The organism is Nostoc sp. CCY0012 (assembly GCF_963920855.1).
Lineage (GTDB): Bacteria > Cyanobacteriota > Cyanobacteriia > Cyanobacteriales > Nostocaceae > Cyanocohniella.
Genome location: NZ_CAWUDM010000053.1, coordinates 1 through 42,099 on the forward strand (window position 1 = coordinate 1; position 42,099 = coordinate 42,099).

Sequence of the window (42,099 nt, forward strand, 5' to 3'; positions counted from 1 at the left end):
CTGGCTTCACCAATGAACCAAGTAGCATAAGCCCATTCTGCATTGCGGGGTTTCAGTTGCAGACTACTTTCATCATTTACATTTAAGAAAACTTCATCGGTAGTATCTGTTGGGGGTGTATCAAGGACGCGCACTCTTGGGGAACGGGTAATTGTCACCCAGCGATCATCTGGTGTGACATATCCGACTTCGGCAATATAATCGCGTCCGCTTTGAGGAATTGCCACATAGATTTCTACTGCACCAGGTTCCAATTCGTAATGCTGGATAAATACTGGTGTTTGATTACTCAAATCCAACTCTGTGACATCATATAACCGCAATGCTAATTGAGAAATGCCACGCGTTTGTAATGATTGTTGGCAAGTTTCGCTAATATGCCAAGTTGCATATGCCCACTCGGCATTTCGGGGTTGGAGGGTAATATTCCTTTCGCCATCTACCTCTAGTAGCGGTTCATCCACCACACCTGTTGCCAAATCTTCTGTTTCCTCTGGCATTTCCAGAGGTTCCGCCTCATCGGCTACTCCATTCAATTTATCTTCAGGAATATCTGAGAATGTAGGTAGTGAATTATTGTTCTCATTTATAGGCGGTGTTACTTCGGGAATTATTTCCTGAGCATCACCTGTAGGCGGTTGTACTTCGGGAATTATTTCCTGATCATCATCTGTAGGCGGTTGGACTTCGGGAATTATTTCCTGAGAATCACTAAATTGTGTTGTATCATTACCATTTTCCATTTGTGATCCAACGCTACCCCCTGCTGTGACACCTCCAGCTACAGCCGTAATTTCATTAGTTTCATTCACAACTGACTGGTCTTGTTCTGGTGTCAAGTTACCAGCAACTTCGATATTCGGCTCCTCCGCAGGAACAGGGGCATCTGGCTGAGGAGGAACTTTAGGCACATCTGACATTTGGGGATAAGAAGTATTTACTACAGCCGCTGGTGCTTCTATATCCCAGGGAGACTCGCTTAAATCATAAGAATCTATTTCAGTATAATTACTTGAATTTATATTTTCGCTAATTACTTTATTGTCTGTACTTGTCTCAGTAACAGCAGAGGCGATCGCCGATCCGGTTCCTGCGCCGTTGTGGGATATTGTCTCTCCTATGGGTTGATTCCCTGGCAAAGACACAATGGTATTATCAGTTACTATTGGGGCTTGGTTTTCCGGTAGTGCTTCTGGCTGATTGCTAGCCTCAGTTGTCCACAGACGTGATCGGAAAATCCATGCTAGTAATCCGGCGATGACAGCAGTCGGCAACAGTAACCACCATAGTGGTATTTGTTCTGTCGGAATGGGAGTAGTTTCCGCAGGCTGTTGAGCAACAGGTTCCTCAACTGGTATAGGATCGGCTAAGAATAATGCTTGTGATTCACCTTTAGCGATCGCTTCGGCTTCAGCCGTTCTCCCTTCTGCTATGGCCGTTTGTCCTGGTGCTGCTAGGGTAAAACCAAGAAAACTGGCTACCTGTGGAGTAGGATTTTCTCTGTAAGCGTAAACTAAAGGCTGCGAAAAAAGATACTTGGGGTCATCGGGCAAAGTGTTATTTAAGGGAATGACTCGCACATTTGGCATTTGTAACACATGATTAGCCATTGCATAGCTAATGCCGTCATTTCCCAGTTGGGCGACGATTTCTGCGGTATTATCTTCGTCTATTTGGGTAGCATTAGCACCTGTAGCAAAACGAGCAACCTTGAAATCTGGATAAGTACGAAACGTATTGCGGGTATCACTTGTTGCGGGACGGTCAATAAACCGAATCGGGGCCGCAGGTGCGCCTAGTTGCGACCAATCTGTAATCCTCCCTCGGAAAATCCTAGCGAATTGCGTATCAGTTAAGCTACCCTGAAAAGGATTCTCTGCACCCACAATAATGGCCACCTTTTCACGGTGAATCACCACTTGTTCTAGACCTTGGGCTTGTTCTTGTGGAGTCAAGCCACGGGCCATGGCCACTATATCAACTGAGCCATCTAACAAACCTTGGAGGGCAGTATCAGTGCCATTAGCAGCAACCTCTACATTTGTGCCAGAAAACTGATTTTCAAAACCTCGTCTTAAACTTTGGTTGATTGCAGCCAAGTTCATGGAACCATCAATCCGCACCGTAGTCCCTTCTGCTACTGTTTCTGGTAGTGAAAAAGCGGGAGAGTTAGTGGCAGATTGTGCCAGCACGGGTGTAGACACAAACAGCGGTGCTGCCATAGGAGTAGTAGCTAAGGCCAGCAATAATGCCAGACTGACTATCGCACTATCTTTTCTTTCTTTTTGCCACATAATGCTCTTTATATCTTTATATCTAGGTACAGAAAGCTGGATGCTCTGAGACTTTATCTTTTGGTATAGCAGGAGACGCGCTAATTATACATCTGGTGTTAACTTTCTTCTAATTTTCTCTTGAAGAAGATTGTAAGGTAGCAAAAACACAGTAAAATTACCGTATTGAGGCAGAAAAAAGTTATAAAAGTTAATTATTTATTACGGGATTACCGCTAGTATAACTTTCGCGTAGTGTGTACGCAGCGCATACCGCAACTCGTTTCTCAATTAGCACCGTTAAGATAGCAGTGGCAATCTGGTTTATCAATCAATGACTCGACAAGGGCATTCAGGGTAGTAGCAGCTAGCAAGCCACCACCTAAAGTTCCTTCAACAGTGATGTAGGGGATATGTTGTTGCATAAGTCTGCGTTTGGCTGCGGGTGCATGACTAAAGCCAATGGGTAAGCCAATAATTAAGGCGGGTTGGATTTTTTGCTGTTGAATTGCGACACAGATTTCTAGTAACACTGAGGGAGCGTAACCAACTACTAATATGGAATCTTTGGTAATTTTCTGCACTGTTTCTTGCCATTGCTGATGTTGCCAAAATTCCTTTTCGGCTTCTGTGGCGGTGGTGATATGGGGGTTGTTAATTAAGGTGGTAACTTGGCAGCCTAAATGAGCTAATCTGGTTTGATCTAAGGCAGTGGCCACAGTGGGGATATCTACAAAAATATCACAGCCTGATTTCAAGGCATAACGACTAGCGGCGATCGCACTTTGACTCAACTTCACAAAAGACACTAAACTAACATCACCACAAGCTAAAACTAACTGGGCAATCAGGTGTTGTTCGATTTCCGAACGGTGAGATAAGTCTGGGAGTATGCGTTGCAGCGATTCTTGAAAAGATTCTGCATGATTATGAACTTCTGCATCCAAGCCACTCCAAAGTTGATCTAGTTCCCCTAACCCCACTTGGGTTTCTACTTCTAGTAATTTGAGTTGGGAAAGTACCTCGGCTTGGACAATTTGACAATGGCGATCGCGTCCTAGTAAGTTTTCTAAGGCTGATGCTGTTTGCCGCAGTTGGGATATTTGCTGCATCACCGCCCGATATTGCTGCTGGAGTTGTCCCATCAGATTTACGGTGGTGTCTGTTTCTGGTTCCACGTCTAAAATGTGGCGAATATGGTTGAGTTGGAACCCTTGGTTTTTCAGGGCGACGATACGCTGCAAACGAATGACATCTTTATCTGTGTACAGGCGGTAGTTACTAGGCGATCGCACTGGTTGTGGTAGTAGTCCTAATTCATGGTAATGTCTCACCATGCGCGGTGTTAAACTACCACCTACGGCATCAGTTAGTTCTTTAATTGTTAAGCAACCAGTATTCATGAGTGCTTCTCTATTTTAGACTTTATCTACCCAATATAGATAATATCGTTCATCATTGACCCAAGCTTTCTCAAAATTTTTGATCGGCGCAATATTTAATTCTTGCTGGCTTGCATTCAGTGGTTTATTTAAAATTAGCAAAATTTTGTTTTCATCTGGTTGATTTGTTAACAGAGAATTAATCTGTCTTAATATTTCCGCCTGTTCTACCTCTTGACGACCTGATTTAAAGAGTGTGAAGCTTCCCATTTTTTGCAGTTCTGGATAATACAGTTTGCGATCAAGATAACCCGATAATGCAGCCATGTTGGCATCTCTGCTAGCAACAATAAACTCATTGTCTAACTGAGCTTTTTGAATGTAATTAGCTGTTTCCCGACTAGCTGAAAATGGTATAAATAAATCTTTAATAAAAACAGAAATTCCACCGAAAAAATGTACATAAAGAATGATCATAAAAGCAATATGATGCCATCTTTCACCCAATTTGATTGTTTTTGGTTTGATGGAAAATTTATTGATTAAAAACGCAGAATCTTGATAATAACTCCCCAGCCATAAACCTGCTATGAGAATTAAATACAAATGCCCAAAATGTCGAGGCATTCCGGCAAATCTCAAGTATGTAAATGCCAGAATTACAGAATTACCTATAATATAGAAAAATAAGGCGAAAGGCTTTTTAGATAACTTGATGACAGTTAAAGCTGCAATAAATAAAGCAATAAAACCACAGACAATTAAGTCTAACCATCTTTTGTGTGTAGGAATTATTAAAAAATAACTACCAAATAATCTTCCTATACTTCTGAATAAATTACGCAAATCTAATTGATTCACCCAACCACTATTTAAGCCACCATGAAGATAACTATCTGCTGGTGGAGTAATAATATAAGCGGATAAAATAAAAGAGAATATGATAATTCCTGCACTTAAAAATAAATCATATTTCTGGCTTTGATTCAGATATTGATTGCGGTGTTCAATATCAAAACAAAATTCTACTAGTAAGGTTAATGCCAAACAAAATGCTACCAATAAGGCATAAGCACTACTATTAGCCAGTAAACCCAATAAAATTGCTAAGTAAATATAAGTTTTTTTTCTGGATGAAAAAACTGCACAAAACCCCCAAATAAACAACATACTAAAAGCATAATTGCGAGAAATTAAAAGATATTCATAAAACGGAAAAAAACCAAAAGAAAATAGAAATTTTTGCTGATAATTAAATGGGCTATATAAGCAAAAAAGAGTAACTGAGCTAATGGCGATCGCTAAGTGAAAAATTTGCATAATCACGGGATTATCGGCAATTCTTCTCAGCAATGCCAGACAAAAATACCACAGCAGAGGATGTCCTTCATATTTAATATTGGCAATCAAATCTCCAAAAGATTCACTATCTCTAACAATCAACCAAGGATTGAGTTCGTCTCGCCACATATCATGACTGAGAATACCTATTAAACCAAGTATAGAGAAAGCAATTATAATTAACCAAGAAACATTTAAAGATGACCTATTAATAGAATTAACTATTTTTTTGACTAGCATCATAAATTCAAAGTTTTTTAGTAATTAAAAGGATTATAGACTTGATGATGAAATAGGTTATAATATCCTAACAGTTGTTTGGTGCAAGCGGTATATTTTTGTATATAATCGAAAGTACTAATTATTTCATTACTTGGTGGTCGATGGTCAATCTTACTTCCTACTATTTTTTTGTACCAAAATTATATTCCGGACGCGTCTAACAGTCCCAATTGAATTAGAGTGGCAGCACCTAAAAAAGATGAACTATATGGGTAAATATTTGATGATGAGTTAGACCTTGCTTACGCCGTAAAGGTTGGGTAGAACGTAGTGAAACCCAACCTAAGCCTAAATTGATAAAAGCATTGAAAAATCAGGGTTTTAGATTTTTCTAAGCGCGATAGTGATTAAAGCGGGTTAGTAACTATTTAGTCAAACATTTTGACAAGACGATATCCTTTAGTATAAAGAGGAACTGGAGCTTTGATATTTTGTCTTGCCTTAGCTTGTTCCATCGTTTCATCAAATACAATTATGGTATCTTGACCTACCTTAAGCCAATTTTCGTAGGGTACGCTCATATCTTCTTCCACACCACCTATCCTAGGTGAAACCATTGCACGATAAGCTTCATTGAATTTTCTACGAAAGCGGAAATCTACTGATATTCTCAAACCTTCGGCTTTCCGTCTCACTGTTTGATGTAATCCACGAGCATCGTTAAAATACATCGTACCATGTTGTAGTTGTGCGTCTGTATATGACACAACCATAGGCACATCTCGACCTTCGTCAAAGTCTGACATCACCCGCATTGTCTGTAATTCCATTTCTCTAGGCATTTCACCCGCTTCAATGGTGATATTATCAATATCGCCAAATAAAGGTAAAACTACCACAGTTGCATCAGCGTGAACACCAGCCCACACATCGCTATGACACTTGGAACTAGCAAAGGGTAGACTCATTTTTTCGGCAGTAGTTTGGCCATAAACCATGCGGAGATTGACTGGTAAATCCACTGCATCAATTAAGTCATTTGCACCTAGTTGATAGAAAGCATCAGCTACACTCTTTTGAAACAGATTAAAGGCGAGAGCGTGTTCTCGTTTGGGCATTAAAAGACCAGTACCGGTGTAGTTGGGCAGAGTATTTCTGGCTTTCAGTAGTTGCTCAATCATTTCTGCTTCTGAGAGAATGATGGGACTATTGAGGCAAGCACAAATGTAACCAGCCGCAGCAACTCGGATGTGCTGGAATAATTCTGGTCTTAAAGTGTGTTCAAATAGCAACCTGTATTGCCGTCTTGTAGCAATTCTATCCGCAAGTTCATCAAAGAGGCGATCGCCTAGTTGAGAAAATGCGATCGCCTGTTCATACCCTAACTGAGCGCCTTGTGGTAATTCTGCTAATAGTTCCTGCATCATTGTCTTCTCTGAATTTTTTATAAAGTAGGCACATCACCCAATAACGGTGAATTCGTTTGTTGAGTAACATGAAAGCGGTTATTAAAAATTAGCAATTTTCCAACCATTTCTACTTCGTAAAAAATACTGCTTTTCAATTTTATATATCTTGTCGAAAAGTTTTTTAAATTGTATTTTTGATAAAATGCAGATAAATTGAAAAATAAAATAAAGTAAGTATTTATATTTTTTAAGCAAAACTTTGTAAACTTAAGCCCTATTTATTGTCTTTTTCTTGAAGAAAATAACAAGCTGGCATTAATCAGGTGGATACAATTGAGTAAAACTGTATATCTTGACGCTGCAATAATGCAGAAATTCAAAATCGGTAAAATCAACAATTGAAACACACATAAGGGGGTGTTAAAAAGTAAATAAGCAAAGGGTGCTTTTTTAGCAAACTTATTTCATTTTACCTAAACCAACCAAATATAAATAACTTGTTAAGAAAATGTCAATACTAAATGAGCAACTTTCAACGAAAAACTTATACAATCGCACAGCATCAGAATGGATTAGGGAAGAACCAATTTCTCTTTCAGACTTTACCGCGCGACCTTTTGTATTAAAACTGTGCGAACCTGTTGCTGATTTGAAAGTACTCGACTTGGGTTGTGGTGAAGGCTACTGTAGTCGAGAATTAAGCAAACGTGGGGCTGTACAGGTAAATGGATTAGACCTATCTCAAGGCATGATAGCCGCCGCGAGATCGCAAGAAATAGCAGAACCTTTAAATATTAATTATGAAGTAGGATGTGCTACCAATCTTCAACAATTTAATTCTGGTGAATTTGATTTAGTTGTGGCAGTCTTTTTGTTTAATTATTTGACAATTTCTCAAACCCAGGAATGTATGGCAGAAGTAGCACGTGTGCTGCGTCCTGGTGGTCGATTTGTATTCAGTATTCCTCACCCATCCTTTCCATATATGCGGGAAGCTGCATATCCATTTTATTTTCAAGTTGAAAATAAAGGCTATTTTAGCCAGCGAGATCAACAGTTTCCTGGTCGTATTTGGAAAAGAGATGGTTCTTCACTGAATGTGCAATTAATTCACAAAACTCTTGAGGATTATTTTCAAGCAATGAAGGGTGCTGGCTTCAATACGATGCCTGTTTTACAGGAATTACGTGTTACTCCAGAACATATTGCACTAGATGAATCATTTTTCAGTCCATTACTTGATCTACCTCTCCATTTAGCCATACAAGTAACACGATGACACAGACGACTTCTCTAATAAAAAATTCTTTCCAGGAAATCGCCGCTAATCATCCTTTGTGGAACCACGACTTTCTACATCGTTGTCGGACTGGAGATTTACTTCTACCAGATATACAGATTCTCGCTGTGCAGATGTACAAATTCTCTAAAGAATTTAATCGTATCTTAGCTGGTATTTTGTCTTGCTGTCCTGATGAAACTACTCAGTTAGTAATTTTGGAGAATCTCTTTGATGAAATGGGACAGGGAAATATTCATCAGTCCCATCCAGAGTTGTTTCGTCGATTTACCCGCGCTCTGGGTATTGACGACGATACTTTGGCAGCTTTACCCACTGCGCCAGAAACTCTGGCTTTAATTGAGACTTATTTGAAGATACCCCGTCAATATGGGTACATACCTGCATTAGCTGCTGTCTGTTATGCCTCTGAAGGGATTGTTAGCTCACTGTACACCCAACTATATCAAGGGATTGTGGATGCGGCTCCTTTGCCCAAAGAATCCCTCATCTTTTTTGAATTACATATTGATGTAGATGATAGTCATGCGGCAAAGTTAGCAGCCGTGATTGAACCCCGCATTAACCTGATTGACGAATTCGAGCAGATACAGTTAGCTATTACTGAAGCAATGGATGCCAGGACGGAATTTTTTAACGGTATTCAGCGTCAAATCTTTCATTATGGCTTTTCTCAGGATTCATGGCTCCTGTTTAAGTAAGTCTACAGGAGACTGAATCTAGATTTTGTGGTTGAAAATTTCCAACTAGGGCAGAAAGGGTTGATAGTTTGCCTCGTGCAGCTATTGCCCTGAATACAAACTTTTCATGATTGATGCTGACATACTCAAAGCATAGTTTTACATAAATCTAGATAGTATAAATACGGATGTCATTCTCTTGTTTTTGAGAATTAAAATACTAGTAGTTATTCTGATGGTTTTCTATTTTTTTCAGTTGTATATGTCAAAAAAATTCAGGTTTGACTTGAGAAACCCTGACTTTGACAACAATTGTTGGACAGTATGAATAAATTGAAAACTAACTTTTCCTAGCACACTTGGGTATAGTTCGAGGAGTTCTTTATGTATGGATTGGTAAACAAAGCGATTCACGATATGGTATGCAGTCGCTTTGGTGTAGAGATTTGGCAAGAAATTAAGCAGAAAGCTGAGGTAGATGCGGACGTTTTCCTCAGTATGGAGGGCTATCCTGATGATATTACCCACAGACTGGTAAAAGCTGCTAGTGTTGTGTTGAATTTATCCCCTTCAGCAATTATGCAAGCCTTTGGAGAATTTTGGGTGCAATACACATCCGAGGAAGGCTATGGCGAAATGATGGATATGAGTGGAGATACATTACGAGAGTTCCTCGAAAATCTAGATAATCTTCATGCTCGTGTAGGAGTAAGTTTTCCCCAACTTCAACCCCCATCATTTGAGTGCAGTGACGTAGAAGAAGATACTCTCAGCTTACACTATCGCTCTGATAGAGAGGGACTGGCTCCAATGGTGCTTGGTTTAGTGAAGGGATTAGGAACGAGATTTGATACAGAGGTGGAAATTACCCACACTCAGATTCGAGATGATGGTGCTGAACACGATGAATTTTTAGTGAAATATAAACCAAACTGAGTGCTAAGAGGATGTCTTAAAAGTATTCTTGTTAGTAGCAAAACGTTTTTGTTCGCGTAGCGTGCCGTAGGCAATCCCCCTAAATCCCCCTGAAAAATGGGGGATATGCGAGTGCTTAGAATCACGTACAACCACTTTTCAGGTACCCTGTAAGTCCATGATTCCTCCTCACCTTTGTCTTTCGCCAGACTTATTTGCGAAGGCCTTTCCATTTCACTTTGTATTTAACCGAAATCAAGAAATCTTACAAGCAGGTCATGTTTTAGTGCGAATTGGTTCTACATCCTTAGTCGGTAGCCAGATAGAGCAGCATTTCCATATTAATCGCCCTAATATTACTGTTGATTTTGATACTATTAACAAAAAGTCAAATTCGATTTTTATTTTGGAGTTTATTCATAATGGAATGTATCTTAAGGGACAGATGATTTATCAAGCAGAGCAAGAAGTCATTTTTTTTCTGGGTTCTCCTTGGATTACAGAAACGGCTAGTCTTGCTCCTCTGGGAATTAAATTGAAAGATTTTGCTATTCATGATCCAATTACTGATTTTCTTTTTTTATTACAAGCTAAAAATACTGCCTTAACTGATACAAAGAAACTAACTTTAGAACTAACTCAACAACGAGCAGAACTTCAAAAAACACTGAAGACCAAGGAAGATTTAACTAAAATTGCTCAAAGACAAGCTCAAACATTAGAAAAATCTTTTAGAGAATTACAACAAACTCAATCACAATTAATCCAAGCTGAAAAAATGTCGAGTTTGGGACAATTAGTTGCAGGAGTAGCTCATGAAATCAATAACCCAATTAACTTTATATACGGTAATTTGAATTACATTGATGATTATACTAAAGACTTGCTAAAGCTGATAAGACTTTATCAAAAATTTTATAAAAATACTGTTCCTGAAATTCAAGATTATATGCAATCTATTGAATTAGATTTTTTATTAGAAGATTTACCTAAAATAATTCATTCCATGCAAATAGGAACAGAGAGAATTGCGGAAATTGTGATTTCTTTGCGAAATTTTTCTCGTCTAGATGAAGCAGACAAAAAAAGAGTTGACATTCATCAAGGACTAGATAGTACTTTGTTGATTTTACAGCATCGACTGAAGGAAAAATCTGATTATTCAAGAATTGAAATAGTAAAAAAATATGGCAATATACCTTTAATAGATTGCTATCCTGGCAAACTCAATCAGGTGTTTATGAATATTATTAGTAATGCTATTGATGCTTTAGATAGTTATAATTGTCAGCGATCTATTGCAGATATTCAAGCTGAACCTAGTAGAATTACAATTACGACGGAAGTTTCGGAAAGTCCCTGTATTATGATCCGCATTAGTGATAATGGTTTGGGAATACCAGATGCCGTTAAACAGCGCATTTTTGATCCTTTCTTCACAACTAAGCCTGTGGGTAAAGGCACAGGATTGGGTTTATCAATTAGCTATCAAATTATAGTAGAAAAACACAAAGGAAAATTGAGTTGTGTATCAGAGTCTGGAAAGGGAACTGAGTTTTGCATTGAAATTCCTATATCGATGAATAGCCAATTAATTGATTACGTTATGTCGGTGCATAAGCAGTAAACCAAAAAGTGTTTCCAAAAGCTCTAACCACTATGGATATGGCAGATATCACCAACAAATGAGTAGAGGGAAGCAAGTATTATACAATACTCATTACATAAAAAATAGTTATCATATTTTATATAATTTCAAAATATCAAATGATCAACTTAGTGTACATTAGAGGAATTACCTTACATATATCTAAGTCAAGCTAAAGCTGGTACTCATTCATTTTATGCATACTCAACTTTATATGTAATTACAAAAAAAATGACAATTTTACTTTCGACGAACTAATCATAATTAATCATCATCTATACTATGTCTGTTAGTTAGAGAATTGTGTATTAAAAGGCATAGAAAAATATAAGTATTTTAGCGATCACTTTTTGGAGAAAAACTTTTTGGTTTACTGATTAAGCCTTTGTACTTAGATTTTGATGTTGATTGTATTTTAACTGTGGGAATACTAAGCCTATTCGTTGAGGAAGTTGAATTTGTGATTCAACTTCCTATGAAAAAGCCAGTTTATCCAGCAGTATTACAAATGAACCGATTGACAAATAAGCATAATACCCCAAAAGTTAAAGCTTTCCCATTACAGTTTGTACTGATTGTTCCTTTTTTATTACAAATTTTTGGCACAGTAACTTTGGTTGGTTACCTATCTTTCAAAAATGGACAGAAAGCTGTAAACAACCTAGCTGCACAATTAATGGAGCGAACCCGCACTAAGGTAGCTTTGCACCTGGATTCTTTTTTGTCTATTCCTCACAAAATTAACCAGCTAAATGCTGAGGCGATCGCAATGGGATTATTAGATGTGAGCGATCGCCAAACCATGAGCAAGTATTTCTGGAAACAAATGCAGGTGTATGATTTGTCTTACATCGGCTTTGGATTGACTACTGGTGAAGGAGGAGGAGCCGCTCGCTATGATGGCAAAACTCTGACAATTGATGATTGGAGTACTCAGTCGCCGAATAATGGTCACACTTACGCTACCGACAACCAAGGTAATCGTACTCATGTAACTGATATTTATGATTGGAATAACTTCCAAGAAAACTGGTATACACAACCAATGAAAGCAGGAAAAGCTATCTGGTCAAGAATTTATACTTGGAATTCTGCTAATACTCCCTATATTACTGCTTCTGCTGGTCGTCCTATTTATGACACCCAAAATCGTTTACTGGGAATGGTTGGCGCAGATATTCATCTCTTAAAGTTGAGCGAGTTTTTACAGCGTTTAGATATAAGTTCTACTGGTAAAATTTTCATTTTAGAGCGTAATGGACTGCTAATTGCTAACTCTGGAACTGAAAAACCTTTTGTTGTCGTCAAGGATGAAATTCAGAGGTTACACGCTACAGATAGCCCTGATGCGGCTATTCAAGGTATTGCCAAAAATATTCAGCATACTTTTAATGATTTCCAGTCAATTACCGAACCGCAAAAACTACAACTACATTGGCAAGGAGAAACTCATTATGTAAATATCCTTCCTTGGCGTGACCAGTATGGACTTGATTGGTTGGTGGTAATCACTCTACCAGAACAAGTTTTCATGTCCCAAATCAATGCTAATACCCAGATGACAATTTTGTTGTGTTTAGGAGCATTAGCGATCGCCAGTATTATGGGTTACTTTACCACCCGTCGCATTGCTCGCCTAATTTTGCGAATTAACCAAGCTAGTCAAGCAATGGCATCTGGTAATTTAGACCAAACAGTAGAGTTAACTAAAATTTGGGAACTCAACACACTTGCTCTTTCTTTTAATTATATGGCAGAGCAATTGCGCGAATCTTTTGCCGCATTAGAAAGCAGTAAGACAGAATTAGAAGACAGAGTAGAAGAACGCACGACTGAACTCAAAAAAGCCTTTGGCGAGTTGCAGCGTAGCCAAGCACAAGTAATTCAAAGTGAAAAAATGTCTAGCCTGGGTCAATTAGTTGCAGGTATAGCTCACGAAATTAATAATCCTGTCAACTTTATCCACGGCAATATTACTCATCTGAGCGCATATACACAAGATTTACTGCGGATGATTCAACTTTATCAAGAACGCCATCCTAGTAATGACTTAGAAATTCAAGAACTGGCAGCAGAAATTGATTTAGATTTTTTAATTGAAGACTTACAAAAAATGCTAACTTCCATGAAAATGGGGACAGATCGCATTCGTAATATTGTGCTATCATTGCGTAATTTTTCCCGCATGGATGAAGCAGAATTTAAAGCAGTTGATATTCATGAAGGAATTGAAAGTACACTGCTGATTTTGCAACATCGTCTGAAAGGAAAACCAGAATTTCCGGCAATTCAAGTAATACGTGATTATGATAATTTGCCAGAAGTGGAATGCTATCCTGGGCAACTTAATCAAGTATTTATGAATATTTTGGTCAATGCAATGGATGCTTTAGAGGAAGCAAATTCTCAAGAAAAACATTCCAATCTGATTACTATTCGTACTTCTATGATCAATAATTCCCAATGGGTAGAAATAGCGATCGCAGATAATGGAACGGGTATGCCAGACAAGGTGAAAAACCATATTTTCGATCCTTTCTTTACAACCAAACCTATAGGTAAGGGTACGGGGATGGGTATGGCAATTAGTTATCAAATTATTACCGAAAAACACGGTGGCAAGTTGGAGTGTGTTTCGATTTTGGGTAAAGGGACAGAGTTTGTGATTCAAGTGCCTATTAAACAGCAGGTTGCAGAATGATTTTAAACGCAGAGATAAGATCGCCTGAAAGTATGTTGTAGGCGATCGCATTATCCTATTTGATATAAGTGCCTTATTTAACCCGTCAAACTCGCGTTAAACAAGAATGTTTCCACCAGATAGTATCCGTTCAATACTACTGACTGATAAGACATTCGCACTAGCACTATTCATAATCTGGAACCAGCCATCAACATCAGGTGTGCCAATGGTGTAGGTGCCACTACCAAGAACCGGCAGGATTAGCGTATCGAAGCCTTTACCACCATCCAACTTGGCAGTCCCAAATCCCACATCAAAGATGTCGTTTCCATTCCCTGCATTGATGAAGATATTGGCAATAGCTCCATCCTGATTGGCACTTTCAATGGGATTGTCTTGAGCGTCTAAACCGGTAATGATTCTTGCTTTGAAATAATCGTTACCTGCTCCACCATCAATACCAACAAACTCTACCCCATTACCTTCTATACCTACAGTAGTGCCGTAGCCACTAATCTCGTCTCTGCCGTTACCTGCGTCAACGCGGCCCGTATTGTAGATACCGACTCCAAGTCCATCTGCGGCAGAATTACCTAAACCACCAACACCAATTCCCTTGATGACATCATTTCCATTGCCACCGTTGATGTCGGAACTGTTAGAAATACCTATACCATCACCACCAGGGACTTCATCGCTTCTACCGTTACCTCCTTTGCCAATACCAAGAATTAAATCGTCTCCATTTCCAGCACTAATAATGCCCGCGTTAGAGATGCCAATGCCTTGGCCACCCATGTCAGAGATATGTCTTTCCACATAGGTACTTCCTTCACCGCCTGTTCCCATGCCGATAATATGGTCTTTTCCTGCATCCCCATTGATTTGGCCTGTATTAGAGATGCCGATGCCATCTCCTCCCATACCATAGATGCTAAGATTGCCATCACCTATGCCGATGATAGAATCATTTCCTGCACCGCCATTGATAGTGCCACTATTTGAGATCCCAATGGCATCTCCTCCAGCGCCTTCTCCTATACCTATGCCTTTGATCTCGTCATTGCCTGCATCTGCGTTAATCTTGCCTTGATTGAAGATACCGATACCGTCGTCACCTCTACCTATACCAAGGATAGAATCATTTCCTGACCCAGCATTGATGATGCCTGCGATACTGTTGAAGATGCCTGTTCCTTCCGTTGAGTTCCGGTAGATACCGGCGCCCTGACCTGTGCTGATGATGGTATCATTTCCCGAACCAGTATTGATGGTGCCGCTATTAGAGATACCAGTTCCGCCTGAATAATCACCATAACCTTCACCGTTAATACTGTCATTTCCCGAATCAGTATTGATAGTGCCAATATTGGAGATCCCAATTCCGGCTGCATAATTACCCCAACCTTTACCATTAATACTGTCATTTCCTGAACCAGCATTGATGATGCCAATATTGGAGATACCAATTCCCTGTGAATACAAACCCTCACCCTCACCATTAATACTGTCATTTCCCGAACCAGTATTGATGATGCCTCTATTGGAGATCCCAATTACATCTGCATAATTATCATAATTACCATAACCTTTCCCATTGAGGGTATCGTTTTTTGAACCAGTATTGATGATGACATTGGTTGCAACTTCAATGCCGATATTCATGTCCAATTCTTCAATTAATTCATCTTGATTATATTTTTTGAGGTTCTGAGAAGCGCCTTTCTGGTTACGCATAGAAATTCATCCTTATATTTTAGTGGTGTTCATTACTGAACGGCTTTTAAATAAAAACAAAGCGAGAAAAAATAGGGAAGTTAATCACAAATGGGCAAAAAATTCCTTTGTTCCATCAATAAGTTCGCCAAAATAACTCAATACATGAGTAGTGAGCTTAAAGAATTAGCCTTTTACCAAAATGTAGGGGTTTAAGTCCCCGGCTTCTATCAAGCCGCAAGTGTTGTGGCAGGGTCTAAATCCACGTTACAACACGTAATTGCGTACAGCCTAGCGGTATCCGTAGGCTCTATTGCGTTAGCGTAGCTCCTCTGAAAGAGGCATTGCGAATTGGTTTAAAAGTTTCTGCGGTTAGGTGTTAGACGCGCCTATATAAAGCTATCAATATACCCAACCGAATTTTAAACTTCATACTAACAGTATAGTAAGATTACGGTGGTAATTTTGTTTAAGTGTATATAAAGTTTTTAACAAGATTTTTACTGTTTTCTTATTGGTAGCGTAATGACAAGAAAGCTAAAATCTAAAATTGTTTGACATTGACATTGATGTCAAGGTTTAACCTGAGAAGGTCTGTGTTGATGTGATTCTCATGCTATACCCTCAGCGTTTTACCCAATTTACTCAAGAACATGCGGATACTGTAGCGGCTGCGCTATGTGGAATACTGTTGTTTTTGGGATGGTTAGCTTTACATATTGGTTGGTTGGGATGGGCGTTGTTGCTATTACCTGCGGCTTATGTGATTGGTGGTTATGAAAGCGCCCGTGAGGGTTTGACTACTCTAATTAAGGAAAAAGAATTAGATGTAGATTTACTGATGATTGTGGCGGCCCTTGGTGCGGCTAGTCTGGGTTTATGGCGTCGGGAATATTATCTTTTGATTGATGGGGCAATTTTAATTCTCATCTTTGCCATTAGTGGAGCATTAGAAGGTTATGCCATGCGGCGGACTGAACGCAGTATCCGCAGTTTAATGAGTTTAACGCCAGATACGGCTAGGGTTTTATTTCAGGGTCAAGAAGAAATGCTACCCATTACTCAGCTAAAAATAGGGGATGAAATTGTTGTCAAACCTGGAGAGTTAATTCCTACTGATGGTCTGATTATCTCTGGTTACAGCACTCTCAACCAGGCCGCAATTACAGGTGAGTCTTTACCCATAGAGAAAACCATCGGTGATGAGGTGTTTGCTGGGACACTTAACGGTTATGGGGCGTTGAAACTAGAAGTACACAAACCAGCATCCAGCAGTTTGATTCAGCGCGTGATTCGCTTGGTGGAACAAGCCCAAACAGAAGCACCGCCTTCTCAACAGTTTATTGAGCGATTTGAACGCATATATGCACGGGTAATTGTCATAGCCGGGGTATTGCTAGTATTTTTGCCGCCTTTAATTTGGGGTTGGAGTTGGGAAGTGACGATTTATCGCGCCCTGACTTTTTTGGTGGTGGCTTCTCCTTGTGCATTGATGGCGGCTATTATGCCTACACTGTTGTCGGGAATTGCCAATGGTGCCAAACAAGGGATTTTATTTAAAAATGGGGCGCAGTTAGAAAAGATTGGTAAAGTCAGAGCGATCGCCTTTGATAAAACTGGGACTTTAACTACAGGAAAGGTACAAGTTGATCAAGTGATCGCTGGTAGTGGATATTCGCAATCTGAGGTATTAAAGGTAGCTGCTGCTCTAGAATCTTATTCAGAACATCCCATTGGTAAAGCCATTGTCCAAGCAGCTGGTGAAGACTGGGTAGGTGGGGTTGATGTGCAAGCCATCCCCGGCCAGGGAATCCAGGGGATAGTCGATCATCAAAAGGTGATTGTGGGGAATACAGCTTTTGTCCAGCAATATGTTTCTCAGTTCCCAGAAACCCTGCAAGCTGTGGCAATGTCTTTGGCAGCAGAGGGAAAAACCGTTGTTTGGGTAGCACAAGAACAGACACAGGAACAAGGAAAATTTGCTGTAATGGGTGCGATCGCCATTGCCGATTTACTCAGACCAGAAGCAGTAGCAATGATTACCCGGTTGCGAAAGTTGGGAGTTGAACAAATTGTGATGATTACTGGAGATAACCAGCGTACGGCTGACAGTGTAGCGCAAACAGTGGGCATTGATCGAGTGTATGCAGAACTGTTACCTGAAGATAAGCTAGATGTGATTCGTAAGCTTCAGCAAGAGTATCAAACCGTAGCAATGGTGGGGGACGGAATTAATGATGCGCCAGCCTTAGCTCAGGCTTCTGTAGGCATAGCTATGGGTGTGTCAGGTAGCGATGTCGCCTTAGAAACAGCGGATATAGTATTGATGGCAGATAAATTAGAAAAACTCGGTGCAGCCATAGAATTAGGCAGGCGATCGCAACGCATAGTCAAGCAAAATATAGTTATCGCTCTCAGTTTTATTGCTTTGCTATTAGTTGGTAACTTTTTAGGGAATATCAACCTACCCATTGGTGTAATTGGTCACGAAGGTTCCACGGTCTTAGTGACCCTCAGTGGTTTAAGATTACTCAGAAATTAGCCCCAAATGCTTTGAGCAGCAATCCAAAAACTTAACCCAAAATGGGGTCTGAATTAAGTTCCCACTGATGCTTAAGCAATTCTTGGTAAGTCGTTTCCTGAATCATCATCTGCTTATAGAGCATCAGCAAAAACTCTTGAGCTTGTTCACGTGACATCTGCTGCACTTGGTCAGAAAACGTTCTAAGACTAAATTGTTGTTCTAAAGATAATGACATGGGTTGATTCATTGTCTGTTAAGTCGCCCAACTGGGCGAAAACTAAAAGGTTAAAGCAATTCTCAAGTTTGCAGGAACTCTCCAGATGCTAAATCTGAGATTTTTCGTTTCCAGATACCTGGCATCTGCTTGGGGTTCTCATAACGTTTATCCTAAGTTCCTGAAGAAGGTTGCCCAAAGGGTTCCTGAGACTCCTATAGCAATTAAAACGTTAGTGAAAAACTTACCTAGTTCTGTTTCTTGTCCTAGGCTGTTGTCCTGTTGACCCGCTGTGAAAAATAATGACCAAGCTTGGTTAGCATTAATCGTCTCAAAGTTATTAAAATCAGGGCGAAAAACAACGGGGCCAATTAAATCTTTTTTAGGGAAATCAAAATCAGTTTTCATGGGTTTAGGTTTATTTGCATTTGCTTATGTAATTAAATATTATCTTATGTAAATAAATGTTGCAATATATTTACAAAGTGCAAATGGCGGTAAACCGTACTCAGCAGGCTAGGAAGTTTCTGAGGATAAACCGCTAAAACCCAGAGAATCTTTGCTAAATTTTTACATTTATTTTCATTGATATGAACCACAATCATGTATGGTTAATCCCCAAACACATGAACTCTTCCCTGTAGGAGAGATTGGTGTGAGGAAAATTAATTGCAGAAAAATCAGGTAATTTTATACTCAGGAGACATTACATGGGATTGAGTGATCATCTGTTAAACCCCAACAAAAAAGCTATGGTTGTAGACGATTGCTGTAACATGATTGACCAGCAATTAGCTGCCAAATCAGGCATTAGCGGCATAGCCTTGAAAACCGCCTTCGCAGCCCTCAAGGGAGTGAAACCAGGGTACATTCCCTATGTTGTCGAGCAGCTACTACCCCAGTTCTTGACAGCCCTTGATCCTCTGTGGAGTGAGGGTGTAGAAAAGGGTGATCCAGCCGCTCATCTCATCACCAGTCGCTCTGACACAGCCGATGCACTACTCGGTGTTACCGATGCCAGAGTCCAGTACACAAAACGCCAAATCGTTAAAGGAACATACGACAAGTTTAGAGGTACAGCCAAAAAACACGTAGAGGAAGCAGTACCCGATTTGGCGAAAATAGTAGATAAATATACTAAAGTCTAATCAAGATATAACCCTCTCAGGGTGGGATGAACCATCAGTGAAGAGAGATGAGGGAGCAGGGGGAGCAAATTCCATACAAACCAGCATTCCTAGTGTCCCCAATCTTCCTTTTTGTTCACCCGCCCAATTTTAGGACAACGTGTTATCCCACTCTCGTAGCATAGAGATGATGAAAACTGTGTGATTGCTTGTCTTGTCCCTTATACAACCGCTAATGCCCAAAAATTAGGTATCAAAAGACTATAGTTCATTTGCCGGATTTACAGAGGCGATCGCCCAATATTTGACTTGTGCTAGCAGTGAAAAAACCCAACATGGATCAGTGTGTTGGGTTACTCTAAAAGAAGGCTAGCCTATACGATTTCAAATCAACCTATGTCTGATATTTCTTCCAAAGCTAGGAGTTTTGTTACTTCCCGCTTTGAAAACAACTAACGACACTGGCGATATTTAATGTGATAAATCAAACCACGGTGAGCGAGGTCAAAAGAGTCAACAGTCGCCATCCCTGAACCACTGGCGGTCATTGCAGCATTTACACGCATATTCACACTGTCGCCACAACGTGACCAGACATCAGCTAAAGTCACTAATTTATCTCGAACGTTGTAATCAGTTTCACCTTTCAATGTCCTAGAAAAAACAGGGCCACGCTGACCAGCAAAAAAGTACTCGGCTCTTAGTCTCCCAGTGGTGCGGGGAGCAACATAACCCCGATAATCAGCGTCGTAGAGGGAAATTTGAAAACCTTGAGGTACTTGAATTGGTATGCTTAAGTTACAGCTTTTACGGCTTTCTTCTGTCTTATTTCCTAGAGCTATAAACTGATCAAATAGAATACTTAGTTCTTGTCCATCGGGACTAACGCTCACGCTAGCAGATCCACCAGGACAACCGTTACCACCATATTCTGCGCCTAAAATTTCAACTTTATTAGCAAAAGCGGGGCCGACAGACGCAGCAGTTATCAGTGTAGCTGATGCCAGAACAACCTTTAAAAAGTTGATCGATGTTTTCTTAAAGTTTGGATTATTCATTACTCACCTTTTTGAGAAATTTGAATAGTATTAGCTCCAAACTTCATGAGAAGAATTTCGGAAATTAAATCTTTAAGTTTTATATAGCAATCCGCAATCAATCATGAGTCAATTTTAGTATAAAATAAAACGAATTTAGCTGCTAGTACTTAACAGTAACAGTTTTATTTAGTACAGTTTTGAATCCCCTGTTAAATAAAACCTTCTGCCATCTACCGTCGTAATTCTGCCTTTTTCAACAGCTAGGGCTAGAAGAACTAGCCCTGTATTTACTTAGCAATTCGCATTCTCAGAGAAAGCGATATCAGCCTGCTGACTGGAGATTAATCTTGACGACTTTATTCTTTTCTTCTTCAGCTTTAGGCAGTGTCAAAGTCAAAATACCGTCTTTATATTCTGCGGTAACGTTGGTATTTTGAATGCGAGTAGACAAAGGAATTACACGTTGAAACTTGCCATAACTAAATTCGCTTTTAATCACCCCTTTGTCTTCAGATTTATGTTCGGATTTACGTTCACCGCTAACATAAACAGCTTTTTCTGTCACCTGTACATCTAGCTCTTTAGAATCAATTCCTGGTAGTTCTAACTTTAAGTGAATTGCTTCTTCGGTTTCTTGTAACTCCGCAGCAGGAAATCTGTTTAAACTTCTTTCAACCAATGTGGAAGGTAGCATTTCTTCATCAAACAAGTTATTGATTTGACGTTGCAGGGTGTTAAGTTCTTGCCAAGGATTCCAACGTACTACTGCCATATGTACACCTCTTCGTAATCAATATTTATGACTGACAAACTTGAGTTTTATGCTTCTATCCTAGGCAAAAACAAAATTAGTGTAAATTCGGCTTTTATCACTTCTTAATGATGATTACCGAACCTAAATATATATCAAAAAAAGTACGGCAAACCCCACTTAATGTAGTTCGGTAAACCGACTAATGCAGTTATTTGACAACAACCGGCCACATAGCGTGTAACCTATACCGCCAAGTGCGCTCATAAAATAAATTTATTGCTATTTTTCTTGGAATGTCCAAACACCTTCATCCCAATCGAAATCTGTCGGAGGTGATTGTAACCAATGTTGACAACGTAAAAGATGCAACATTGCTGCTTTATCTTGATTATCCACAGCTAAAACTTTGGCAAACTCAGCCCTAGCATAAGTGAAATTACGACCAAGATAATGTTCACGCCCTTTGTGATAATGTTCAATTACTTGTAATTTTTCGCTACTAACAGGATCAGAACGCAAACCGACTAATTCGTAAATGGCTACTGGTTCGTTTCTGCCTTTAACCCGAATGTAATCTAGTTCTCTAGCCCAAATATGTTCTTGGCAAGGTTTAAAAGTATTATCACTGAGAATAATATCGCAACCATATTGTTTACTCACACTTTCTAAGCGTGAACCCAGGTTAACACCGTCACCAATGGCGGTAAATTCCATGCGTTTACTTGAGCCAATATTACCACTGATGACAGTATCAGAATTGATGCCAATACCAATCTTAATTCTCGGCTTACTAGCGGCGTAGCGACGTTGATTAAATTCGTGCAAACGATGGCGCATTTCTACTGATGTTTGTACTGCCATCCAAGCGTGGTCTTCTAAAGGTAGGGGGGAACCAAACACAGCCATGATGGCATCACCGATGTATTTATCTAGAGTGCCTTTATGTTTAAAGACGGCTTCTACCATCGATTCAAAATATTCATTGAGCATACTTACCACTTCTTCTGCTTCCAGATTTTCTGTCAAAGTGGTGTAACCGCGAATATCAGAAAATAAAATCGAAACTTCTTTGCGATCGCCTCCTAGTTTAGCATCATCTAATTTCAATAATTCTTCGGCTAATTCCTGGGTCATGTAGCGATACATGGTACTTTTGAGGCGCTTTTCATCGCTGATATCTTCCATCACCACCAGCGCCCCCCGGACTTGTTGTTGGTCGCTAGCATCCGCAATGGTGTTAATCGATAAATTAATACTATGTTGTTCTGTACCAGTATTTACTAGGGTACGATCAGGATAATATTGCTGACAATGCTTGATATTATCGGCTTGTAAGGCATCGTGACACCACTTACTAAAGTCACCCTCTTTAATTGCGATCGCCTCAGTAATTAATTTACCTTCTAAACGCTCTTCTGCTTCTAACCCTAACAAACGTTTAGCACTTTCATTAGCCGCAATAATTGACCCAGCTTTATCTGTGGAAATCACACCGTTAGAAAGACTCCGCAAAATATCCCGTTGCATTTGTTCTTGTTGCTTGACTGTGGCAAACAACTGAGCATTTTGTAAAGCCACCCCGGCTTGAATATTAAAAGCTTCCATAAATTCTTCATCGTTGCGGTCGAAACTCGCTTGGAAGCATTCAGGGGCTTTGGGCCAAGTAGCTGGATTATAGGCGGAAAAATCCCCGGATTTCTTTTTATTTACCAATTGAGTCACCCCAATCAATTGCTGATCAGCGTTGAAAACTGGCATACATAGTAAACTACAAGTACGATAGCCATTTTGCTGGTCAATTTGTTTGGCTGTATCCGAGTCTGGATGATCATACAAGTCAAAGGGAATATTGAGCTTTTCCCCAGATGCAGCGACTATACCTGCAAAGCCCTTACCTATAGGTACTCGTAACTCCCTCTTAGACCCATCATCTTGAGTAATTTTAGTCCATAATTCATGGCGATCGCGGTCTATCAGCCAAAGGGTACTGCGGTCAGCATTCATTAGTTCCTTGGCTTCATCCATTACCCGCTTCAAGGTATCTTCTAAATCAAGGCTGCTTTGACTTAAAGACTTAATTGCCTTCATCAACGCCGCTACAGCCCTTTGTTTTTGAGTCGCCATATAAAACGAACGCGACGACTCTAAAATCAGTCGAATTGAAGGCGCAAATTCTTGAAATAATTGTTCATCAGCCGTAGTAAAGCCTCTAGTATCGATGCGTTCACCAAGAGGGACTTCTAGATGATTGAGCGACTTTAATTTATTCAATAATTGTACTACTGCCACTAACTTTCCTTGTTCATTTAATAGTGGCAAAGCTAGCATTGTATAGGTGCGGTAACCTGTGCGTTTTTCTTGTTCTTGAGCAAATATCGAACGCGGGTCTTGATAGAAATCAAAAGGAATATTCACGACTCTTTTAAAAGTTGCCACCTCACCAGCAATACCTTTATCGGCTGGGATGCGAATTTCTAAATGTTCTCCTTCTCCTGCTGCTAAAATAGACCAAAGTTGTTGTTTTTCTTCATCTAATAAAAAGATAGTTGTCCTATCTGCACCGAGTAATTCTCCTGTTTTGAAAGTGATAGAATGCAACATTTCTTGGAGAATTGTTTCAAACCCTTGAGAATCTAACATTGACAGGGTTTGATTCACAATTTGTAGTTTTTGCTCTACGTCGGTAACAACTTGTTTAAAAGTATCTTGAGTTAGGGGAGCAAGAAACGTAGAAAAAGTTGCCTTTTTTTTATCAAGAGTACCCACAGAATCTGACGTGGGTTGCAAGTAGTGATTGTCTTGGTTGTTAACACCAATCATTAAACCAGCAGTCTCACCAAAACTACGTTTATCCACTGACATAAATAATTTTTTTGGATATAAAGTTAGATTTTTAGAAATAATCAACATTGTCAAATCAAACAGGAATTACCCATTTAACTGACAATACTCGTAGAGGTACTGAATATAGAGTTCCCCAAAATCCAACTCAATTAACACTTGTAAAATTAAAATAAAACAGGACTTACATAACCAACCACGTATTTTCGTCATTGCGACCGTAGGGAAGCAATCTCAAAGCCTTGATTTTTGTATGAAAAATTCACCTTGACAAACACAGACATTCTTTTCTTGACTGAGAGGTGGGACAAGTTTTGTGTATCAAAAGAGGGGAAATTTTTATTTGCAGCAACTCCAGTTATATAATAAGGACATTGCAACAACTTTTGCCTCCGGTGATTTTTGGCAGTGCCATGAATAACTTTGGTGTGTGCCAGAACATATATATCTTAGGCTAGGGGACAGAAGTAAGGAGTCGCGCAAAAATAACTTGAACACTTTTAATTGGAAAGTAAGGCTCACAGCCTACTCCAGATTAAATTTGTACAACTTATTTTTACATGATGCCTAAGAGGTAAAATTCATGAATCAGAAAGAATCTTCTCACCAAAACGAAGCCCAAAACTCAGAAGGTGAAGCATCAAAGTTAAGTCCTGAAGTGCGAGACATGATCAAACACCCTCCAAAAATGGATGATGTCATCCGAGAACAATCACCAGCAGAACGCAGAGGAAACCCCGCTTTAGTACCAGAAATGCTGGAACAACCAATCGATGAAACTATTAACAACGATTAGCTTAAACAGCAAGAGGACTTTAACTTACCGCGATAGCGGAAGTGATGAGATGAATTGCTCGTAAGGCTTCTGGTGAGCGCCCGCTGAACCGTTGACTACAGTCTCCCGACCAATGCGACACTACTATGTACGCAAAGCATCACTGTAGGTAGTTCACTAGCAGCATTGTTAATAACGATAGAATAGCTTGAGTATCCTGCCGCCAACTTTGTCGCCTTATGCTACCAGTCATTTATGCTGATGAGTTCCTCGATCACAAGACTGGAAGGTACCACCCAGAGAACCCAGAACGCTTGACAGCTATCGTCAAGGCCCTCAAAGCAGCAGACTTTGCAGAAAAAATTGTTTGGCGATCGCCTACTCCAGTTGCAGAAAAGCAATCGCTCATGCCTATGCTGGTAAAAGCGCATACTCAAGCGTACATTAACAAAGTCCAGGAAATTGCCGTCACTGGTGGTGGTTATTTAGATGGTGATACTGCCATTTCTCCTCGCAGTTATGATGTGGCATTATTAGCAGTGAGTGCTTGGCTGGATGGAGTTGATACCGTGATCGCCACAGCAAATCCCGCCTTTGTGCTAGCGCGTCCACCAGGACATCATGCTGAACGTGATGCGGGGATGGGTTTTTGCTTATTTTCTAATGCGGCGATCGCTGCTTTATATGCTCTAGAACAACCTGATATTAACCGCGTCGCTATTCTCGATTGGGATGTGCATCACGGCAATGGTACCCAGGCGATCGTCGAAACTCATCCCCACATTGCCTACTGTTCTCTACATCAGTACCCTTGCTATCCCGGTACTGGCAAAGCTTCTGAACGTGGTCTTTATGAAAATATCTTAAATTTACCTCTACCTCCTGGCAGTGATATTACTGTATATCAACCACTATTAGAAAGCAAAGTAGTCCCATTTTTAGCCAAATTTCAAGCAGATTTACTGATTGTTAGTGCAGGTTACGATGCGAATGCCGACGATCCTTTGGCAAGTATCAATTTACAACCAGAAGATTATGCCTTGTTCACTGATTCGTGTTTAGGGTTAACTCGTAAAATTCTCTTTGGGTTGGAAGGGGGGTATGATTTTTCCACACTTTCCCAATCTGTATTAGCCACAATTGAGCGCTGTTTAGTTTAAATTGATTGCAATTCTCTCGTAGCAATTATTAACGCCTGAAGACTTATCTGCCAGTCTGTGTGTTGAATGAGTATCTTGTCCAGGATAATCATCAAGCAAATTCTATGATTTGAAAATTCTGTACTCTAACAAATGTAAAGTTTTACCACTCAAATTTGTCTTTTCGTATTCTTTAACAATTTGTCCCCCTAGCTTCTCAGCAATTTTTCGACTGGGCATATTTTCCTTATCTACTGGATAAATAAGATACTCGGAATCTAAATTACGTTCTGCCCAATCCTTCAGCGCCGTAATTGTCTCTAGTCCATACCTATTACCATGCGCTGATTTTTTGAGCCAAATTCCTAGTTCTGGATATTTACTATTTATGTTGTGTATACCGCTACAACCTAAAAATTCTTGAGCATCTTTTTTCAAAATTACTACTATCAAGTTATCCCCACTTGCCATTTCTCGCAGCGACTCATTAATAAATAATTCCGTTTCCGAAATTGATTTAGGCACACGAGGATACGTATAAGTGGTAATTTCTTCAGTAAATTCTCTAAAGATATCTGCTTGATATTGCAATGATATAGAACGTAATAATAGCCGTTGTGTCAATATTTCTAAATTTAATAGGTTTATCATTTTTTCATAAAAAATGTAATTAAATTTACTCAAAAAATAAATTAATTACGGTCATTTTTCTAGCCATTATTTTTACATTAAAGCTTTTTCTGTATTGTCTAGGACAAAAATTCCCAAAAATTCATCGAATCTTCAGCAAAAAAAATCTTAGCAGTCTGATGAAAGAGCTAAAGTTTTGTTAAGATGCTATTGCTAGTAATTTTTCCACGGGAATTATTAACTCGGCAAGTGGAGAAATAAACAGTACCAGTAGCATACATTTCAAAAGGTGAAGCAATGACCACCTACATTTTCTTTGAAGATGCCCTTCGGATATTTACCAACGCCTATTTGCTATCAGCAGTACTGCTAATTGCAGCTTCCGGTATAGGCTTGGCTGTGATCGAAACTATTGAAAAAGCAGGAGAACGCTAAATCGACCCTGGTGGTATGCTTCTTGTCCCAAACCATTGGTTGAGAGTGTTGACAGTGAAGAAATTCTCACAACACTAAACCATGTAAGTCTCAAAGCGTTGCAGTTTTACCTGAAATTCAACACATGCCCAGGTAATTAACTGTACCGCCACTGGGACAGACAGCAAGAATCCACAACAGCGAATTTGTTAAATCCATCCGTGGGAATTGTCAACAAAACTTAATCTAACTCCCGCCGCCCTTCCAAGGCTCTTGCCAAGGTCACTTCATCGGCATACTCCAAATCACCACCCACAGGTAAACCAAAAGCTATTCGTGTCACTTTGGTAAATGGTTTCAGTAGTTGACCTATATACAGGGTTGTCGTCTCCCCTTCTATACTCGGACTAATTGCCAAAATCACTTCTTGAGTTTTTTGCTGACTCACCCGCCGCACCAAAGCTTGGATAGTTAGCTGTTCTGGGCCAATACCATCAATAGGGGAAATCACACCACCCAAGACATGATACTTGCCTTTATATTCGCGGGTTTTTTCCAGTGCAATCAAATCACGAGAATCCGCAACCACACAGATAGAGGTATTGTCACGGTTAGGATTGCGACAAATTTCACAAACAGGATCAGCAGATAGGTGAAAGCAAACGGAACACAAGCCTATCTGCTTTTTCGCCTCAATCAAAGCTTGTGCTAAAGCTTCTACTTCTGCTTCTGGGCGCTTCAGGATGTGCAAAGCTAGGCGTTGGGCTGATTTGGGGCCAACTCCTGGTAGGCGTTGCAATTGCTCAATTAACCGTGCTAAAGGACGTGCGTAAACCGTAGTCTTATCTCCAGTATTTTCTCAACTTAACTATGATGACATTTTTCGCGGACTATCATCTTTATGGAATTGGACTATTGGTTAGTAGCTCGACCAAGCTAATTGGCCACATAAAAATAATCATTGTGGGGTGGATGTCCTCGTCCGCCCAGAATAAAGGCTAGAGGACTGTGGAATCAATGCTTGAATTCGTTTCCGTACAACAGTGTTGGTGTACAGCGTTTTTAGGCAAAAAATGTCGGAACAATCAAATGAATAGCAATATCGGCAGTAATATGAGCCAACATAGCAGTGAGCAACCCTCTGTGCCAGTACAACCACCCAAAAATTAATCCTACGATACCATTTTGCAGCAATACGGCCCCAATAACGATGAATGATAATCCACTCATCATGAATGCAAATTGAGGTAAATGCGCTATACCAAACAGCAAAGCCGAAATTACATTAGTACTCCAAAATAATGCTGTCCTGCAAACAAGAAAACTTCAGGTAAAGAAACAACCTGATGAGCAATAATCAAACCGTAAAGAATAGTTCCCATCGAAGCGAAGACCGAAGCCAGGAGTAAAATACCCAGAACTTTGAATGAAAACCAAGTATAATAGGGGATTTTTGAGTCAACATCAACTCTCATATATGAAGTTTCTCCATTCTTAATGCTTCTCTCAACTCTGTGTTCTCTGCGCCCTCTGTGGTTAAAAATAATCTTCACAAATATAAAAATATACGAAAAAACGCCCCCCGTTTCCAGGAGGCGTTTCTTATGCAACTAAGCTTTGAGGATTAACCGTTGATTGCAGGTGCAGTCAATGCAACAGGTGCAACTTCACCAGCAGCCAAGTCTAGGGGGAAGTTGTGAGCGTTACGCTCGTGCATTACTTCCATACCTAAGTTAGCGCGGTTGATTACGTCTGCCCAAGTAGCGATGACGCGACCTTGAGAATCAATTACTGATTGGTTGAAGTTGAAACCGTTCAAGTTGAACGCCATTGTGCTGATACCCAGTGCGGTAAACCAAATACCGATTACTGGCCATGCAGCCAAGAAGAAGTGCAAGGAACGGCTGTTGTTGAATGATGCGTATTGGAAGATCAACCGACCGAAGTAGCCGTGGGCTGCAACGATGTTGTAGGTTTCTTCTTCTTGTCCGAATTTGTAACCGTAGTTTTGTGATTCGGTTTCCGTGGTTTCACGTACCAAGGATGAAGTTACCAAGGAACCGTGCATTGCGGAGAACAAAGAACCGCCGAATACACCAGCCACACCTAACATGTGGAAGGGGTGCATCAAGATGTTGTGTTCTGCTTGGAACACGATCATGAAGTTAAAGGTTCCGGAGATACCCAAAGGCATACCGTCTGAGAATGAACCTTGACCGATGGGGTAGATCAAGAATACTGCTGTAGCTGATGCCAAAGGCGCAGAGTAAGCTACACAGATCCAAGGACGCATACCTAAACGGTAAGATAGTTCCCACTGACGACCTAGGTAGCAAGCGCAACCGATCAAGAAGTGGAAAATTACCAATTGGTAAGGGCCACCGTTGTACAACCACTCATCTAAGGAAGCAGCTTCCCAGATTGGGTAGAAGTGCAAGCCAATAGCGTTGGATGAAGGAACAACTGCACCAGAGATGATGTTGTTTCCGTAGATCAATGAACCAGCTACTGGTTCACGGATACCATCGATGTCTACTGGAGGTGCGGCAACGAAGGCGATGATAAAGCAGGTGGTAGCAGCTAGTAGGGTTGGGATCATGAGAACGCCGAACCAACCGATGTAAATCCGGTTGTCGGTGCTGGTGATCCACTCGCAGAAGCGATCCCATACGTTAGCGCTTTGACGCTGTTGTAAGGTAGTGGTCATATTTCTATGATTGCTTTGGTTTTTATGTATGAGGTAGGTAAACTTGCCTACTTGTTTACAACCTTAGAGGAGAAATTGAGTTTTGTAAAGCAATTTTCATTAAGTTTTAATTATTAGATTGATTTGTTTTTTTTATGAATCGCATCTCAAGACACGATTCATCTAGTTAGATCAACCAGGAGGCCAGTCCATCCGCCGTCCTCCGAGGATATGCAAATGCAAGTGGTAGACACTTTGACCACCATCAACATCGGTATTGATGACAACGCGATAACCGTTTTTTAATCCAGCTTCTGCGGCAACGTGCTTGGCTGTTAATAAAAGATGCCCTAAAAGAGCCTGATCCTCAGGTTCAGCATCAGCTAACTTAATAATAGGTTTCTTGGGAATGACCAGGATATGAACTGGTGCTTGGGGGTTAACGTCTGTAAATGCTAAAGCTAAATCATCCTCATAAACTATATTCGCGGGAATTTCGCGGCGAATAATTTTACTGAAAATTGTGTCTGTAGTTTCACTCATGCCGATTTAATTACTCATCTGCTAGAAATTTTAGGCGATCGCCTGACCGACTACGCTCAGTAATCAGGGAGTGGGGAGTAGGGAATAGGTTAAATTTTTGTTACATATTGATAAGTTGTGCTGCTGACTAACTTAGTTGCTCTATAAGAGAGTTATTTGGATGTGTCCATTTTGTGCTTGTTCTGTCCATAAGTTTGTAGTTCATCCAAGTCAGTGATTTTTGGAATTGCATCAGATTTTGGCGCATTGGATATCTGATGCCCTCTTCTCAAGCAGTAAATCCTATGTTTGATTTCCTCAATCCTGAAGCGGCTAGTCCAACTCCCCGGCAGATTGCCCATTCTTTGCGCTGGCTAGGCTGGATTGGCTTCTGGTTGCAAGCCTTACTGGGGTTCATTCCGATCCTCGTGGTAGTTGCATCTGTTCTGTTTAATCCCCGACAGCAGCAGAGGAGCGGACTTTCCTTTGGTTTATGGTTAGCGATCGCCTGTTTGGTGATTCTATTATTCAGTATTTATTGGTGTTTCCGCTACACACAATTGGCAAATCAATTAGAAAGTCCACATCTGCGTCCAGCCAAGTCTCAGGTGAGTCAAAATCTCAAGCTGGGACTACTTGCCAACATCGGCATAATGGCGATGGCAGTACTAATTGCCTTGTCGCAAGTAGGTACATTGACATTTAAAATGTTGATTATGCCTCAAGGTTCCACCATGATTACTCCCAATCAAACTACCACGATGGTGACTCAAGGAGCAATAATTACCCCATCAAATATGATTGCTATTCAAGCAATGGTGAATGCGATCGCAGCTGGATTAGTGGGAACTATTGTGGCATTGCTGTTGCTTTATCAACTTGGGCAACATCGTCATCCCACTGAACAGTATTAATTTCTATTTCCCATTATCTACTCCTCATTCTCTGCCAAAGTGATAACAGCGCCTATGACATCTACAGCAATGGATCGCGTTTGGGAAATTCTCGGCTGGGTTTTTGTACTGAACGGCGAAGTGTTCCAAAAAGTTGCCACCTTACCGAGAGGCTTGATGTTGGCCATTGTCGTGGTCTTGCTGTCGCAATTATCACTGGCCATCGCTCAAAGTATTATTTTATTTATTAACCGTGTCCAACCGCTGCGCTTTGTTTGGAGTTTATTAGTCAGCGCGATTTTATCTTTGTTTGAATTTCTGTTCCTAGTACTGAGTACCTGGTTAATTTGTTTGCTTCCTTGGTCAGTTTATATACCGTTTACCACTTTATTGATTGTTCTTGGGCTGGGCTACGCACCATTACTGTTTAGCTTTCTAGGCGCTTTACCTTACTTGGGCTTTCCGCTTTTAAGAATCTTGTCAATCTGGAACTTGTTAGCAATGGTCGTGGGATTTAGTGCTATTGCTAACATCGATCTCAGCTTTTCCTTTGGTTATGTAGCAGTTGGCTGGTTTGTTAAAGAAATTTTAGAAAATACCATTGGTCAGCCCATTGCCCAATTGGGTAAAGTAATTGCCAATCGAGTTGCGGGTGTAAATTTGGCGGCAAATCGTGAAGAAATTGCCGAAAAAATCAGGTCTGCCTTTTTGGAAACAGTTCCTTCACCACTGATTGCGGCTTCCCAAACTACTCTCCCTGAGGTGCAAAATTTAATTCCGTCCAGAGGTCGCTCCCATTCTCAAAGTACTCAAGGAGTTACTGTTCAACCCACACCTGCTGCGAGGGTCACTCTTACTCCAGGAACTCATACAAGCGATCGCTTTATTCATTTATCTCACCAAGCCAACAGCATTCCTCAACCCATGAAGCTGCTGTTGAGTTTGTTGGGTTTAATTGCGTTGTTTGTTGTCGTGAGTTTTCTACTGCGACCTATTCGCAGCGGGGTATTTGGTTGGTATCAAACACTACCTAGATTCTCGCGGTTAATGTTTGATTTGGGATGGATTGGCGTGATTGCTTTGGTTTTTTCAGGATTGTTAGCACCCTTTGAAACCTTAGGATGGTGGGCAGGATGGTTTGGTGAACAAGTAGACGAGACTTCACTCAATGCTACTCTTGCTGAACCTCAAGAGCCACAAAGCAACAATGGCAAACCATTTTCTCGCTACATCATCTATCTAGATGGCGTTGGACAGTCAGGTGAGGCATATACACCCGACGTCGAAGATTTTCTCACGGTGTTAGCAGATGAGCTACCCCAGGATGTGAAACTGGTGCGGGGACTGATGATGTATTCCGTCTTAAATAAGCCTCTACATGAAGACCGACCATTAGCTTTTCTGTGGCAACTAGCAGACAAGTTGCGTTGGCAAAATCCTCAGGCATTACTGGGAATGTTAGTGAACCTGCGGAACGTTTTAATTGTGGCTGTGTCTGCCGATCAGCGCTATGGCCCCATCTACAACCGGGGTATTGCCCAGGTACTTTACAATGGCTTAGTTGCACAAGGCTACCAAATAAACAGCCTGACACCAATTACCTTGATTGGCTACAGTGGCGGTGGACAGATGGCTGTGGCTTCTGCGCCTTACTTAAGACAAGCACTGAGAGCGCCCATTGATGTGATATCCCTGGGTGGTGTGATGAGTGCTAACAACAATTATCTGAAGCTAGAACATCTATATTATTTGATGGGCGATCAGGATGTCGTGCAGCAGTTAGGTGTGCTGATGTTTCCTGGACGCTGGAAAATGATTCCCTTGTCTTATTGGAATCGGGCAAAACGCAAGGGCAAAATCTCGATTCTGTCCATAGGAGCATTAGGGCATCAGGTTCCTGGGGGGTATATGGACCCGGAAAAATTTTTGTCCAATGGCCGCAGCAATCTACAACACACTGTTGAAGTCATTGTGCAAATTTTGCAAGGAAATCTACTGCAACCAGAAGAAAGGTTTCCTGTCAAGCTAAGTAGTTACGCACACTATAAACAAGCTGCTTTTAACGATACTGCCTATTACCCTTTGAATCAGACAGTTAATGGGCCAGAATATCAAGCGATCGCACCTTGGATGGGTCGTTTGATTTTACCGCATCGTGAGGCTCGGTCAATTATCAAAGGTGTTCTATTTGAAGTACATCATGCCCCTGCTGATTATCAGCATTTAGTGGGAAAAACTGTCAGACTACGTTGGGCTAATACTTCATTTGTCAAACATTTGCGGCAAGTAACAACTCACGATGTTCACTTTAGTCCCGATGCCGAGTACTCCAGCAAATACGAAGGACTGATTCACCCAGAACGTCTCAATCATTGGCAACAAGTTGACCCTCTCGAATCACTTGCAGGTTCTCATCCCATAGATGACATAGTTGTGATGCTCAATGAACCTGTGGAAATTGAACAAACTGGTATTGAAAGTTTGGAAACGTGGCAATCTTCTGATGCTTCTACTTCCTTATCTTATCTCCCTATTTCTCTTGGCATTTGCAATCAGCCAGTGCAAATTACTGGGCGCTTCTATGCACTAGTAAAGTTTATCCAGCCCATTGCTAATACCGATCAATTTCGGGTAGTTCACTTTAACTCTGCGGTGCGTGAGTTTAATGGCACAGCAGAAATCGTCCGCTTACCAGAAGTCGTGATTTCCGCCAATCAAGGTAGTTCCCCATCTACTACCCGTGATTTAGAAAAGTCTATTTTTAATGATACAGGTTGGTATATCTACGGTGCCAAGGATGCTCAAGGTCGATTTGTGGTGCAGTCTTTAGCACCGCGGGCTTTATTTCGCCTGCAACCAGGTGAAGTTGTGTTTGGCAAACAAGCATCTTACCGCTACCTTCGCAAACGCTGTTGGGCAGATATTAAGGCGCAAAAAGGGCGCATCTCATCTGTATTATGCACAGCAAATAAGAACATTTCACCTCCAGCAATTCAAAATGCCATTAATAATTGGCAAGAAGGCGATCGCGCACTATTGATTCATGTTTATGGTGGCATTGGCGGTAAAAAAGCCGAACCTGCTGCTAAAACACCGATATTCTTTGGACATTTTGCCTTGGGTTTAGCGCAAGTGATTCGTGACCCACTCAGCGATGATCTACGCTTCGATGTCCGCTATTATCAGGTCTATACTCACAATACAGATGGTCTAATTGCCGGCACATTTCACTGGTCTCGCTATATGGGCGATCGCCAATTTGGTTGGGTTGGTACTAGACCAGTTTGTGACATTTTAATCAAACACGATGCTTTAACTGGCTACTATAACTTTGCCTCTGGGCAGCATTCACCACTGGATTTGATCATGTTGCAACTAGAGGTGATGACAGCGCGTTATCGCATCGGCGACGGCACCGGAGGCACTTACGTCGGACTTGCCAATAACTGCGCCCAAGATTCCAATCAAGCTTTGTTCACTAGTATGCGCCAGATGAAACAACAGGTTCGCGCCAATATAGAATCTCTGCGTCGATGGAGTAAAGATAATCCCGAACAGGCACAACAATTTAAAGAACTCCTCAGGCTGGGTAGAAAAATCAAACTCAAGTTGCAACTCTTGAGTGCTGCTCAATCAGGTTGGGAAGAAAATGAGTACAATCTGGGCAGCACTTTAGAAGATGAACCACTCCGCAATTTGATTATGGGTTTGGGCAGTTGGCGGACAATGTTACCCAGGCTTGCTAGTGATACCTTAATCAAAATTTTCCTGGATCATGGTGCAACTATTTGGGTATTGCGAACTAATCAAATTGGCGGATATGACCCGGAAATTGAACCAATCGCCCCCATAACACTATGAATAACTTCCCAATTGGGGAGAAGAAATTTGATGTAATAATTGAGTAGTTTTTGGAGTTCCCTTAGTTACAGGACTTACGTAACCAACCACGTATTTTCGTCATTGCGACCATAGGGAAGCAATCTCAAAGCCTTGATTTTCGTAGCGAGTGAGTAAGTCCTAAGTTGAAAAAAATAAGAATCAAGAATCAATAATATGATTCAATTTATTCGATGTAATATCTTGCCCTCAAAAGCAACTCAACTGCTTATCCAAACAGGGCAAAAGTGGAACCAAGACAATTGCTCTGGTATGGCAGCAGCTTTATCTTACCATGCTCTTTTTTCACTGTTTCCCATACTTTTGGTCATTTTGAGTATTATGGGGTCGCTGATTGAACCTCATACTGAAGCTTTTCAAAGCATCATATTAGCTATAGAACGGTATCTACCTCCAGACGTTCACGATCTTGTTAAAGGAACCATTATTTCCTTCAATCAAAGTAGTGCTGGAGCCGGAATCGTTGGCTTTGGCTTGCTCTTATTGACAGCCAGTACAGTTTTTTCTGTTCTCAGTAGTTCAGTAAATAGAATTTGGCGATCGCCTAATACAAATAACAACTCAATTCGCAGAACATTGCTTTCCTTTGTTGTGGAAAAATTCTTGGCTTTTTTGTTAGTAATTGGCACTGGCTTATTACTTTTAGCTTCATTAATCTCCAATATTGTCATCAAAACTATCTTGGAACTGGTGGCAAACTTTCGGGAAATCTTCTCCTTTATCAAGATTGACGAACTACAATTAGCCAAAGGTCTTCAAGGCAGCTCATCTTTTTTGATTCTGGCTGTAACTGCCTGTATTTTGTTTAAAATTTTGCCATCTGTTTATATTCATTGGCGTGATGTCTGGTTAGGTGCTATATTCACCGCCTTGTTATTGGCGGTATTACAACAATTAGTTAGCAACAGCGTTATTACCATCGGTAGCCATTTTCTATCTTATGGCGTGATTGGCAGCGTGATGATTCTATTAACTTGGATTTATTTTACCTGCGGCATCTTTCTTTTAGGCTGCGAGTTTTTTTATGTTTATGCTCATCTTTTTGGTAGTCGTAGTGCCGTGAAACAATCAAATATCCAAAACCGTTAAACTTTGATCATGCTATTCACTCTAGTCACTTTTGAAAGCCGTACTGAGGATCAATCGTATCGTCTGGGTAGTGGCTATAAATCCATTCCCAGCATTCGTCTGCATTTTTGGAGGAATACAAAGCCTCTGCCGGATTAAAGCCATACAAATGAAGATCCTTTTCTGGCAGGACTTCATGAATATGGCCGGCATATTCAACGTAGTAAACAGGAAAAACGTAAAACATATCTTTATTGCTCATCCCTAATCACCTTCACCAACGCCCTAAACAGTAAACGCGTTGCGATCGCAGCAATTTTCATTCGCACCAGCTTCACCGGACGACCCGCTGCTTTTTCAGTGTCCAGCTTCTCGCCCAAAATTTCACCAATGTCATTTTTCAGGCGCGATCGCTTCACCTCAATTCTGGTGAAAACCCATTGCCACAAAGCCATACGACATAAATCAGACCCCCCAACCATCTTGGCTTTTCTGATATCGCCGGATGCCTCCAGTGACGGAGCCACGCCCAAAGCTTTCTGAAATCTCCTCAGTGACAAATGCCGTTTAGTTGGTTTATGGGAGTTTCGACCCTTGCGGATTTTTACCTCCGGTTTACCGTCTTCTCCCAAAAATCCTGATAGTGGGTAAATCTGAGAAATGAGAATAGCTTGCAGACGCTCGCCAAAGCCAAACCTGTGGAAAACTTCGAGATATAGCCTAAACCTATCATCAGCAAGCAATTGGTGTAATTCTTCTTCAATGGCTAATTCTTCACGATGAAGATTACACAATCGCTCGGCGTGATAACGAACTGTGTCACTAAGTCCCAATCCCACAGTGTTTTTATAAATTCGGTCATAGCGGCTGCTTTTACGTTCGCCCGCTAACCATCCCCAAAGTAAAGGCACTTTACCAGCTTTTAGTCGTTGCGATCGCACTAGGGCAACTTCAGGAAACTGCCAAGCCAAATCTTGCCGGATGCGGTTAATGATAGGGCTTTGAACACGGTTAAGGTGGCACAGTCTCAAGACTAGTTCCCGAATGCGAACGATCGTTAAGTCTCGAATTTGCACAAAACGCCGTGGCTCTTGGTGATAATCGAAGTAGTAACAAGCCAGTGCCAGAGAATCAGCATCATCATCTTTATCAGGTAATGCTAGATGGTGTTGGCGATAACTCCTCAATTCTTTATGCCCAACTAGCCTGACTTCAACCCCGGCACGTGCCAAATGTGTCCCCCAAAGTTTGCTGTAATTTGTGCCGGTTGGCTCCATGATCGCAATATCCGGCTTGAGTTCCAAAAGTTGTTTAATTCCCGCACTGTTGGCACTCAAGCAACGAAACGGACATTCGTAATAAAATTGTCTTGGTTGGATCGGTTTTTCTGTTAGCAGACAAGCCGAAACTGAGGACTTGCTTACATCAAGTCCCAGAACTCTAATCATCTTTAATTGTTCTCCTGGGTGTTTTAATGCAATCCCTTATCAGCCTATGAATCACCCGTAAGCCCTAACAGCTTGCTTCACTCTCAAGGCGTGTTGACAGGGAAACAGACACAACCAGTAACCGAGCTTAGGAATAGCAAAAAGCCAAGCAGCTTGATTCGGTTAAAAAGCCCTAAGTTACTGGTTTATTGTGCTGTGCGTCTGATTTGGACTCAGACCGCGACGTGAGCAGCGCTCACGTTTCGCCGGTGAGTTAAGCCGGCTCATCAGGCGGTTATTTTTTGCTTAAGCGTCCGAGTTGTTGAAGTAGTTTGATATTTTTCTCAATTCCATGCACGACCGGATACAGCGATGTTTCTTCATTTCCTAATCTGCTCATCATCATCTTCCTCTTCCTCGTCGCTTGAATAACCAATTGCACAATTTAGATAATTCGGTGCTTTTGGGTATTCCATTAGGTAAAATTTGCCTAGTTTTTTTTCCCAAATAGGAACAGTAATCGGTTTATTCATCTAAAAATTTGGTATTTTGGCAAGGTAAAACTCCAAACTGATCAACAATGTGCGATCGCCCTCCAATGCTCCTGGTGCGATCGCTTAATCCCATTCGTTGCGTTGACCCTCCTCTAACAGCTGCCGCAGTCGCGCTTGACCTTCTGCAAAACGACGGCCGCGCAGTTTCAATACTTCCTCAATCACAAAGGTTTCAGACTTGCCAGCTTCCAACAAGGCTTTTACTACCCGGTATAGTGATTTGTCGGAAGTGGAAGTGGAAGTAGACCCACTTGACTCATGATCATGATTTGCACTTGGTTCTTGATATAAGTGTTCTAGGCTTTTAGTTAGTTCGTCTTTAACTTCCGGCGGGTATGCGCCGTACACCTCATACAGCGCTTGTTCCTGTTGCTGGGTGTGCAATGCAATTTCTATATGTTCCAATTCTCGATTCATAATCAGCAGCGCGGCCCGTCTGGCATCCTGTACCATCAATCGCCGTGATTCTTGAACTAACTGAACTGATGCTGTGATAGCTAACCCATAGGTTGCGGCTCTTGCAATATTGGGAATGGGTGAAAGTGCAGCCAGCCAAAATGCCGATGCACTAGCAAGCAAGCAACTGGTCTTTAACCACCTATCAGCCATGACAGCAGCCCTCCCAAAATAATTGCTGATGCGATCGCAATCAGCAGCGCATAATAATCAGCCTCGGATAATTTGAGAAATTGCCTCACAGCATCATCAGTAATTAATGCAATGCCCAGCGAGGCACAAGACATGATGTAGACAACCCACATCACCCGAAACAAAGCAGGATGTAACGCCCCTAGCCACGCCACGAAACTAGAGGCGATACACCCCAACAGGAACCAAGCCCCCAGGTGTACCGCCCTAGCCATTACTCTTTCTTACCTTGTACTAAGTCGTAAATTGCGTCCATCATGTCATCGAAGTTTTGATGAATTTTCTCCTTGATTTCTGGAGGAAACTTGCCAACATCGACAAATCCGGGTTCCTGGACTGGATCGTGTTCTTTCACTTCTGCGATGAAGTCGTCCAATAACCCTTTTACTTTCTTAACTTTTCCCATTTCGCCCCCTAATAAGATTCCTTAACTTTGGCTTTTAGCTCGTTAATCCGTTGTTCGGCTCGGTTTTCGGCGCGGTCAAGTCCAATTCCTAACCTTGCATACTCCGGTCTGAGTGTGTGCAAATGTCTCCCTGTGGCTGCATCAGCCCGTTTTTTATTCAACTCAGAGTCAGCCGCACCCCTGATGTAGTTACGGTGGTGCTTATGAACTTGAGAATCAGCATTTTCTATTTTTTTCAGGGATTTATAAGCCCGTTGCGATTGCCTTGCACCTTCAACCTTTTTAGTAGCTAGCTGCTTGAGGGTATCAGCCTCTTGTTTGGTAAAATATCGGGGTGTGTCATTGATGGGCGCTGTCCGCACAGTTTGCCATGTGCCAGGATTCATCGGATTGATTACAGTCTGATGTGTGGGGGACAGTACCTGATCTTTATCAATGGCATGGCCGCCTGTTGCTAGCCTTGATTGATTGTTGGTGTTGCCATTGCCGGATTTGTTCCGGTTGGTGATTCTTGCCAAGATTCCCATTGGTGACTCCTATCTACAAACTTGGTTTTTGACTTGTTCAAGTTGCTGGCTGTGTGCCTTCATCTCACGCAGCTGCACTTGATCCGCACTTTGATATGTGAAAATTGCCCCCAGGCTTAAACCTGCTACCAATGCAGCGGCGATGATCACCAAATAGGCTGGTGTTTTATCTGCTGTGGGTGTGGAGTCTATGACCGGGTAAAATTCACCTGTGAACGGTACAACTTTTCCGGCGTTTGGCTGCTGTTTAGTCTGTTTCATCTCCTCCCTCCAGTAGCATTGGCTGATAACTGGGTAAAAGTAGATGCTCTGTTCCAGCTTCAACGGCTGCACGAACTGAAACTGTGACTATTTGCCGTTCTTCGGGTGTGGGATTTTCCCGCATCTGCTTGATACGGTGCAACACTCGACCGGGAAGCAGTCGCCAATATTCGCGTGCAAGTTGAGTTGCACTTTCTTCAAGCAGTGATTCAAGTACATTGGTTGCGTCGGTTTCTGAGTCAGAATTTGCAACGTCATCTGTTGCATTTTTCGACGCACCACGACGCGATCGCAACATCTCAATTCCGGCTTGCGTCCACAATTTTTGGCTGTGTTCGTCCATGACAAGATGAATGTTCATCTGAAATATGTCAGGATACCGGGTCAACCAAGAGCGGATTGTGCTTTCAGGAATGTTTGTTTCTTTGGATGCCTCAGGCGTGGTGTACAGTTGTGACTCCATTTGTAGGACTCCAGCGAATTTGGGCAATGAGTGCTTCAATTAGTCCGGCGCGATCGCTAACTCCTAGCTGCTGATTTATCTCGTAACCGAGTTCATAAATCTCAGTGCGTGTTTCGCCAGTGGATTCAACGCAGAGTTGAGAGGCGATCGCACTCACCAAATAAAACTTTTCTCGCTTGGTCATCTTCTCGAATGTCGCTCCATAGCTATCCTGTAGAGATTCCAGGTAGGAACCATCACCAGGCGTATAGCTGGTGTAGTAACCAACGGGTTTGGTCATAGTACAATCCTTTGAGTAGGTAGAATTTGGCGCGTTGCACTATTGGGATTGCAGCGCGCTTTGAGCTTTTCACTAAATTCAGGGTGTGTCCACGCAAGGTCTAGGCGTGGGTGCTTGCTCCAATTTGCAACGCGAGGTCTAGGCGTTGGGGAGCAAGTTGCAATGTGCAAGAATTGCTTTTGACTTTTATACTTATGGAAGTATAGTTATGATATTAATACCGCACGTCTAAAAGTGCAAGTTAATTATATACTTTTAGATGTGTGATAATTGAGGGGTCGATTATGGGGATAACAGATGCCGAAAACAGGTCGTCCAAAAAGCGGGAAAGTGGCGATATCAGGAACTCTCAGAGTAACACCCGAATCATGGGAAGCACTTCGCCAGATGGCTGTCAGTCTGGGAATGACAAGATCAGAATTAGTGGAGAGAATCGCCAACAAACAAATACCTTTGGATTTGGAGAAGGGACAGAAAACCGAATCTCTGGGAAAATCGTTCGCCAGCTAATCAAGGAAACTGAGCGACAGCTGGCATATCACAAAATTCAAGCTAGTGAATTAGAGACTAGGTTAAATGAACTTCACGAATTGACCGAGGATCTGGATAAAGAAGAATAAACCGTCCTTGCCTGCTTAGGTAAGGACGGTTTATTTTTTGCGATCGCAGGCGAACTGACAAGTCAGCGCTTACGCTATCGCCTCTACGCATCAGACATAAGAAATGCAAATAGCCACCAAAAATTACAGTTCGCGGTGGCTAAGTAGCTAAATTCAATTAACATCATCATGACAGAAAATACACTAAAAATCAATCTTGCTTGGTCAGAAGAACACGACGCATTCTGTTACCAACATCATATTTGCCCCGCTGCTAAATCTCTATGGCAATGGTTAAGTAGGCAGGCACAAATATCAGCCGAAATAGAGCCAGATTTAGCAGAATTTAATAACTGGGTGGCTAAGGTTAGAGGTAAAGGCTACTCACATAATTACCTCAAGCATATTTTTAATCAGCTAGTAGAAAACAGAGTCATTCAAGTAGTAAAACAGTACTCATGGAAGATATTCAAGTTACTTGTTAGACCCCTTGAGTGGTTGAAGCCACCGAGAAAAAAACGAGAAAAAAAGTTACACAACCATGTTGCGCCCCAACACGATACCCACTGGGTAGAACGCTACTGGGTAGAACGAGCCGAAAATAAATATTGGTATTATCGTTACTGCTGGATGGACGGCAGGAAGAAAAACCGGGTCTACATTGGCAGTGTTAACTCCCCAAAGGCACGGGAAAAAAAATCAGCTGTAGAGAGTGCGATCGCAGATGGTCAGACACCACCAGAAATCAAAAAGATGCTACGAGGTAACAAGGATGGAGGCTATTCGCCCACAATGCCCACGTTGTAAGGGTGTTCAAGTTTATAAAAACGGGTCTAAT

40 protein-coding genes are annotated in these 42,099 nt (G+C 41.2%); 15 read left to right on the top strand and 25 right to left on the bottom strand.

The features are described 5' to 3' along the window. From ACM0OS_RS16420 to ACM0OS_RS16435, 4 genes are all read right to left on the bottom strand, one after another. The coding region (locus ACM0OS_RS16420) for a substrate-binding domain-containing protein (protein WP_414544265.1) at window positions 1-2,294 on the bottom strand (2,294 nt) is incomplete at its 3' end. 266 nt (window positions 2,295-2,560) lie between these two features. After that, complete coding sequence (locus ACM0OS_RS16425; protein WP_414544266.1) at window positions 2,561-3,676, bottom strand: precorrin-8X methylmutase; 1,116 nt, start codon at window positions 3,674-3,676, stop codon at window positions 2,561-2,563. A gap of 15 nt (window positions 3,677-3,691) precedes the next feature. Next, complete coding sequence (locus ACM0OS_RS16430; protein ID WP_414544267.1) at window positions 3,692-5,239, bottom strand: hypothetical protein; 1,548 nt, start codon at window positions 5,237-5,239, stop codon at window positions 3,692-3,694. 407 nt (window positions 5,240-5,646) lie between these two features. Beyond that, window positions 5,647-6,645 (bottom strand): hypothetical protein, encoded by a 999-nt coding sequence (locus ACM0OS_RS16435; RefSeq protein ID WP_414544268.1) that lies wholly within the window; start codon window positions 6,643-6,645, stop codon window positions 5,647-5,649. 490 nt (window positions 6,646-7,135) lie between these two features. Here ACM0OS_RS16435 and ACM0OS_RS16440 point away from each other — a divergent pair, with 490 nt between their 5' ends. The 5 genes from ACM0OS_RS16440 (at window position 7,136) to ACM0OS_RS16460 (ending at window position 13,871) form a co-directional block, all read left to right on the top strand. Further along, window positions 7,136-7,906 (top strand): class I SAM-dependent methyltransferase, encoded by a 771-nt coding sequence (locus tag ACM0OS_RS16440; RefSeq protein ID WP_414544269.1) that lies wholly within the window; start codon window positions 7,136-7,138, stop codon window positions 7,904-7,906. Next, window positions 7,903-8,628, top strand: a complete 726-nt coding sequence (locus tag ACM0OS_RS16445; RefSeq protein WP_414544270.1) for a TenA family transcriptional regulator — start codon at window positions 7,903-7,905, stop codon at window positions 8,626-8,628. Before ACM0OS_RS16440 ends, ACM0OS_RS16445 begins: the two co-directional genes overlap by 4 nt. A 363-nt stretch (window positions 8,629-8,991) precedes the next feature. Further along, a complete protein-coding gene (locus tag ACM0OS_RS16450) occupies window positions 8,992-9,543 on the top strand; it encodes a heme NO-binding domain-containing protein (protein WP_414544271.1) in 552 nt (183 codons plus the stop codon). A gap of 157 nt (window positions 9,544-9,700) precedes the next feature. Continuing rightward, entirely contained in the window at window positions 9,701-11,149 is a 1,449-nt protein-coding gene (locus ACM0OS_RS16455; RefSeq protein WP_414544272.1) for an ATP-binding protein, read from the top strand. A 529-nt stretch (window positions 11,150-11,678) separates the two neighbouring features. After that, window positions 11,679-13,871, top strand: a complete 2,193-nt coding sequence (locus tag ACM0OS_RS16460) for a sensor histidine kinase (protein ID WP_414544303.1) — start codon at window positions 11,679-11,681, stop codon at window positions 13,869-13,871. Window positions 13,872-13,967: 96 nt separating this feature from the next. Here the strand turns inward: ACM0OS_RS16460 and ACM0OS_RS16465 are convergent, their stop codons facing one another. Further along, window positions 13,968-15,590 (bottom strand): beta strand repeat-containing protein, encoded by a 1,623-nt coding sequence (locus ACM0OS_RS16465; protein WP_414544273.1) that lies wholly within the window; start codon window positions 15,588-15,590, stop codon window positions 13,968-13,970. Window positions 15,591-16,182: 592 nt separating this feature from the next. Here ACM0OS_RS16465 and ACM0OS_RS16470 point away from each other — a divergent pair. Further along, window positions 16,183-18,111 carry a heavy metal translocating P-type ATPase gene (locus ACM0OS_RS16470; protein WP_414544274.1) on the top strand — a complete coding sequence of 643 codons (1,929 nt, stop codon included), beginning with the start codon at window positions 16,183-16,185 and terminating at the stop codon, window positions 18,109-18,111. A 31-nt stretch (window positions 18,112-18,142) separates the two neighbouring features. On the opposite strand, the gene ACM0OS_RS16475 is transcribed toward ACM0OS_RS16470, so the two are convergent. After that, entirely contained in the window at window positions 18,143-18,340 is a 198-nt protein-coding gene (locus tag ACM0OS_RS16475; protein WP_414544275.1) for an NblA/ycf18 family protein, read from the bottom strand. A gap of 135 nt (window positions 18,341-18,475) precedes the next feature. Next, window positions 18,476-18,715 carry a hypothetical protein gene (locus ACM0OS_RS16480; RefSeq protein WP_414544276.1) on the bottom strand — a complete coding sequence of 80 codons (240 nt, stop codon included), beginning with the start codon at window positions 18,713-18,715 and terminating at the stop codon, window positions 18,476-18,478. 302 nt (window positions 18,716-19,017) lie between these two features. On the opposite strand from ACM0OS_RS16480, the gene ACM0OS_RS16485 reads away from it, so the two are divergent. Beyond that, the gene (locus tag ACM0OS_RS16485) at window positions 19,018-19,455 is read left to right on the top strand and encodes a DUF6918 family protein (RefSeq protein WP_414544277.1); all 438 of its coding nucleotides are present in this window, start codon (window positions 19,018-19,020) and stop codon (window positions 19,453-19,455) included. 431 nt (window positions 19,456-19,886) lie between these two features. Here ACM0OS_RS16485 and ACM0OS_RS16490 read toward each other — a convergent pair whose 3' ends face one another. The 3 genes from ACM0OS_RS16490 to ACM0OS_RS16500 form a co-directional block, all read right to left on the bottom strand. After that, window positions 19,887-20,492, bottom strand: a complete 606-nt coding sequence (locus tag ACM0OS_RS16490; protein ID WP_414544278.1) for a DUF4360 domain-containing protein — start codon at window positions 20,490-20,492, stop codon at window positions 19,887-19,889. Window positions 20,493-20,796: 304 nt separating this feature from the next. Continuing rightward, complete coding sequence (locus ACM0OS_RS16495) at window positions 20,797-21,246, bottom strand: Hsp20/alpha crystallin family protein (protein WP_414544279.1); 450 nt, start codon at window positions 21,244-21,246, stop codon at window positions 20,797-20,799. Window positions 21,247-21,507: 261 nt separating this feature from the next. Further along, entirely contained in the window at window positions 21,508-24,090 is a 2,583-nt protein-coding gene (locus tag ACM0OS_RS16500) for a GAF domain-containing protein (RefSeq protein WP_414544280.1), read from the bottom strand. Window positions 24,091-24,652: 562 nt separating this feature from the next. On the opposite strand from ACM0OS_RS16500, the gene ACM0OS_RS16505 reads away from it, so the two are divergent. Next, window positions 24,653-24,865, top strand: coding sequence for a hypothetical protein (locus tag ACM0OS_RS16505; RefSeq protein WP_414544281.1), 213 nt, complete (start codon window positions 24,653-24,655; stop codon window positions 24,863-24,865). A 218-nt stretch (window positions 24,866-25,083) separates the two neighbouring features. Next, window positions 25,084-26,004, top strand: a complete 921-nt coding sequence (locus ACM0OS_RS16510; RefSeq protein WP_414544282.1) for a histone deacetylase family protein — start codon at window positions 25,084-25,086, stop codon at window positions 26,002-26,004. A gap of 102 nt (window positions 26,005-26,106) precedes the next feature. On the opposite strand, the gene ACM0OS_RS16515 is transcribed toward ACM0OS_RS16510, so the two are convergent. Then, on the bottom strand, window positions 26,107-26,634 hold the full coding sequence (locus tag ACM0OS_RS16515) for a GNAT family N-acetyltransferase (RefSeq protein WP_414544283.1): 528 nt from the start codon (window positions 26,632-26,634) through the stop codon (window positions 26,107-26,109). A 276-nt stretch (window positions 26,635-26,910) separates the two neighbouring features. On the opposite strand from ACM0OS_RS16515, the gene ACM0OS_RS16520 reads away from it, so the two are divergent. Further along, window positions 26,911-27,048 carry a hypothetical protein gene (locus tag ACM0OS_RS16520; RefSeq protein WP_414544284.1) on the top strand — a complete coding sequence of 46 codons (138 nt, stop codon included), beginning with the start codon at window positions 26,911-26,913 and terminating at the stop codon, window positions 27,046-27,048. A gap of 220 nt (window positions 27,049-27,268) precedes the next feature. Here the strand turns inward: ACM0OS_RS16520 and recR are convergent, their stop codons facing one another. From recR to ACM0OS_RS16545, 5 genes are all read right to left on the bottom strand, one after another. Further along, complete coding sequence (gene recR, locus ACM0OS_RS16525; protein WP_414544285.1) at window positions 27,269-27,826, bottom strand: recombination mediator RecR; 558 nt, start codon at window positions 27,824-27,826, stop codon at window positions 27,269-27,271. Between the two features lie 263 nt (window positions 27,827-28,089). Beyond that, complete coding sequence (locus tag ACM0OS_RS16530; RefSeq protein ID WP_414544286.1) at window positions 28,090-28,299, bottom strand: type II CAAX prenyl endopeptidase Rce1 family protein; 210 nt, start codon at window positions 28,297-28,299, stop codon at window positions 28,090-28,092. An 8-nt stretch (window positions 28,300-28,307) separates the two neighbouring features. Then, a complete protein-coding gene (locus ACM0OS_RS16535; RefSeq protein WP_414544287.1) occupies window positions 28,308-28,502 on the bottom strand; it encodes a hypothetical protein in 195 nt (64 codons plus the stop codon). 149 nt (window positions 28,503-28,651) lie between these two features. Next, window positions 28,652-29,734 (bottom strand): photosystem II q(b) protein, encoded by a 1,083-nt coding sequence (gene psbA / locus ACM0OS_RS16540; protein ID WP_414543993.1) that lies wholly within the window; start codon window positions 29,732-29,734, stop codon window positions 28,652-28,654. Between the two features lie 171 nt (window positions 29,735-29,905). Next, entirely contained in the window at window positions 29,906-30,256 is a 351-nt protein-coding gene (locus tag ACM0OS_RS16545) for a histidine triad nucleotide-binding protein (RefSeq protein ID WP_414544288.1), read from the bottom strand. A 257-nt stretch (window positions 30,257-30,513) separates the two neighbouring features. Here ACM0OS_RS16545 and ACM0OS_RS16550 point away from each other — a divergent pair, with 257 nt between their 5' ends. From ACM0OS_RS16550 to ACM0OS_RS16560, 3 genes are all read left to right on the top strand, one after another. Further along, the gene (locus tag ACM0OS_RS16550; RefSeq protein WP_414544289.1) at window positions 30,514-31,149 is read left to right on the top strand and encodes a DUF3611 family protein; all 636 of its coding nucleotides are present in this window, start codon (window positions 30,514-30,516) and stop codon (window positions 31,147-31,149) included. Window positions 31,150-31,203: 54 nt separating this feature from the next. Further along, entirely contained in the window at window positions 31,204-34,989 is a 3,786-nt protein-coding gene (locus ACM0OS_RS16555) for a CAAX protease (RefSeq protein ID WP_414544290.1), read from the top strand. A gap of 195 nt (window positions 34,990-35,184) precedes the next feature. Next, window positions 35,185-36,117 carry a YihY/virulence factor BrkB family protein gene (locus ACM0OS_RS16560; protein WP_414544291.1) on the top strand — a complete coding sequence of 311 codons (933 nt, stop codon included), beginning with the start codon at window positions 35,185-35,187 and terminating at the stop codon, window positions 36,115-36,117. 25 nt (window positions 36,118-36,142) lie between these two features. On the opposite strand, the gene ACM0OS_RS16565 is transcribed toward ACM0OS_RS16560, so the two are convergent. From ACM0OS_RS16565 to ACM0OS_RS16605, 9 genes are all read right to left on the bottom strand, one after another. Beyond that, a complete protein-coding gene (locus tag ACM0OS_RS16565; protein WP_414544292.1) occupies window positions 36,143-36,358 on the bottom strand; it encodes a hypothetical protein in 216 nt (71 codons plus the stop codon). After that, complete coding sequence (locus ACM0OS_RS16570; protein ID WP_414544293.1) at window positions 36,348-37,544, bottom strand: IS110 family transposase; 1,197 nt, start codon at window positions 37,542-37,544, stop codon at window positions 36,348-36,350. The genes ACM0OS_RS16565 and ACM0OS_RS16570 overlap by 11 nt, the downstream gene beginning before the upstream one ends. Before the next feature lie 596 nt (window positions 37,545-38,140). Beyond that, window positions 38,141-38,686: a hypothetical protein gene (locus ACM0OS_RS16575; protein ID WP_414544294.1), complete on the bottom strand. Its 546-nt coding sequence runs from the start codon at window positions 38,684-38,686 to the stop codon at window positions 38,141-38,143. Further along, window positions 38,668-38,940 carry a hypothetical protein gene (locus ACM0OS_RS16580; RefSeq protein ID WP_414544295.1) on the bottom strand — a complete coding sequence of 91 codons (273 nt, stop codon included), beginning with the start codon at window positions 38,938-38,940 and terminating at the stop codon, window positions 38,668-38,670. Before ACM0OS_RS16580 ends, ACM0OS_RS16575 begins: the two co-directional genes overlap by 19 nt. Beyond that, window positions 38,940-39,080: a hypothetical protein gene (locus tag ACM0OS_RS16585; protein WP_414544296.1), complete on the bottom strand. Its 141-nt coding sequence runs from the start codon at window positions 39,078-39,080 to the stop codon at window positions 38,940-38,942. The genes ACM0OS_RS16580 and ACM0OS_RS16585 overlap by 1 nt, the downstream gene beginning before the upstream one ends. Before the next feature lie 59 nt (window positions 39,081-39,139). Then, window positions 39,140-39,658, bottom strand: a complete 519-nt coding sequence (locus ACM0OS_RS16590) for a hypothetical protein (RefSeq protein WP_414544297.1) — start codon at window positions 39,656-39,658, stop codon at window positions 39,140-39,142. Between the two features lie 9 nt (window positions 39,659-39,667). After that, window positions 39,668-39,919 (bottom strand): hypothetical protein, encoded by a 252-nt coding sequence (locus ACM0OS_RS16595; RefSeq protein ID WP_414544298.1) that lies wholly within the window; start codon window positions 39,917-39,919, stop codon window positions 39,668-39,670. Continuing rightward, window positions 39,906-40,382 carry a hypothetical protein gene (locus ACM0OS_RS16600; protein WP_414544299.1) on the bottom strand — a complete coding sequence of 159 codons (477 nt, stop codon included), beginning with the start codon at window positions 40,380-40,382 and terminating at the stop codon, window positions 39,906-39,908. Before ACM0OS_RS16600 ends, ACM0OS_RS16595 begins: the two co-directional genes overlap by 14 nt. Beyond that, the gene (locus tag ACM0OS_RS16605; protein ID WP_414544300.1) at window positions 40,354-40,662 is read right to left on the bottom strand and encodes a hypothetical protein; all 309 of its coding nucleotides are present in this window, start codon (window positions 40,660-40,662) and stop codon (window positions 40,354-40,356) included. The genes ACM0OS_RS16600 and ACM0OS_RS16605 overlap by 29 nt, the downstream gene beginning before the upstream one ends. 284 nt (window positions 40,663-40,946) lie before the next feature. On the opposite strand from ACM0OS_RS16605, the gene ACM0OS_RS16610 reads away from it, so the two are divergent. Together ACM0OS_RS16610 and ACM0OS_RS16615 are read left to right on the top strand one after the other, a co-directional pair. Further along, window positions 40,947-41,282: a hypothetical protein gene (locus tag ACM0OS_RS16610; RefSeq protein ID WP_414544301.1), complete on the top strand. Its 336-nt coding sequence runs from the start codon at window positions 40,947-40,949 to the stop codon at window positions 41,280-41,282. Between the two features lie 168 nt (window positions 41,283-41,450). Then, complete coding sequence (locus tag ACM0OS_RS16615) at window positions 41,451-42,068, top strand: hypothetical protein (protein ID WP_414544302.1); 618 nt, start codon at window positions 41,451-41,453, stop codon at window positions 42,066-42,068. Window positions 42,069-42,099 lie beyond the last annotated feature (31 nt).

Bases quoted from the DNA above. Each gene is read 5' to 3' on its own strand.
- ACM0OS_RS16600 (WP_414544299.1), bottom strand. From the start codon at position 40,382: ATGGAGTCACAACTGTACACCACGCCTGAGGCATCCAAAGAAACAAAC.
- ACM0OS_RS16570 (WP_414544293.1), bottom strand. From the start codon at position 37,544: ATGATTAGAGTTCTGGGACTTGATGTAAGCAAGTCCTCAGTTTCGGCT.
- ACM0OS_RS16475 (WP_414544275.1), bottom strand. From the start codon at position 18,340: ATGAATCAACCCATGTCATTATCTTTAGAACAACAATTTAGTCTTAGA.
- ACM0OS_RS16595 (WP_414544298.1), bottom strand. From the start codon at position 39,919: ATGAAACAGACTAAACAGCAGCCAAACGCCGGAAAAGTTGTACCGTTC.
- ACM0OS_RS16465 (WP_414544273.1), bottom strand. From the start codon at position 15,590: ATGCGTAACCAGAAAGGCGCTTCTCAGAACCTCAAAAAATATAATCAA.
- ACM0OS_RS16470 (WP_414544274.1), top strand. From the start codon at position 16,183: ATGCTATACCCTCAGCGTTTTACCCAATTTACTCAAGAACATGCGGAT.
- ACM0OS_RS16445 (WP_414544270.1), top strand. From the start codon at position 7,903: ATGACACAGACGACTTCTCTAATAAAAAATTCTTTCCAGGAAATCGCC.
- ACM0OS_RS16435 (WP_414544268.1), bottom strand. From the start codon at position 6,645: ATGATGCAGGAACTATTAGCAGAATTACCACAAGGCGCTCAGTTAGGG.
- ACM0OS_RS16590 (WP_414544297.1), bottom strand. From the start codon at position 39,658: ATGGGAATCTTGGCAAGAATCACCAACCGGAACAAATCCGGCAATGGC.
- psbA (WP_414543993.1), bottom strand. From the start codon at position 29,734: ATGACCACTACCTTACAACAGCGTCAAAGCGCTAACGTATGGGATCGC.
- ACM0OS_RS16450 (WP_414544271.1), top strand. From the start codon at position 8,992: ATGTATGGATTGGTAAACAAAGCGATTCACGATATGGTATGCAGTCGC.
- ACM0OS_RS16500 (WP_414544280.1), bottom strand. From the start codon at position 24,090: ATGTCAGTGGATAAACGTAGTTTTGGTGAGACTGCTGGTTTAATGATT.
- ACM0OS_RS16485 (WP_414544277.1), top strand. From the start codon at position 19,018: ATGGGATTGAGTGATCATCTGTTAAACCCCAACAAAAAAGCTATGGTT.
- ACM0OS_RS16515 (WP_414544283.1), bottom strand. From the start codon at position 26,634: ATGATAAACCTATTAAATTTAGAAATATTGACACAACGGCTATTATTA.
- ACM0OS_RS16520 (WP_414544284.1), top strand. From the start codon at position 26,911: ATGACCACCTACATTTTCTTTGAAGATGCCCTTCGGATATTTACCAAC.
- ACM0OS_RS16490 (WP_414544278.1), bottom strand. From the start codon at position 20,492: ATGAATAATCCAAACTTTAAGAAAACATCGATCAACTTTTTAAAGGTT.
- ACM0OS_RS16580 (WP_414544295.1), bottom strand. From the start codon at position 38,940: ATGGCTAGGGCGGTACACCTGGGGGCTTGGTTCCTGTTGGGGTGTATC.
- ACM0OS_RS16430 (WP_414544267.1), bottom strand. From the start codon at position 5,239: ATGATGCTAGTCAAAAAAATAGTTAATTCTATTAATAGGTCATCTTTA.
- ACM0OS_RS16565 (WP_414544292.1), bottom strand. From the start codon at position 36,358: ATGAGCAATAAAGATATGTTTTACGTTTTTCCTGTTTACTACGTTGAA.
- ACM0OS_RS16505 (WP_414544281.1), top strand. From the start codon at position 24,653: ATGAATCAGAAAGAATCTTCTCACCAAAACGAAGCCCAAAACTCAGAA.
- ACM0OS_RS16460 (WP_414544303.1), top strand. From the start codon at position 11,679: ATGAACCGATTGACAAATAAGCATAATACCCCAAAAGTTAAAGCTTTC.
- ACM0OS_RS16455 (WP_414544272.1), top strand. From the start codon at position 9,701: ATGATTCCTCCTCACCTTTGTCTTTCGCCAGACTTATTTGCGAAGGCC.
- ACM0OS_RS16610 (WP_414544301.1), top strand. From the start codon at position 40,947: ATGGGGATAACAGATGCCGAAAACAGGTCGTCCAAAAAGCGGGAAAGT.
- ACM0OS_RS16510 (WP_414544282.1), top strand. From the start codon at position 25,084: ATGCTACCAGTCATTTATGCTGATGAGTTCCTCGATCACAAGACTGGA.
- ACM0OS_RS16615 (WP_414544302.1), top strand. From the start codon at position 41,451: ATGACAGAAAATACACTAAAAATCAATCTTGCTTGGTCAGAAGAACAC.
- ACM0OS_RS16440 (WP_414544269.1), top strand. From the start codon at position 7,136: ATGTCAATACTAAATGAGCAACTTTCAACGAAAAACTTATACAATCGC.
- ACM0OS_RS16560 (WP_414544291.1), top strand. From the start codon at position 35,185: ATGATTCAATTTATTCGATGTAATATCTTGCCCTCAAAAGCAACTCAA.
- ACM0OS_RS16575 (WP_414544294.1), bottom strand. From the start codon at position 38,686: ATGGCTGATAGGTGGTTAAAGACCAGTTGCTTGCTTGCTAGTGCATCG.
- ACM0OS_RS16555 (WP_414544290.1), top strand. From the start codon at position 31,204: ATGACATCTACAGCAATGGATCGCGTTTGGGAAATTCTCGGCTGGGTT.
- ACM0OS_RS16495 (WP_414544279.1), bottom strand. From the start codon at position 21,246: ATGGCAGTAGTACGTTGGAATCCTTGGCAAGAACTTAACACCCTGCAA.
- ACM0OS_RS16535 (WP_414544287.1), bottom strand. From the start codon at position 28,502: ATGAGAGTTGATGTTGACTCAAAAATCCCCTATTATACTTGGTTTTCA.
- ACM0OS_RS16605 (WP_414544300.1), bottom strand. From the start codon at position 40,662: ATGACCAAACCCGTTGGTTACTACACCAGCTATACGCCTGGTGATGGT.
- ACM0OS_RS16480 (WP_414544276.1), bottom strand. From the start codon at position 18,715: ATGAAAACTGATTTTGATTTCCCTAAAAAAGATTTAATTGGCCCCGTT.
- ACM0OS_RS16545 (WP_414544288.1), bottom strand. From the start codon at position 30,256: ATGAGTGAAACTACAGACACAATTTTCAGTAAAATTATTCGCCGCGAA.
- ACM0OS_RS16425 (WP_414544266.1), bottom strand. From the start codon at position 3,676: ATGAATACTGGTTGCTTAACAATTAAAGAACTAACTGATGCCGTAGGT.
- ACM0OS_RS16550 (WP_414544289.1), top strand. From the start codon at position 30,514: ATGCCCTCTTCTCAAGCAGTAAATCCTATGTTTGATTTCCTCAATCCT.